At 46.7% G+C, this 57,671-nt stretch carries 48 protein-coding genes (2 of these 48 running past the window's edge); 23 read left to right on the top strand and 25 right to left on the bottom strand.

Annotation, left to right across the window (positions count from 1 at the left end):
- On the bottom strand, positions 1-1,459 hold the 5' portion of the coding sequence (locus tag HMPREF1536_RS06355) for a cytochrome ubiquinol oxidase subunit I (RefSeq protein ID WP_028727099.1). Its footprint begins 107 nt before the window's first position; 1,459 of the gene's 1,566 nt are visible here — the first part of the coding sequence; it begins with the start codon at positions 1,457-1,459; its stop codon lies off the left edge, out of view.
- 11 nt (positions 1,460-1,470) lie between these two features.
- Positions 1,471-1,698, bottom strand: a complete 228-nt coding sequence (locus HMPREF1536_RS06350) for a DUF4492 domain-containing protein (RefSeq protein WP_028727098.1) — start codon at positions 1,696-1,698, stop codon at positions 1,471-1,473.
- A 287-nt stretch (positions 1,699-1,985) separates the two neighbouring features.
- On the opposite strand from HMPREF1536_RS06350, the gene HMPREF1536_RS06345 reads away from it, so the two are divergent.
- The 5 genes from HMPREF1536_RS06345 to HMPREF1536_RS06325 all read left to right on the top strand — a co-directional run bounded on the left by HMPREF1536_RS06345 (position 1,986) and on the right by HMPREF1536_RS06325 (position 5,833).
- On the top strand, positions 1,986-3,476 hold the full coding sequence (locus tag HMPREF1536_RS06345; protein WP_028727097.1) for a Gfo/Idh/MocA family protein: 1,491 nt from the start codon (positions 1,986-1,988) through the stop codon (positions 3,474-3,476).
- Positions 3,477-3,497: 21 nt separating this feature from the next.
- A complete protein-coding gene (locus HMPREF1536_RS06340; RefSeq protein ID WP_028727096.1) occupies positions 3,498-4,352 on the top strand; it encodes a 3-keto-disaccharide hydrolase in 855 nt (284 codons plus the stop codon).
- A gap of 161 nt (positions 4,353-4,513) precedes the next feature.
- Positions 4,514-4,888, top strand: a complete 375-nt coding sequence (locus HMPREF1536_RS06335; RefSeq protein ID WP_028727095.1) for a DUF6249 domain-containing protein — start codon at positions 4,514-4,516, stop codon at positions 4,886-4,888.
- A 10-nt stretch (positions 4,889-4,898) separates the two neighbouring features.
- On the top strand, positions 4,899-5,462 hold the full coding sequence (locus HMPREF1536_RS06330) for an RNA polymerase sigma factor (protein ID WP_028727094.1): 564 nt from the start codon (positions 4,899-4,901) through the stop codon (positions 5,460-5,462).
- Positions 5,459-5,833 (top strand): hypothetical protein, encoded by a 375-nt coding sequence (locus HMPREF1536_RS06325; RefSeq protein WP_028727093.1) that lies wholly within the window; start codon positions 5,459-5,461, stop codon positions 5,831-5,833. The genes HMPREF1536_RS06330 and HMPREF1536_RS06325 overlap by 4 nt, the downstream gene beginning before the upstream one ends.
- Positions 5,834-5,904: 71 nt before the next feature.
- Here the strand turns inward: HMPREF1536_RS06325 and HMPREF1536_RS06320 are convergent, their stop codons facing one another.
- From HMPREF1536_RS06320 to surE, 6 genes are all read right to left on the bottom strand, one after another.
- Positions 5,905-6,984: a hypothetical protein gene (locus HMPREF1536_RS06320; RefSeq protein ID WP_028727092.1), complete on the bottom strand. Its 1,080-nt coding sequence runs from the start codon at positions 6,982-6,984 to the stop codon at positions 5,905-5,907.
- Positions 6,985-6,997: 13 nt separating this feature from the next.
- Positions 6,998-7,543, bottom strand: coding sequence for a hypothetical protein (locus HMPREF1536_RS06315; protein WP_028727091.1), 546 nt, complete (start codon positions 7,541-7,543; stop codon positions 6,998-7,000).
- Position 7,544: 1 nt separating this feature from the next.
- Complete coding sequence (locus HMPREF1536_RS06310; protein WP_028727090.1) at positions 7,545-8,075, bottom strand: RNA polymerase sigma factor; 531 nt, start codon at positions 8,073-8,075, stop codon at positions 7,545-7,547.
- 131 nt (positions 8,076-8,206) lie between these two features.
- Positions 8,207-8,950: a NigD1/NigD2 family lipoprotein gene (locus tag HMPREF1536_RS06305; RefSeq protein ID WP_028727089.1), complete on the bottom strand. Its 744-nt coding sequence runs from the start codon at positions 8,948-8,950 to the stop codon at positions 8,207-8,209.
- Between the two features lie 80 nt (positions 8,951-9,030).
- On the bottom strand, positions 9,031-10,164 hold the full coding sequence (lpxB, locus tag HMPREF1536_RS06300; RefSeq protein ID WP_028727088.1) for a lipid-A-disaccharide synthase: 1,134 nt from the start codon (positions 10,162-10,164) through the stop codon (positions 9,031-9,033).
- On the bottom strand, positions 10,161-10,925 hold the full coding sequence (gene surE, locus HMPREF1536_RS06295; RefSeq protein WP_028727087.1) for a 5'/3'-nucleotidase SurE: 765 nt from the start codon (positions 10,923-10,925) through the stop codon (positions 10,161-10,163). Before surE ends, lpxB begins: the two co-directional genes overlap by 4 nt.
- Before the next feature lie 1,346 nt (positions 10,926-12,271).
- Between surE and HMPREF1536_RS27595 the strand changes: the two genes are divergently transcribed.
- From HMPREF1536_RS27595 to HMPREF1536_RS06245, 9 genes are all read left to right on the top strand, one after another.
- Positions 12,272-15,649 (top strand): DUF6383 domain-containing protein, encoded by a 3,378-nt coding sequence (locus HMPREF1536_RS27595; protein ID WP_028727263.1) that lies wholly within the window; start codon positions 12,272-12,274, stop codon positions 15,647-15,649.
- A 437-nt stretch (positions 15,650-16,086) separates the two neighbouring features.
- Positions 16,087-16,530: an IS200/IS605 family transposase gene (tnpA, locus tag HMPREF1536_RS06280; RefSeq protein WP_028727262.1), complete on the top strand. Its 444-nt coding sequence runs from the start codon at positions 16,087-16,089 to the stop codon at positions 16,528-16,530.
- A gap of 425 nt (positions 16,531-16,955) precedes the next feature.
- Positions 16,956-17,720 carry a ParA family protein gene (locus tag HMPREF1536_RS06275; protein ID WP_028727261.1) on the top strand — a complete coding sequence of 255 codons (765 nt, stop codon included), beginning with the start codon at positions 16,956-16,958 and terminating at the stop codon, positions 17,718-17,720.
- An 8-nt stretch (positions 17,721-17,728) separates the two neighbouring features.
- Positions 17,729-18,613 carry a ParB/RepB/Spo0J family partition protein gene (locus HMPREF1536_RS06270; protein WP_028727260.1) on the top strand — a complete coding sequence of 295 codons (885 nt, stop codon included), beginning with the start codon at positions 17,729-17,731 and terminating at the stop codon, positions 18,611-18,613.
- Positions 18,614-18,634: 21 nt separating this feature from the next.
- Entirely contained in the window at positions 18,635-19,357 is a 723-nt protein-coding gene (locus HMPREF1536_RS06265) for a DUF5683 domain-containing protein (RefSeq protein ID WP_028727259.1), read from the top strand.
- 6 nt (positions 19,358-19,363) lie between these two features.
- On the top strand, positions 19,364-20,890 hold the full coding sequence (locus tag HMPREF1536_RS06260; protein WP_028727258.1) for a lytic transglycosylase domain-containing protein: 1,527 nt from the start codon (positions 19,364-19,366) through the stop codon (positions 20,888-20,890).
- A gap of 92 nt (positions 20,891-20,982) precedes the next feature.
- A complete protein-coding gene (locus HMPREF1536_RS06255) occupies positions 20,983-23,262 on the top strand; it encodes a RelA/SpoT family protein (RefSeq protein ID WP_028727257.1) in 2,280 nt (759 codons plus the stop codon).
- A 100-nt stretch (positions 23,263-23,362) separates the two neighbouring features.
- Positions 23,363-23,872, top strand: coding sequence for a flavodoxin FldA (fldA, locus tag HMPREF1536_RS06250; RefSeq protein ID WP_028727256.1), 510 nt, complete (start codon positions 23,363-23,365; stop codon positions 23,870-23,872).
- A 43-nt stretch (positions 23,873-23,915) separates the two neighbouring features.
- Positions 23,916-24,281, top strand: coding sequence for a DUF2023 family protein (locus tag HMPREF1536_RS06245; RefSeq protein WP_028727255.1), 366 nt, complete (start codon positions 23,916-23,918; stop codon positions 24,279-24,281).
- Between the two features lie 91 nt (positions 24,282-24,372).
- On the opposite strand, the gene HMPREF1536_RS06240 is transcribed toward HMPREF1536_RS06245, so the two are convergent.
- The 5 genes from HMPREF1536_RS06240 to HMPREF1536_RS06220 all read right to left on the bottom strand — a co-directional run bounded on the left by HMPREF1536_RS06240 (position 24,373) and on the right by HMPREF1536_RS06220 (position 29,561).
- Complete coding sequence (locus HMPREF1536_RS06240; protein ID WP_028727254.1) at positions 24,373-26,682, bottom strand: TonB-dependent receptor; 2,310 nt, start codon at positions 26,680-26,682, stop codon at positions 24,373-24,375.
- A 161-nt stretch (positions 26,683-26,843) separates the two neighbouring features.
- Positions 26,844-27,194: a hypothetical protein gene (locus HMPREF1536_RS06235; RefSeq protein WP_028727253.1), complete on the bottom strand. Its 351-nt coding sequence runs from the start codon at positions 27,192-27,194 to the stop codon at positions 26,844-26,846.
- Between the two features lie 62 nt (positions 27,195-27,256).
- Entirely contained in the window at positions 27,257-27,586 is a 330-nt protein-coding gene (locus HMPREF1536_RS06230; protein WP_044191867.1) for a DUF6686 family protein, read from the bottom strand.
- A gap of 193 nt (positions 27,587-27,779) precedes the next feature.
- Entirely contained in the window at positions 27,780-29,060 is a 1,281-nt protein-coding gene (eno, locus tag HMPREF1536_RS06225; RefSeq protein ID WP_028727251.1) for a phosphopyruvate hydratase, read from the bottom strand.
- Positions 29,061-29,183: 123 nt separating this feature from the next.
- Positions 29,184-29,561, bottom strand: a complete 378-nt coding sequence (locus tag HMPREF1536_RS06220) for a thioesterase family protein (protein ID WP_028727250.1) — start codon at positions 29,559-29,561, stop codon at positions 29,184-29,186.
- Between the two features lie 95 nt (positions 29,562-29,656).
- On the opposite strand from HMPREF1536_RS06220, the gene HMPREF1536_RS06215 reads away from it, so the two are divergent.
- Together HMPREF1536_RS06215 and HMPREF1536_RS06210 are read left to right on the top strand one after the other, a co-directional pair.
- Complete coding sequence (locus tag HMPREF1536_RS06215) at positions 29,657-30,811, top strand: DUF362 domain-containing protein (RefSeq protein ID WP_028727249.1); 1,155 nt, start codon at positions 29,657-29,659, stop codon at positions 30,809-30,811.
- Positions 30,808-31,572, top strand: coding sequence for a DUF6599 family protein (locus tag HMPREF1536_RS06210; protein ID WP_028727248.1), 765 nt, complete (start codon positions 30,808-30,810; stop codon positions 31,570-31,572). The genes HMPREF1536_RS06215 and HMPREF1536_RS06210 overlap by 4 nt, the downstream gene beginning before the upstream one ends.
- A 67-nt stretch (positions 31,573-31,639) precedes the next feature.
- Here HMPREF1536_RS06210 and HMPREF1536_RS06205 read toward each other — a convergent pair whose 3' ends face one another.
- The 5 genes from HMPREF1536_RS06205 to HMPREF1536_RS06185 are packed head-to-tail and all read right to left on the bottom strand — an operon-like array spanning position 31,640 to position 40,104.
- Positions 31,640-34,249 carry a DUF5686 and carboxypeptidase regulatory-like domain-containing protein gene (locus HMPREF1536_RS06205; protein ID WP_028727247.1) on the bottom strand — a complete coding sequence of 870 codons (2,610 nt, stop codon included), beginning with the start codon at positions 34,247-34,249 and terminating at the stop codon, positions 31,640-31,642.
- 51 nt (positions 34,250-34,300) lie between these two features.
- Complete coding sequence (locus tag HMPREF1536_RS06200) at positions 34,301-35,497, bottom strand: PepSY-associated TM helix domain-containing protein (RefSeq protein WP_028727246.1); 1,197 nt, start codon at positions 35,495-35,497, stop codon at positions 34,301-34,303.
- Positions 35,494-36,324 (bottom strand): alpha/beta hydrolase, encoded by an 831-nt coding sequence (locus tag HMPREF1536_RS06195; protein ID WP_028727245.1) that lies wholly within the window; start codon positions 36,322-36,324, stop codon positions 35,494-35,496. The genes HMPREF1536_RS06200 and HMPREF1536_RS06195 overlap by 4 nt, the downstream gene beginning before the upstream one ends.
- Before the next feature lie 18 nt (positions 36,325-36,342).
- A complete protein-coding gene (locus HMPREF1536_RS06190; RefSeq protein ID WP_028727244.1) occupies positions 36,343-37,758 on the bottom strand; it encodes a DUF4374 domain-containing protein in 1,416 nt (471 codons plus the stop codon).
- Between the two features lie 48 nt (positions 37,759-37,806).
- Positions 37,807-40,104: a TonB-dependent receptor gene (locus HMPREF1536_RS06185; protein ID WP_081693287.1), complete on the bottom strand. Its 2,298-nt coding sequence runs from the start codon at positions 40,102-40,104 to the stop codon at positions 37,807-37,809.
- 712 nt (positions 40,105-40,816) lie between these two features.
- Between HMPREF1536_RS06185 and HMPREF1536_RS06180 the strand changes: the two genes are divergently transcribed.
- The 3 genes from HMPREF1536_RS06180 (at position 40,817) to HMPREF1536_RS06170 (ending at position 47,197) form a co-directional block, all read left to right on the top strand.
- Positions 40,817-44,311, top strand: a complete 3,495-nt coding sequence (locus HMPREF1536_RS06180; RefSeq protein ID WP_028727242.1) for a DUF6383 domain-containing protein — start codon at positions 40,817-40,819, stop codon at positions 44,309-44,311.
- Positions 44,312-44,581: 270 nt separating this feature from the next.
- Positions 44,582-44,968, top strand: a complete 387-nt coding sequence (locus tag HMPREF1536_RS06175; protein ID WP_225607976.1) for a hypothetical protein — start codon at positions 44,582-44,584, stop codon at positions 44,966-44,968.
- A 114-nt stretch (positions 44,969-45,082) separates the two neighbouring features.
- Positions 45,083-47,197, top strand: a complete 2,115-nt coding sequence (locus tag HMPREF1536_RS06170) for a VapE domain-containing protein (protein ID WP_028727240.1) — start codon at positions 45,083-45,085, stop codon at positions 47,195-47,197.
- 259 nt (positions 47,198-47,456) lie between these two features.
- Here HMPREF1536_RS06170 and HMPREF1536_RS06165 read toward each other — a convergent pair whose 3' ends face one another.
- A complete protein-coding gene (locus HMPREF1536_RS06165; RefSeq protein ID WP_028727239.1) occupies positions 47,457-47,681 on the bottom strand; it encodes a DUF4248 domain-containing protein in 225 nt (74 codons plus the stop codon).
- Between the two features lie 226 nt (positions 47,682-47,907).
- Here HMPREF1536_RS06165 and HMPREF1536_RS06160 point away from each other — a divergent pair, with 226 nt between their 5' ends.
- Entirely contained in the window at positions 47,908-48,369 is a 462-nt protein-coding gene (locus HMPREF1536_RS06160; protein ID WP_046151782.1) for an HU family DNA-binding protein, read from the top strand.
- 25 nt (positions 48,370-48,394) lie between these two features.
- The gene (locus tag HMPREF1536_RS06155) at positions 48,395-48,865 is read left to right on the top strand and encodes a glucosaminidase domain-containing protein (RefSeq protein WP_028727237.1); all 471 of its coding nucleotides are present in this window, start codon (positions 48,395-48,397) and stop codon (positions 48,863-48,865) included.
- 136 nt (positions 48,866-49,001) lie between these two features.
- Here HMPREF1536_RS06155 and HMPREF1536_RS06150 read toward each other — a convergent pair whose 3' ends face one another.
- Both HMPREF1536_RS06150 and HMPREF1536_RS06145 read right to left on the bottom strand, forming a co-directional pair.
- Positions 49,002-49,730 carry a nitroreductase family protein gene (locus HMPREF1536_RS06150; protein ID WP_028727687.1) on the bottom strand — a complete coding sequence of 243 codons (729 nt, stop codon included), beginning with the start codon at positions 49,728-49,730 and terminating at the stop codon, positions 49,002-49,004.
- A gap of 221 nt (positions 49,731-49,951) precedes the next feature.
- Positions 49,952-52,513 (bottom strand): hypothetical protein, encoded by a 2,562-nt coding sequence (locus tag HMPREF1536_RS06145; RefSeq protein ID WP_052349825.1) that lies wholly within the window; start codon positions 52,511-52,513, stop codon positions 49,952-49,954.
- A gap of 219 nt (positions 52,514-52,732) precedes the next feature.
- Here HMPREF1536_RS06145 and HMPREF1536_RS06140 point away from each other — a divergent pair, with 219 nt between their 5' ends.
- The gene (locus HMPREF1536_RS06140) at positions 52,733-53,905 is read left to right on the top strand and encodes a hypothetical protein (RefSeq protein WP_233426398.1); all 1,173 of its coding nucleotides are present in this window, start codon (positions 52,733-52,735) and stop codon (positions 53,903-53,905) included.
- A gap of 31 nt (positions 53,906-53,936) precedes the next feature.
- Here HMPREF1536_RS06140 and HMPREF1536_RS06135 read toward each other — a convergent pair whose 3' ends face one another.
- The 4 genes from HMPREF1536_RS06135 to HMPREF1536_RS06120 form a co-directional block, all read right to left on the bottom strand.
- Positions 53,937-54,884, bottom strand: coding sequence for a calcium/sodium antiporter (locus tag HMPREF1536_RS06135; protein WP_028727689.1), 948 nt, complete (start codon positions 54,882-54,884; stop codon positions 53,937-53,939).
- A complete protein-coding gene (locus tag HMPREF1536_RS06130; protein ID WP_028727690.1) occupies positions 54,884-55,285 on the bottom strand; it encodes a DUF3127 domain-containing protein in 402 nt (133 codons plus the stop codon). The genes HMPREF1536_RS06135 and HMPREF1536_RS06130 overlap by 1 nt, the downstream gene beginning before the upstream one ends.
- 65 nt (positions 55,286-55,350) lie before the next feature.
- Positions 55,351-55,728 carry a MerR family transcriptional regulator gene (locus tag HMPREF1536_RS06125; protein ID WP_028727691.1) on the bottom strand — a complete coding sequence of 126 codons (378 nt, stop codon included), beginning with the start codon at positions 55,726-55,728 and terminating at the stop codon, positions 55,351-55,353.
- Positions 55,729-55,742: 14 nt separating this feature from the next.
- The gene (locus tag HMPREF1536_RS06120) at positions 55,743-56,726 is read right to left on the bottom strand and encodes a M23 family metallopeptidase (RefSeq protein WP_028727692.1); all 984 of its coding nucleotides are present in this window, start codon (positions 56,724-56,726) and stop codon (positions 55,743-55,745) included.
- A 96-nt stretch (positions 56,727-56,822) separates the two neighbouring features.
- Here HMPREF1536_RS06120 and alaS point away from each other — a divergent pair, with 96 nt between their 5' ends.
- Positions 56,823-57,671 carry the beginning of an alanine--tRNA ligase gene (alaS, locus tag HMPREF1536_RS06115; protein ID WP_028727693.1) on the top strand. 1,779 nt of this gene lie beyond the right edge of the window, so 849 of the gene's 2,628 nt are visible here — the first part of the coding sequence; it begins with the start codon at positions 56,823-56,825; its stop codon lies off the right edge, out of view.

The raw sequence follows: 57,671 nt of genomic DNA, 5'->3' as shown, positions 1-57,671 counted from the left end.
ACGTCGTCTGAACCGACGAGGTAGCCAGCTTCGAGATAGAAGCACTGGTCGGGAGTATGTCTTGTATGGCCCAGGGCTGACGGCCTACTTCGGCAACCACCCATCCCGCTTGTCCGGCTATATAACCGAGCGGTATCGACCAGAGACAAACCCATTGGAGCCAGCGGGTATCTTTGAACTTATCTTTTTTGCTCCAGATAAGGGCAACGATAAAGAGCAGGATAAAGTATCCGCCCAGGATAACCATAATACGGAACGAGTAAAATGTCATTCCTACGTGGGGAACCAGTTCGCCCGGATCTTTTATGTATCCGTAACCGAAGTAAGGGAAGTTTTCGTCGAGCGTCGCCCGGTATTGTTTGGCGGCAACTTCGTCTTTTTCTTTCACTGCCTTGCGGTAGTTCGCCAGTGACTGGATAGCCAGTTGGCCTTTGGCGATCTTTTCGGCTGCCGATAGGGCAGGCGTACCGTCTGCGGTAGTATAACCGCCTTCGATCAGGTTCGTGATACCCGGTACATAGCCGTCCACTTTGCGTTCAGCCAGCAGCGACAGCATCTTCGGGATCTGTATGTTGAAGATGAATGGTTCTACATTATCGTTATAGCTGGTCTTTGCCGGGTTCAACATGCCGATACCGACCAGCCCGACACCGTTTCCTCCTTCATAAAGCCCTTCCATCGCGGCAAGTTTCATCGGTTGTTTCTGAGCAACCTGGTAAGCGGAACCGTCACCCGTCCAAAGGATCAGCAGGGAAGCGACCAGTCCGAAGATGGCTCCGATCTTAATGCTTTCCAGCGCAAAACGTGTTTCCCGCTTTTTCAACAGATACCAGCTGCTGATACCTATTACGAACAATGCACCTACGATCCAGCCGGATAACACGGTATGGAAGAATTTGTTGATGGCTACCGGCGATAAGGCAACGGCCCAGAAGTCGAACATCTCGTTGCGAACGGTATCCGGATTGAACTCCATGCCCACCGGATACTGCATCCATGCATTGGCAATCAGGATCCAGAGAGCGGACAAGGTGGCCCCGACGATGGTCAGCCAGGTAGAAGCCAGGTGGAAGCGTTTGCTCACTTTATCCCAACCGAAAAACATGACTGCGATAAAAGTCGCTTCCATAAAGAAAGCAAGGATACCTTCGATGGCCAGTGGCGCTCCGAAAATATCACCGACGAACCAGCTGTAATTCGACCAGTTCGTTCCGAACTCAAATTCGAGTATAAGGCCGGTGGCTACACCGATCGCGAAGTTAATACCAAACAGCTTCATCCAGAACTGAGCTGTCTTTTTCCAGAATTCGTCACCTGTTTTGTAATAAATCGTTTCCAGTATTGCCTGGATCACGCCAAGCCCTAAAGTCAGGGGTACAAAAAGCCAGTGATACATGGCCGTGAGAGCGAACTGTGCCCTCGACCAGTCAATCAAAGAAGTGTCAATGCTTTCGATCATAACTATATTAATTAAGGAGTAATTGCTCGTTGGATCAATTCACCTGATACGTGTTCCTGTTTCTCGGAATCGCTGTCGAACTTCCCCAGATAATTAGGAAAGAAAAACAGTTTTAATATAAAAAACATGATGAAGAGCTTGACCAATATAATCAGCCATAGCGTTTTACCTAGCTTCATAGATCGGAATCCTTCCAGGTAAAAGTGGTAAATTCGAATGAATATTGGTTCCTTTTTCATGCTTATGTCTTCATTTATATAACAGATATAAGGTAAATATGTTTTCTGCTAGACAAATATAACAGAAAGGACGACTTTCTGCGCCCCTAACCGGATAGATAATATTTATGAAAAAATAGACATTGTCTATAAGCACTGTTAAAAAAAACTATTTTGAAAAAGAAAGCCCGAATCACGGCTTGTTGTTATTTTCGCATTGGCTATATTTGCGACAGTTTGTGTTTTTAAGACGTGACATTTGAATTGAAATATTATTATTAAGTGCTAATCTATAAAAAATTATTACTATGTCAAACATCACTAGAAGATCATTTCTTCAAAGAGGCGCAGCCGCTGCTGCAGCGTTGACCATTGTTCCGGGTTCCGTTCTAGGAAAAAGTCATGGACATGTTGCTCCAACAGATAAATTGAATATTGCCGGTGTAGGTATCGGCGGTATGGGTAATGCTAACCTGAAGAACATGGAGAAAACGGATAATATCGTTGCTCTCTGTGACGTGGATTGGAAGTATGCTAAACCTGTATTCGATCGTTTGCCTAATGCTAAGAAGTATTGGGATTATCGTAAGATGTACGACGAAATGGGTAAATCTATCGATGCTGTATTGGTAGCAACCGCCGACCATACTCACGCAATTATTTCGGCTGAAGCATTAAGCATGGGTAAACATGTATATTGCCAGAAACCGCTGACTCACTCTGTTTATGAATCTCGCTTACTTACCAAACTGGCTGCCGAACATAACGTGGCAACACAGATGGGTAACCAGGGTTCTTCAGACGAAGGTACAGACTTGGTTTGCGAATGGATCTGGAATGGTGAAATCGGAGAAGTGACAAAAGTGGAATGTGCTACCGACCGTCCTATCTGGCCGCAAGGTTTGAATGCTCCTGAAAAAGTAGATAAAATTCCTTCTACATTGAATTGGGATTTGTTCTCAGGGCCTGCAGAAGTGCGTCCTTTCAATAAGATTTATCACCCGTGGAACTGGCGCGGATGGTGGGCTTACGGTACAGGTGCGTTAGGCGATATGGCTTGTCATATCCTTCACCAGCCGTTCAAAGCGTTGAAACTGGGTTATCCTACAAAAGTACAGGGTTCTTCTACGCTGTTGCTTCAGGATTGTGCTCCTACTGCTCAGCATGTAAAACTGACTTTCCCTGCTCGCGACAATATGCCTAAACTGGGCTTGCCGGAAGTTGAAATTCACTGGTATGATGGCGGTATGATGCCGGATCGTCCTGCTGGTTTCCCTGATGGAAAACAATTGATGGGCCCTGGTGGTGGTCTGTGTATTTTCCACGGTACAAAAGATACGTTGATTTGCGGTTGCTACGGTCAACAGCCGTGGTTGTTGTCTGGACGTGTTCCTGCTTCAGCTCCGAAAGTATGCCGTCGCGTTCCGAATGCAATGAACGGTGGTCACGAACAAGACTGGATCCGTGCTTGTAAGGAAAGTGCTTCCAGCCGTGTGAAGACTAAATCTGATTTCTCGGAAGCAGGTCCGTTCAATGAAATGGTTGTGATGGGTGTATTGGCTATCCGTCTGCAAACATTGAACAAAGAGTTGCTGTGGGATGGCCCTAACATGCAGTTCACAAACATCAAGGATGACGAAATGATCAAGATCCTGATCAAGGACGACTTCAAGATTGTTGACGGTGACCCGAAATTCAACAAGATCTGGACTGATCCTATCAATGCAAAACAATTTGCAAACGAACTGATCAAGCACAACTATCGTGCAGGTTGGAAGTTGCCTGATATGCCTAGATAACAGTTTTAAACTACATAAAAAATGAAGAAGTCAGTATTATTTGCTAGTGCCGCGCTGATGATGTGTTATTTCACATCTTGTGGCGGTGGAAAGAAAACAGAAGACGCTGCTGCCGATGCATCAGCCGAAGCACAGACAGAAGCTGCTGTGCCTGAATATAAATTATTGGATTTACCGACTGTAGATTTATCTACATTCCCGAAAGATGCCGATGGTTGGATTACTATGTTTGATGGTAAAACAATGAACGGATGGAGAGGATATGACCGCGAAGATGTTCCCAATGCATGGGAAGTAAACGACGGCGCAATCCATATCAAAGGTTCCGGAGCTGGTGAAGCCGGTGCAAAAGACGGTGGTGACCTGATCTTTGCTCATAAGTTTAAAAACTTCGAATTGGAATGGGAATGGAAAGTGGCTAAGGGTGCAAACTCTGGTGTATTTATCATGATACAGGAAGTGGAAGGACAACCTTCTTACATCTCTGCTCCTGAGTTCCAGGTATTGGATAACGCAAACCATCCGGATGCTAAACTGGGTAAAGACGGCAACCGTATGTCTGCTTCCCTGTATGATATGATCCCGGCTAAACCGCAGAACTCTAAACCGTTCGGCGAATGGAACAAATCGAAGATCATGTGTTACAAAGGTACTGTTGTTCACTATCAGAATGACGAACCGGTTGTTGAATATCACTTGTGGACACAGCAGTGGAAAGAAATGCTGGACAAGAGCAAATTCAGCAAAGACAAATGGCCGTTGGCTTACGAACTGCTGTTGAACTGTGGTGGAGCTAACAAAGAAGGTTTCATCGGTTTGCAGGATCATGGCGATGACGTTTGGTTCCGTAACATCAAGATCAAAGTATTGGACTAATTTTGTAATCTACGGATAACTAACTTATAATACCCGGAATCGGCATTTGTCCGACTTCCGGGTATTTTTTTCTAAAAAAGTTTCTTTTTCCTGTAACCTTTCTTTCCGGAGGTTAGTCTTATCTTAAACGAAACAATTAGAAACATTTAAATGAATAGATTATGGAAGATTGGTTGATCCCTTTAGTTGCGATTATTTGTGCGGTAGGTCTGCCTGTATTATTGCTTATGATTCTGGTTATCAGAACGACCCGGACAAAACACGAAGAGCGTATGGCAATGATCGAGAAAGGTATAGTGTTGGAAGAGCCTGAGAGAAAGACGAATAAGTTCAATGCCCTTCGCAACGGTCTACTGATGATCGGATTGGCATTGGGCGCTATGGTCGGTATCTTTTTCGACAGTAGCTTGTCTGCAGCTTCAAATGACTGGGAAGGTTTTTCTGTCGTTATCTTCACTGTTCTGGGTGGCGGTATAGCTTATCTGATCTACTTCTTCATCGTCCTGAAGATGATGGAAAAGGAAAAAGAACAATAAAACAGGATTGATGGACGAACAAAAGTGGATAAAAAGCATTTTGGCAGGAGATACCCAAAGTTTCTCCTGCCTCGTCGCGAAGTATCAGCAGATGGCATTCAATATTGCTTTCCGCATACTGGAGAATCGCGAGGAGGCAGAAGAAGTCGTGCAGGATGCTTTTGTGAAGATGTATCGTGCCCTTCCATCTTTCCAGTTCGGCAGTAAGTTCTCCACCTGGTTTTACAAGATTGTCTATAATACGGCTATTACGGCACATAGGAAACAATCTATATTTGAAAGTTACGACGACGCTATTGCTACCGATCTTACAACGAATGAGGTGGATAGTGCGACCGCTATTCTGGAACGGGAAGACCGTAAGGAGATAATTGCCCGTGTATTAAAGAAGCTTCCGGCCGACGAAAGCCTGTTGCTTAATCTCTTTTACCTGGAAGAATGTTCCATTGCTGACATCAGTCAGATCACGGAACTGACGGCTTCCAATATTAAAGTGAAACTGTTTCGCGGACGTAAGCATTTCTACGAAACATTGCAGCTCATGATGAAGAAAGAAACAGTAAGTGTATTATGAAAACATCGGATAGAGATATAAACCGTTTGACGAAAAACCTGTTGAAAGAAGGAATGACAGAACCGTCTCCGGATCTGAGCAGGTTGATTATGGATCGTATCATGCAGGAAGCCCCGCTGGAAGTTCCGGAAGTGAAGAAAGCAAAGATGAAATCGGGAATGCCGCCTTTTATGATTGTTGGTATAATCGTTGTATATCTGATAGCCTTTGCCGGACTGTTGATGCTTTTCGGTCAGCAGTCCACAGGAAACGTTAGCCATATACTGGACAGCATTAAAGATAAATTACCGTTTATCGGGATGGTTGCCGCCATTGCCGGATCGTTGATATTTTATTCGACCTTGGATAAGATATTGGCATTGCGGTTTTAAATCGAACCTAAATGACTATTGATATTGCTGATATCGGGCGGGTTTGGAACCCGCCCTTTTGTTTACTATTTCTATTTTAACGCCTTCACATTTATATTGCTATAATTATTCCCGTCAAAATAGATTGTTCCTTTCTTGCCACCATTGATTTCGTAGTAATGGTTTACTTTATCCTCTGTCGATTTGTTAGTGACATTGAATCCGCTTACATTGTGGTTGCTATATTTCATATTCTCGGCGGAAACCTTGAAGGAGGCGCCGGAAGGTATGCTCAGGTTCAGATTACCGTAGCGGGCATCCACTTTCACCTGTTTGAAGTTGGCCGATAGCTCCTTGACTGTCAATGTGCTGTAAGCCAGTTCACCGACCAGTAACTCACCGTTTATAGCTCCGAAGGAAACTTCGCTATACTTAATATCCATCTGAGCCTTGTCGGCGCTCTCTATTTTCAGGTTGCCATATTTGTTCTCGACATTGATCTGCGTGCACTTCTTGACATTCATATTCGAATACTTGTTCTCCGCATTGATGAGCTTCGCATTGCCGATCGAAACGTTTCCGCAGTAACCAAGATTAAGTCCGACATTCACTACATTATTAATATCTACATTGCCGTATTTAGCTTCTACATGCAAATGTTCCGTGAAACTTCCGGCATTCAGGTTGCCGTATTTCACCTGTATCGTGCTTCTGCCCTCGTTGTTGTCCGGCAGATTGATGTTTCCATATTTCTGCGACAGATTGATTGCCAGCTTGGAAGGAATGCTGATATAATAATTGATCGTGAAACGCTCGTTGCTATTGTTGCTCCATCTCTGCTCTTTAAGCGAGGTGATGCCGGAAACAGTATTCCCGCTTTTCTTCAGTTCGATCTGTACGCGATCCAAAGTAGCTTGTGCAGCCTCTTCAGTTTCCGCTTTCGCTTCAATTTCGACACGGATAAGTGCTTCATTCTTATTCCAGTGAGTTATGGTAGTGTTGCCGTAGCGGTTGTCGATCAGTAACTGGTCGCTCAGGCTGACGCTGAATGACTGGCTGTACTCTTTCTTCTTAATCCTATCCGGTTTCCCGGCCCAGCTGTAAACGGTGCTGACGATAAGCAACATGGCCAGAAGCAGCATCGAACGGCTCTTTGTTTGTTTTGTATTCATGATATATTCTTATTTATTTGTTCTCATTCTCATTATCTGTTGTCACCCTTTCCATCTGTTCCAGCATGAAGTTCAGCGTTTCGATACTCGTGCTGTAATGCTGGTTCATGGCGAATAAAGCGTCATTAGAGCAGGGCAGGGTAGGAAGGATCGTCTCTTCAAACATATAATTGTCTTTGAGTATCTTCCGGCTTTCCTGCAAAAGACCGGCAGCACCCGGTGCCTGTTCCTGCTTGTATAAAGTCTCCATCTTCGCCAGTATATCGTCCATCTGCATGTTATAATAGACGCGCAGTTCGTCGATTTCCGTTTTCGCCTGGCAAGTTTTCTGTACAGTGGTCTGCTGATTGAGAGGAGCAGGCGTTCCACCCGGCAACCGGAACAGAAAGAGCAGAGCGATGGAAGCTGCGGCAGCAAAAGCGCACAGGCTGTACAGCCCGAAACGGTTCCTGCGAGCCGGTGGCAGTTTCTTTTCGAAGCGCTCGAAGTGACCTTCCGGAAGAAGGTCATCTTCAAAGGCTTCTTTATTGGTGTCTATGAAATTCTTTAATTTGTCCATCTCAGTTTGCTGATATAATTTCTAACAATTTGCGCTTTGCCCGCAGATACTGGCTGCGTACGCTTGGCGGCTGAATATTCAGGATAGAGGCAATCTCTTCCATATCGTACCCCTCAAAGAGGTAAAGAGAGAGGATCACACGGTAACCGGCCGGTAGCTTGGCAGTCGCTTCTTTCACCTGCTTCACCGAATACTGTATGTCGTCCTCGCTGGGTTCGTCCGATCCGGGATCGGCATAGTTGTCCGACAACTCGTCCCACTCCGGGGTCTGGCGACGTACATAATCGATAGCCGTATGAACCGCTATCCGGTGCATCCACGCTTCGAAACACAGATTGTCTTTATACTGGTCGATACGGGTAAAAATCTTCAGGAACGAATCCTGCATGGCCTCTTCCGCATCTGACGTGTTGCCCACGATACGCAGGCAGGCAATGTACAATCGCTGTGCGAATTGTTTGTACAAGGCCAGTTGCGCGTTTCGCTTTCCTCTGCGGCAACCCTCGATCAGTTGTTCTGTAGTTTCGTTCATTTGTTTATATAAACGAGAGCAAACGGCGAACGTTGCATCTCCGGTACGAAATTATACAAAAAAAGAAAGACATCATCACGATGTCTTTCTCCCTGAACTAAATGATAAAAATAAAAGTTATGTGGGAAGGTTTAATTTGTCGTTTGAAAATTCTCAGATCCCATCACCGGAGCTCTCCCCGCTGCTTCACCTGATTTATATTTCAGTTCGATCGTTTCATCACCACTGGATGTTTTATACTTGATCTTCATCGTTACTGTCTCGCCACCGGTACTCGGCAGACTGTTCAGTCTGAACGATGCCAGTCCCCAACCTTCTGCTCCGGAAGTACTACCGTTCGCATTATGTCGGAATTCCAGTTCGTAAGGCCCGGAGTCATTCATCTTTACGAGATTCATAAAATGTTTGCTTCCGTATTCGAAATAAGTGGCAAACTGGAAATTGATGTATCCGTCTTCAATCCATACAGATTTCATCGTTACCGGATCTTTCCCGTAATATTCATCGTTCCTGTCTCCCAGGTCTTCTGCGATCGACTTGGTAAGGACAGTATCTATCCTGTTCAGGCGGATCACGTAATCCTGTTCGATATTCATATCCTTGCCCGGCCCGAGTAAGGTAAAGTTTATAAATGCTCTTCTTTCCTTACTTACATCGAAATCAGGTGTGGTAACACCTGCTGCCGGCCAAAATGAAGTAGAGTCGTCCCACTGGAGATAAAACGAATTATTACCGAGCGGTTTGACTGTTGCTACACCTGCACTAAATTTATCAAGAGAGTAGCCGTCATCATCCAGGCAAGAATATAAAGTAGAAGATACCAATATCGTACCTAATACCAATAAAAATGTCTTCAACGTCTTCATAGCTTTCATATCACAATTGTTAATTCCCATACTAATAAGCTAGATGGAGAAATTTCAGGAAATGCTGCAAAGACGTATGGTAAAAGATGTTAATGTCTCAGTGATTGGAAGATAAGTTCGGCGGTACGGCGGGAAGCCCCCGGTTTTCCGAGCAGGCGGATCACTTCATCGTAACCGGAAAGCATCTGGTTGCGATAAGCCGGATCGTTCAGTATCCTGCCCAGTTCATCATGTATTTGACGGGTGGAGAAGCGGGCACCGAATAGTTCCTGCACGACTTCGCGGCCGGCAATCAGGTTGACCAGCGAAATATATTTGGTGTGGAAGAAATTACGGAAGATGAAGCTGGCCAGCCGTCCGGCAGGCGTGTAATAGCAAACCACCTGCGGCACACGGAACAGGGAGGTTTCGAGCGTTGCCGTCCCGGAAGTAACCAACGCAGCCCGGCTGTGCTGCAACAGGTCGTAAGTTTTCCCAAAGACGATACGGGCGGGATGGTTACCGATATACTGTTTGTAATAGGCTGGTTCAAGTCCCGGAGCTCCGGCAATAACCGGCTGGTAATCCGGATAAGAGGCGGCCACTTCGAGCATGGTCGGGAGATTGTCTTTGATCTCCTGCCGGCGGCTTCCGGCAAGAAGGGCCAGGATAGGCTTGTCCGGCAATCCTTCATCCGCCATAAACGTATCGGGTAGGGCGGCTTGCTTTTCTTTATACTGGGCAACCGAGTCTACCGAAGGGTTTCCCACATAATCCACCGAATAGTTCAGCTTATGGAAAAACTCTGTCTCGAAAGGCAGGATGCAGAACATACGGTCTACGTAACGGCGGAAGTCCTTGATACGGTACTGTTTCCAGGCCCATATCTTCGGTGAGATATAATAGTAGACTGGCAGATGGAGCACCGTCTTTACGAATTTGGCTATTTTCAGATTAAATCCCGGATAATCGATCAGTATGACTACGTCGGGCTGATATCTGCGGATATCTTCCTCGCAAGTCTTCATATTATTCAGGATTGTACGCAGGTTGAGCAGCACCGGAATAAAGCCCATAAAGGCCATCTCCCTGTAATGCTTTACCAGGGTGCCCCCTACGGCTTGCATCAGGTCGCCCCCGAAGAAGCGGAAATCCGCTTCCGGGTCTTTCTCTTTTAATGCTGCCATCAGGTTCGACGCGTGTAGGTCGCCGGAGGCTTCGCCTGCGATCAGAAAATATTTCATACTCCCCAGTCGTTATATTTGTTCATCCAATCGTAATCTGTCACATCCAGTTTGCAGGGAACCAGCGAAGCGTATCCGCTGTCGAGTGCCAGAGTGTCGTTGTCCGGATGAATCGGTTTGGCATTCTCGAAAGAGCCTGTCAACCAGAACACAGGGTGTCCGCTTCCATTCTCCGAGCGTTTGAATTCCTTGATCCATTTTCCGGCAGCCTGGCGGCAGATCTTCATTCCCTTTACGGCATCTGTCTTTGGTACATTCAGATTCAGATAAGTACCGGTAGGCAATCCTTCTTTCAGCACGCGGCGGGCTACCATACGTCCCAACCGGCAACATTCCGTAAAGTCGGCATCCGCATGATGGTCGAGCAAAGAGACGCCCAGGGAAGGGACACCGAACACGCAACCTTCGGCCGCCGCTCCCATCGTCCCTGAATAAAGGACGCTGATCGCCATATTTCCGCCGTGGTTGATACCCGAAACCAGCAGGTCGGGCTTACGGTCGAGTACTTCGTTGATAGCCAGTTTCACGCAGTCGACCGGAGTGCCGGTACATTTGTATACAGTCAGTCCTTTTTCTTTCTTTACTAATGAATAGCGGAGCGGATTCTCTGCCGTGATAGCGCTGCTCATTCCCGAACGGGGGCCATCAGGAGCCATAACAATCAAATCTCCCAGGTCGCGCAGGCATTCTATTAACTCTTTAATTCCTTTGGCGTTTACGCCGTCATCGTTTGTAATCAGGATAAGCGGTCTCTCGTTCATCGCGTACTTATTTTTATAATTACTTCCACAAATGTAACGATAATCTTTTGATGGCGGATGCTTTTAATTTATTCTAACGTTCGGTATGCTTGTCTGCCTTTTGTGAATAGAGTTGTGAATTAGTGGGTGTGTCTCGTCCTGATTTTGGTTGACTGTGTATTAATTAAATCCTATATAGGGTTGTTTTATGCCCCACAAATAAGCCCCAAAGGGCGATTGTTTACCTATATATTTATTTCTCCTTAGATATTTACGCCAAATATATAGGCTTTTTTCATCGGATTACTTGCTTTTTGTTGCCGACACCCCTGTTTTGACTTGTTTTACACCCCCATGTTGACGATGCGATGATCCGGGTGTCGGGGGCATCGAGATCCGGATCTCAAAGGATATTTATCTGTATGTGTCTGATAATTAATAGTATACTTTGTGGAAAGAAGTAAGCATCTAGTGACTTTCGGAATAAGATAGTGATAGTTATGTGATAGATGAGTGATAGTTAAAAACGGCAACTATCACTGCTATATGCTTTGAATATAATAGTGTTGAATAAATTAGTGATAGTGTGCTGCCTTTTCATCAAAACATATATGATAAGTATTGCTGGTTCCGGCCTTGTTCTAGTGAACTAAATTTATCTCCGTTCCATCGGTGCTTAGGTCTGCTTGTTTAAGGTCTTTCGTCAGTATATCTAAGGTCAAAGCATAGGATAATTAAGTGGAAAGGTCAGTAGATTGAAATTAGTAAGGTATAGATTACATATATGTAAGGCTATTATTACAAAAAAGAAAGGCATGCCTTACGTATATGTAATCTATGCCTTTCTTTTATAAAAGTTATGAAGATGACCCTAAATTGTAAGGTGTTTCGGTTTTAGCTTTCCTAATGTAAGAACTTAGGTATTTAAGGGGAAAAAGGAGGGGAAAGCAGAGCTGAAGGTGACGCATAAGAAACCGTAATTCGGGGTGTATATGATGCCTTATATTAATGTACACGCGTACATAATATATATAATGTTGTTTTATCCGAAGATTTGTTTGTTGAATGTGAATGAGGAGGAGCAGGGGGATGACGAGAAAAAACGATCGTTTATTCTCGTCTACAAAAGTACGCATTTGTTTCATTTCCGCAATTCTTTTCACTTCTTTTTTTTCATTGGTATCTGCTTTCTTATCAATTGAATAGCATAGTTTGTATGAAAACGCATTTTTAGAGGACGAACGGTAAACCAGTGACGAGATTAAACGATCGTTTTCGCTAGTCAGAGGGAATAAAAGTACATAAATGAGCGATCGTATTGAATAAGAACTTATTACACTTTAGTATTAATATTAAATTTTAGAATTATGAACAAAAAGTTTTCTACACTTGTGGCCGGCGCCCTGCTAGCCGGTGCTCTGATTACTCCTACGGACTTGTTTGCGAAGTTGGTGTATGTTACCGGAGACTACAGTGCTGCAGCGGAGGCGTCTCCATCTGCAACTGATTTTTACATTGTAACATCTGATGGTTATGTTATTTCTGTTGGTGCAGGTGCTACGGGGTTGGTTCGTACATCTTTAGCCGATGCAACCCCTGCTAATAAGGTTACTCTTACTGGATCTGGCACATATGGAATTGCTTCGGGTGCTAATAAGCTGGCTTTTGCTTCGACAAATGATGCATTTGTTGCTTTTGGTACAAGTAGTGCTATTGAAGCTTTTACTATAGCTTCATCAGGAGAAGAAGTTTCAATTAAAAATGCTTCTGCTGGTTCTGTAAACTATGCTTCGAATGTATTTTCTGTTCAGGCAGATGTAAATGGAAAGATTGCAGGAGCTAAACTTGTTGCTGTAAATACGTTGAAAGTTTATAGGCCTTTAGATGTAGCAACAGATCTTTCTTCTTCTTTTTATGTATTGATGGATCCGGCAAGTGGAAATGTTTTGACTGGCGCTGCTGATGGAACTGCAACATCTGAAACTTATACAGCTGAGCAGGATATGTTTTGGAGTTTAGATATTATTGACAATGGTGATAATACAGGTACAGCAAAGCTAAAAAACAAGGCTACTGGTAAATATTTGATTCCTTCAGCAGGTGCTGCTTTTATTACAATAGATGTAAATAGAACTGATAAAAATAGTCCTTGGAAAGTAGATGACTTTGAAGATGTAGATTTGAGTGCTGCAGTAACTGGTATTAATGCTGTTAGCCTTGGTGCTGTTCGTGCTGCCGGTCAATCTTTAACAGGCGAGCAATTAACATCTATCACTGGTGCAGGTTTTGAAGCTAGCATTAAGAAATTTGTTGATGGTGACAAAAAGGATAAAGCATTGGCAAATAATCCGTTTGATGGATTGTTGAAGACTGTTACATTTAACGATGGTACTGCTGGTAAAGTTTTAGCAACTGTTAAAGCTGAAAATGGTACCCCATTTATGCTTCAGAACGAAGATGGAAACATTATCGTTATTGACCTGAATGATAAATATGCTGCTGGTACTGAAACAAAATATGCTGTAAAAGCTATTGCTCCTAAAGTTTTAGCTAATGCATTGAATGATGCTAAAGCTGAAATCTCAGGCAGATATGCATATAACTTTACTATTAATGCATCTGATGACTTTGTTCCGGGTGTAAATCAACCGGTCGCTTCAATTAGTGCTGCAACTAAAGGTAATGCTGCTTCTTATAAATTAGGTTCTGTTGATTTGAAAGGTGTTCCTACACTGTCTGCAGAGGCTTCTACTGATGCGTTCTTGAATGCTATCACAATCAAGATTGGTAAATTCAATACTATCGACGTTAAGAAGTTATTAACAAGCACTCCGTCATTCTTCACAGTGACAAATAAGAATACAAAAGCTGCTTATTCTGACAACTATAAGACAGTTCTTGGCTTGGATGAAACTCCTGCTGCAGAATATGTAAAAGCATCTGAAGCTTTGGTTGGTTATCCTGAAACTCAGTGGGCTATCACATATACTGGTGGTAATCTGATTTTAACAAACCGTGAAAGACCGTCTATTACAAAATCATATCCGGTTGCACAGTTATATACTACTAGCAAAGCAAATGTATTTGCTGTTCTTGATGGTTCTGCTAAAAATGATACAATCGAATTCAAAGCTACAACTTCTTACACAGAAGCTGATGGTTATTTGAGATTGAATGCTGATGACTTGAGAGATCAGAAATATTATCTGGGCGCTGCCTCTTCTGTATTCGATAATGTTGCTTACTTCGTAGAAAACCATAACGATAATCATCAGATTGGTTTGGATACAAAGAAAGATAAAGCTACAGAATGGAATGTTGCAACTTATATGTATGAAGGTTTGAACAACCTGGGTGACAGAGTTGAATATCGTCCTGATACAATTCAGGTTAAGAGTATCTTAGGTTACTATGATGGTGATGATTACAAAGAAACAAAAGATGCTGATGATGAAGGTACAGTAATCTTGAAAATGTTAGCATATTCTTTCCAGAATGCTGCAAATAAAGAATATATGAACTATGAAGCTGCTCCTTCTAATCGTTATGCAACAGGTGAATTTGGTGTAAAACAAGGAAATCTGGATCCAGCAGACGCAAATATCTTTGCTGTTAAAGTGGTAGGAGAAGATTTGTATAATCTGATTCCGTTGAAAGACGAAACTGCAGTGAATACAAATACAGCAGATGCTATTGATTGGGAAAATGTTTCTGTAGAAAAAATGTACAGCGGTGATGGTGCTACAAAAGGTATCCTGAACAATACAGATATGTACAACCAGACAGAAAACGACTTATTCACTATCGTTAAGAAAGATGCTCCTGAATACCGTAAGGTAGCTATGGCTGACACTATCAAGATTTATCGTGAATCAAGTGTAAACGAAGCACAGGTTCTGTTTGAAAAGGGTGAATTCCTGAGTATTGCAAATGCCGTTCAGTTCCCGACAATCAATCCTGCTTTGTATGTAGATACTGCTTATGTAAACCGTGGTAACAACAACCGTTGGGAATATCTGTTAGCTGTAGAAGCTAAACATTGGGATTCTGAAATCAAATGTGAAATTGAAGATCATCCAGTACACAAAGCTGACACAACAACTGGTCGCTTCCTGGTTAACTTGATGGACTCTGCTAATGTTTATGCTGAAACTCATTTGCATGATAACAAATTCATCAATGAAGAAGATGGTGAACAATGGGCTAAGTTAGGCTTTGTAGAAGGCTACCATACACACGACACTTTGTATCTGAAACGTCCGAACGGAACATACAATGTGTTACCGATGGATCGTAGCGACTATTCTCACAGCATTGCTAAGTTTGCATTCCGCTATGTAGATCAGGAAGCTGGTTCATATGTTATTGAAACTGGTCGCAAGGCTTACAATGAAAATGGTGACTATGCTGAAGAAGTCGGTACAGGTTATCTGAAATGGTTGAACGGTTTGGTTGTTGTTGTTAGTGATATCGAACAGGCTGAAGTATTCAACATGAACGAAGACGAAACTCGTACTCCGACTGCTAACGAAGGTGTAACTGCTTCTGAAGTATCTGTAATCGCTAAAGACGGTGCAGTAATCATCTCTGGTGCACAGGGTAAGAAAGTTACTATCAGTAACGTTCTTGGTCAGACAGTTGCTAACACAGTAATCTCTTCTGATAAGGCTGAAATCGCTGCTCCTGCTGGTGTAGTTGTTGTAGCTGTAGAAGGTGAAGCTGCTGTTAAAGCAATCGTTAAGTAATAACGACTTATTTATAAAAGAAATTTATAATCAAAAATAGTCTTTCATGCAATGGTTCTCCTTCGGGAGAGCCATTAAGTAACCTGCGACAGGTGAACAGGTGAAATGACAAAATATTAAGTAATAAAATAAAGTTCATCTGTCGAGTACCCCTGCGAAGGAGGAAAGCAGATAAAAAAAACAAGCCCCGGAAGGATTATCTTTTCGGGGCTTCGTTAGTTTGGATGTTTTTATAATAATCTTTATAGGCATTGTATTTTATGGCTTTAGATATATGGCAATCTTTATGGCTTTAGCCTGATCTCAATTGCCGTCGGTTTTAACCGACGGTTAGTTTGATGTATGTGCAGTGGCTTTAGCCAAAGTTTTCTAGATAAATTATTGTTTATAATATATTAATTGATGATCTTTGTAAGAATAACTAACACCATAAGACTATGACATATATTAGAATGATGATCCATTGTGTGTGGAGCACGAAGAATCGTGAGCCTCAATTAGTAAACAAAGATTATCGAATTCAATTATTCGAACACATCAGAATACACTCTTATAATAAAGGAATCTATATTGACACAATCGGAGGAGATAAAGAACATGTTCATTGTTTGATCTCTTTAGGTGGAATGCAAAATATAGCGAAAATAATTCAGTTGATAAAAGGAGAATCTTCTTTTTGGTTTAATAAGAAAGGCTGGAATACTTTACAATGGCAAGATGATTATTTTGCTGTATCGATTGGTGAAAGTCAGGTTGATATTGTTAGGAGATATATACATAATCAGGAAGAACATCATAAAAGGAAGAGTTTTGATGTTGAGTATAAGGAATTTATGGTGAAATATAATTTTCAGGGAAAAGATAAAGAGAAATTTGGCTAAAGCCAATTTGAGAGTTTTTGTGGACCGTCGGTTAAAACCGACGGCAATTGAAATCAGGCTGAAGCCATAAAGAGTGCTATATATCTAAAGTTCTAAAAGACAAGGTGTATTGGCTTTGTTAAGATCATAAAAGACCACTGTGTATCTAAGACCATAAAGTAGACGACCATATGCCTGAAGTTATGCACCACAAAATCCGCAATCACACCATTATCCTTGACTTTAATACTTTTATAAGGATGTTATAATTTACCAAAAAACTATCACATACTCCTCATTTGAAACAAGTTATTAAATATTCTGTTTATATTTGCAAGTTATCAACAGTTAGGGCGACTTTTCAACAAAACGAGCATTGTTTTGCTTAAACCTGATTTCGTTAGGTTTTTAATGTTTAGTTTTGCCACTGAATTAAAAGACGAAGTATGGGAAAGATTATCGCTTTAGCAAATCAGAAAGGTGGAGTTGGTAAAACAACAACCACGATAAATCTGGCTGCATCCCTCGCTGCCCTTGAGAAGAAAGTGCTGGTTGTTGATGCAGATCCGCAGGCAAATGCCTCTTCCGGACTGGGCGTGGATATTCGGAGTGTCGAACTATCCATCTACGAATGTCTGGTGAACGGAGACGATCCGAAAGGAGCCATTATCCCGACCGAGGTGGAAGGGCTGGATATTATCCCGTCACATATCGACCTGGTAGGAGCGGAAATTGAAATGCTGAACATGGAGAACCGGGAGCAGATACTCAAACAGATGCTTGTTCCCCTGAAGGATATGTATGATTTTATCCTCATCGACTGTTCTCCTTCCTTGGGGCTGATCACAGTTAACGCACTGACCGCAGCCGATTCGGTAATGATCCCTGTTCAATGCGAGTATTTTGCACTGGAAGGTATCAGTAAACTGTTGAATACGATAAAGATTATTAAATCGAAGCTGAACCCGGCCCTGGAAATCGAAGGATTCCTGCTGACGATGTACGATTCGCGTCTCCGACTGGCTAACCAGATTTACGAAGAAGTGAAACGACCGTTCCGCGACCTTGTTTTCACGACCGTTATTCAGCGTAATGTGAAATTGAGCGAAGCTTCCAGCTACGGCAAACCCGTAATACTTTACGATGCCGAGTCGAAAGGAGCACTAAATCACATGCAGCTTGCGCAAGAGCTGATAGACAAAAATAAATAATAACAATTATGGCAGTAATGAAAAGATCGGCACTTGGCCGTGGATTGGATGCTTTGATCACGATGGACGACCTTAAAACCGGAGGTTCGTCTTCTATCAGTGAGATAGCATTGAGCAAGATTCAGCCCAACCCTGATCAACCCCGTTCTATATTTGAGGAAGAAGCACTGGAAGAACTGGCTACTTCTATCCGCTCCCTGGGTGTTATCCAACCGATAACCCTGAAAGAGATCGGTACGGAGAAGTATATGATCATCTCCGGTGAACGCCGTTACCGGGCTTCCCTGATGGCCGGTTTGGAGCAGATTCCTGCCTATATCAAGACGGCGGCCGACGAGAATGTAGTCGAAATGGCGCTGATCGAGAATATACAGCGCGAAGACCTTAACTCGATAGAAATTGCATTGGCTTATCAGAAGTTGATAGACAGCTACGGCCTGACCCAGGAAAAGCTCAGCGAACGGGTGGGGAAGAAACGCGCTACTATCGCCAACTATCTCCGCCTGTTGAAACTTCCGGCAGAGATACAGATGGGTTTGAAAGATAAAAAGATCGATATGGGACATGCACGTGCCCTGCTGCCGGTAGAAGATCCGGAAGTGCAGTTGGCCTTGTATGAACAGATACTGGCGGAAGGCCTCTCCGTACGGAATGTGGAAGAGATCGTACGAAACGGGGCGGAAGCTGTTGCACCGGAGAAGAAAGAGAAAACAGCCGGACGCCAACCGATGCTTCCCCAGGAATTTAATCTGCTGAAGGATCATTTGTCCCGCTTTTTCAATACAAAGGTACAATTGGCATGCAACGAGAAGGGAAAAGGACGTATCACGATCCCTTTTACCTCGGAAGAAGAACTGGAAAGGCTGATCGGCCTGTTGGATAAGTTGAAATAAGTGGACGGTAGATTCGTGAGGATGAGATTAAAAATAAGCAGGATACTATGCCTTCTGGTAATACTTGCCGGGATATCCTTGTATACGAAAGCACAGGGGCAGGCAGTAATACTCGATGCTGATACGGTAGTGGTGGCACCACCCGATTCGACAGTGCAGGCTGTGCTTCAGGCTGCCGACTCGGTGCCGCAACCCAAGTTCAAGGAGATAGACATGAAGCCGTTCAAACCGAATCCGACAAAGGCAGTTCTTTTTTCTGCCATCCTGCCGGGCTTGGGACAGATCTACAACAGGGCATACTGGAAGTTGCCGATCGTGTATGGCGGTTTTATGGGATGTATCTATGCGGTGACCTGGAACAATCGTAACTATAAGGATTATTCGACAGCTTATCTGGATTTGATGTATGATGTGGATCATAACAAGGACAATCCGGATGCCTGGAGTAAGTCGTGGGTGGATATTGCCAAGAAGAACGGGCGTGAGCCGTCGGAGTTTATAACCAATACACGGTTGCAGGATAATATAAAGAGCCGTAAGGACTATTTCCGTCGGTACAGGGATTTGAGTATCATTATTACAGCTGGCGTTTATGCTATCTGTATGATCGATGCGTATGTGGATGCACAGTTGTTCGATTTTGATATCTCTCCCGACCTGAGTATGCGGATAGAGCCTGCGGTAACCCCGAAGACCAGTTTCAGCGAACGGTCGTATGGCCTGAATTGCAGTATAAAATTCTGATAACACATGAAATACTTACTAACATTACTCTGTCTCTGTTGTCTTTTTACTGTTGCCCGTGCACAGGAAACATTGACTGACAATGAAGAACCTCAGTATTCGAACCTTTCTGCCGACTCATTATCGGTCGATGTGGGCCTGATCCCTGAAAGTCTGGATGCTGATGTCGACAGCCTGCTTCGCTCGTGGCACGTTCAATATTTCTCCAAGAGAGACGAATATTGCCATGACGATGATGCTAATGTATACTTCCCCGACTCTGTCTACCGGGAACGTCTGGAAAGATTGCCGCGCGTTATTTCTTTACCTTATAATAAGGTAGTACGCGATTGTATCGATTTATATGCCGACCGCCGCCGTAACCTCGTACGATATATGCTGGGTATGGCGGATTTTTATTTCCCGATCATCGAGCAGGTGCTCGATGAACACGATCTGCCTATCGAACTAAAGTATCTGGCCATTGTGGAAAGTGCCCTTAATCCGGTCGCTCTCTCGCGTGTCGGTGCCTGCGGCCTGTGGCAGTTCATGCTTCCGACCGGAAAGATTTACGGACTGGAGATCAACAGCCTGGTCGACGAACGCCGTGATCCGGTGAAGGCGACCCATGCTGCCTGCCGTTACTTTAAAGATATGTATGCCATTTATGGCGACTGGAACCTGGTGCTGGCTTCCTACAATTGTGGCCCGGGTAATGTGAATAAAGCAATACGCCGTTCGGGTGGAAAAACTGATTTCTGGGATATCTTCCCTTATCTCCCGAAGGAAACCCGTTCGTATGTGCCTCTTTTTATCGCAGCCAATTACATTATGAATTATTATTGCGATCATAATATCTGCCCGATGCAAACCAGCATGCCGTTGGCTACGGATACGGTGGTGGTAACAAAAGCATTGCATCTGGAGCAAGTGGCTGAAGTGCTTCAAATGGATATTGAACAGGTACGCGCCCTGAACCCGCAATACAAACGCGATATCATTCCCGGAAATGCGGAACCTTCCGTACTAAAACTTCCGGTTAATCAGACGTATGCTTTCATAGACAAGGAAGATACGATATATACCCATCGTGCTGAAGATCTTCTGTCCGGTTGCCTGGCGTATAATACGACTGATACGGATAAAGGAAGTTCTTCCAACCGTGAAAAGATTACGCATCGTGTAGCTTCGGGTGAGAATATCTATACCATTTCCGACCGCTATGGAGTGACACCGAAAGAAGTTCGTTCCTGGAACGGTCTGAGATCAAATAAACTGGCCAGTGGACGACGGTTGACCCTGTATGTGGATAACGGCGGGGTTACTTTTGCTTCCGCTACAAAATCGAAAACGGTTGCAAAGACGACATCTTCATCCGAAATCGTTGAAAAGCAGAGCAATGGCTTTATCTCTTATCGCGTGAAGTCGGGAGATTCCCTGTATACCATATCCAAAAAGTATCCGGGAGTGACGGCCACATTGATCCAGAAGGCGAATGGATTGCCCAACGCAAATATCCGTCCGGGACAGGTTTTAAAGATTCCTGTAGGATAAACTTGCTATTTTCCTGGCTTCCTTGTTGATTTTTGACGAATATTTGTATATTTGTGGTTACAGACGTTGTATAAAAAGAAGAGGTTGTAACCATGAACGATACGATAGACACAAAAGACACAAAGGAAGCCGGTGACATGTTACCGGCTATGTCGGCAGATGAGAAAATGATCCAGGATGGGTTTAATGAACTGTTGCAGGATTACCTGAATTCAAACCATCGACGAAAGATCGAGCGTATCACCAAAGCGTTCAACTTCGCCAACCAGGCTCATGCGGGAGTAAAACGCCGTTCCGGCGAACCCTATATCATGCATCCTATTGCAGTGGCACGGATCGTTTGCCGTGAAATGGGACTGGGGTCGACCTCTATCTGTTCCGCACTCCTTCATGACGTTGTGGAAGATACCGAATATACCGTACAGGATATCAGCGATATGTTCGGCCCGAAGATCGCTCAGATCGTAGACGGGCTTACCAAGATTTCCGGAGGAATATTCGGGGAACAGGCATCTGCGCAGGCAGAAAACTTCCGTAAGTTATTGCTCACCATGAGTGATGATATCCGGGTGATCCTGATCAAGATAGCCGACCGTCTGCATAATATGCGTACTTTAGGCTCCATGCTTCCAGCCAAGCAGTTCAAGATTGCCGGTGAAACTCTCTATCTTTATGCCCCGCTGGCACATCGTCTGGGTCTTTTCACGATCAAGACGGAACTGGAAGACCTGAGCTTCAAATATGAACATCCCCATGAATACGAATTTATCGAGCAAAAGTTGCAGGCAACGGAAGAAAACCGCAACAAGTTGTTCGACCATTTTGCTGTCCCCGTTGATAAGAAGCTGAAGGAAATGGGCTTGCATTATGAAATGAAAGCCCGTGTAAAGTCTGCTTACTCTATCTGGAACAAGATGGAAAGTAAAGGGATTACTTTCGAAGACATCTATGACCTATATGCTGTCCGTATCATCTTCGACCCGCTGCCGGGTGTGGATGAGAAGAATATGTGTTGGGATATCTATTCAGCCATAACGGATATTTACCGTATCCGTCCGGATCGTATCCGCGACTGGGTAAGCCGTCCGAAAGCCAATGGTTATCAGGCATTGCATCTTACTGTCATGGGGCCTGACGGGCAATGGGTGGAAATACAGATTCGCAGCCGCCGTATGGACGATATAGCCGAGAAAGGTTTTGCCGCTCATTGGAAATACAAGGAGCATAGCGTAGAAGAAGATACCGAGCTGGATAAATGGCTTCAGACTATTACGGAAATCCTCGAAAGCCCTGATCCGAATGCTCTGGACTTCCTGGATACGATCAAACTGAACCTGTTTACTTCGGAAATCTTCGTCTTTACACCGAAAGGGGATATCAAGACACTTCCGCAGGGCGCGACAGCACTCGACTTTGCCTATGCCCTGCATACCAATATAGGAAATAAATGTATCGGAGCGAAAGTCAACCACCGTCTGGTACCGCTTAGTCATCCGCTGGCAAGTGGCGACCAGGTTGAGATACTGACTTCCCGCTCGCAGGAACCGCAACCGGAATGGCTTAACTTTGTTACGACAGCAAAGGCGCGGGCCAAGATCGATGCCGTGTTGAAGCGTGCCCGTAAGGATGCGGCTAAGCTGGGAGAGGAGAAGGTGATCGCTGCTTTCAAGCGGTCGGATATGGAAGCTAGTACTTCCAACCTGGATAAACTGTGTATCTATTTCGGCTTTTCCAAACGGGAAGAGTTCTATTATGCTGTGGAGAAAGGGGATGTCGTTCTGCCTGAAAACATTAAGAAGTTGCTGAAGGAAAAGACCGATAACGTCCTGTTCAAATATGTAAAACAGGCATTGGGCGTCGGCTCCAAGAAGCAGGAAGAAGAAAAGCCGGAGGAAAAAGGTAAAGTCAAATATGATAAGTCGAAACCGTATATCCTGCGTGAAGAGGCTTTCGAGCGTAACTATGTGATTGCCGAATGCTGCAAGCCAATTCCGGGTGACGATGCGTTGGGCTTTATCAACGACGACGGCAATGTCGTTGTGCATAAACGTTCCTGCCCGATCGCCATGCGTCTGAAGAGCAGCTTTGGCGAGCGTATTCTGAATACGGAATGGAGTAGCCATAAAAATGCTTCTTTCGAAGCAACCCTCGAGGTGAAAGGTATCGACTCGATCGGTGTACTGACCACGATCACCAAGACGATTGCCGACGAATTCAATGTCAACATTATGCGTCTCCTTATCGAAGCCAAAGACGGAGTGTTCGAAGGGAAGATCAAGATGAAAGTACATGATGTGGAAGACATTCAGAAGATGTGCGTGACGCTTTCTAAAAACAAGAATATTAAGTCGGTAGGACGTGTAGCCGATTAGTCAGTAGGTATTTTCAGCCTGCAAAATACATATATATAGGTATTGCCTTTGTAGCCGGGATATCAGACCTTTGTCTTCATCAATTTAAATAAAAAAAGAAATGAAGACAATAGGTATCTTTTACGGTTCTTCAACCGGCACAACTGAAAGTGTAGCAAAACGTATCGCTCAGAAACTAGGTGTGGAAGACGCTCATCTGTATGATGTGGCCAAGGCTTCCCCTGCGGATATGGCTTCTTATGAAGTGCTGATACTGGGTAGCTCTACCTGGGGAGCAGGCGACTTGCAGGACGACTGGTACGATTTCCTGGCAAAGATCAAGAAACTGGATCTGACAGGTAAGACAGTCGCTATTTTCGGTTGCGGCGATTCTTCCTCTTTCGCCGACACATTCTGTGACGCGATCGGTATAATCTATACAGACCTTCAGGGAACAGGATGCCGCTTTATCGGATCCGTGCCGACAGACGGCTACACCTACGATGACTCTACAGCCGTTATCGATGGCCAGTTCGTCGGACTTCCTTTGGATGAACTGAATGAAGACGATCAGACCAACGCGCGTCTCGACCAGTGGATCGACTCTTTAAAGAAAGAAGGGTTGGAATAATTATCCCCGAATTGTAGTTTTTAAGATAATATCAGCAGGCAAGATGGTAACAGCCAGAAACAGAGTACCCGGAGAGGTGAAAGTTTTTCTTAATCATATCTATGAATATAAGAAAGGCATACGGAGCATGGTGTTGTGTACAATCAATAAATCGTATGAGCAAGTTGTTACCGACCGTTTGGAAAGTCAACAGATTTGTTATGTAAAACAGGACGCAGGAGAGAGAAGTGTCAATATTTATTTCGGAAGACCTGAATGCATAGAAGCCATCCGCTTATTGGTGACCCGTCCGTTGAATTTGCTTACCCCGGAGGAGGATTTCATTCTGGGAGCCTTACTTGGATATGATATTTGCATGCAATGCGAACGTTTCTGTACAAGGAAAAAGCAGCGGTTGACATCTGCCTGATGATATGGTTGTTTTAAGTTTTCCCTAAAATTGTTTATTGAGAGAGAAACTAAAGATCCTGTAAGGACTTCCGGTTTCTCTCTCTTTTTATTTAGTAACTGATCTTGATCCCGGCGAAGTAACTTCTGGGTGTAGCCGGGCCGTAGATATAAGAGGAATCACGGTTCGGCCCCTGGTCGAAGTCGGACTGGTAAGCTTCGAAGATATTCTGCACGCCGGCATTTACTTCCAGCTTCATTTCTTTGTACAGGGGGATTTCGTAAGCCAGCTTTATGTTCATATCAAAGAAATCGGGTGTTTTGAAGGCCTTGTCTGCCGGAATATATCCTGCTAAATGCTGTACGAGCATACTGCCGGTATAGGTTCCTGACAGGGAGGCCGTGAAACGTTTGACCGGCGTTACTGTGGAGGTGAAATATCCGTAGGTATTAGGCGTACGGAACATTTTCTTTTCGGCAGGGATGTTTTCATCCTGGCTCCATTTCTCCGCTTCCTTATAATGGCTTCGTTGCAATGTGACTCCGGCCTGCAGGGATAGCCAAGAGGTGAGCACTGCTTTCCCTTCAAAGGTCAGTCCCATCACTTTGGCTCCCGAGCCGTTGCGCCGTTCTTTGATCAGGTTTTCCTGTTCGTCTTTCCCTATATCTTCCAACACGAATACATCGCTCAGGTTAGTGTAGAAACCTTCGGCCAGGAAGTTTACCTGGATGCCGTTTTTGAAACGGTGATAGAAGTCGACGGATGTGCTGTAACTCTGCGACTTTTCTTCCGAAAGGTCCTTCGCCCGTTGTATCATGGCAACCTCACCACCTACGGCGGAGATATGCATGTCTTCATCGAACGCTTGCGGGGCACGGAAACCGCTCGAATAACTGGCGCGTATATTGATATTCTCCGTCGGGTTGAACCGTACGTTGGCACGCGGACTGAATATCACATGATCGATCATATTATGTTTATCCAGGCGGCCGCCGATCAGGAAGCTCCACCGGGCATTCTTCCATTCATTTTGCAGGAAAGCACTTTCGATATGTACCTTCTGGTTGGTGAAACGGTTGTAACCTACCATTTCATCTTTCAGATGGTCGAAGTTATATTCCAGGCCGGCGGTCAGGTCTGACGGCATGAAAAGGAACTTATCGAAGCTGTAGGCATATTGGGTTCCGGTCATCCAGGTCAGGTCGGTTGTCTTGCCATAGGCGTTCGGGTCTTTACCTGTGCCATAATAGCTGTCGCGGTCGGTATTCTGGGCGGAGGTGAATACGCTGAGGCGGTGTTTGTAGTCGGTTGAGAAAAGGTCGAATTTCAGGCCGCCACCATCGATGGAGTGTTCCAGTTGTTCGGCAATATCCGCTTCATGGGGCGGACGGTCGAGCATGTTTCCGCCACGGCGGTATTCGTTCATGTGGTGATATTCGAAAGTCAGTTTGCTGTATGTGCCGGTCTTGACATAAGAACGGAAGCCGACTGTCTGGTTCTTCAGTTTCGGTAATTCCGTATAACCGTCCCCATCATGATCGTAACCGGAGCGGTGGCGGTTCTGGCCGAAGATATACATTCCGGCCTTCCCGTTTTCCGTAACCAGTGAAGCATTCAGTGTCGTATTATTGTCGAAAGCATCGCTTCCCCCGATCGAAGAAAGCGTATGTGTCAGTTCGCCCGAGTTACGGAGCGGTTCCTTTGTGATAATATTGATTGTCCCGGCAATAGCAGACGAACCGAACAAGGCCGAACCGCCACCACGCATCACTTCCACCCGCTCAATCATGTTGGCAGGGATCTGTTCCAGTCCGTACACGCCCGACAGTGCGCTGAAGATAGGACGCGAGTCGATCAGTATCTGCGTATAAGGCCCGTCGAGCCCATTGATACGCACCTGCTGGAAACCGCAATTCTGGCAGTTTGTCTCCACCCGCACACCGGGCTGGAAGTTCAGACCCTGCGCCAGATTAACCGAACTGGTCGTATTAAATACTTTGGAGTCGATGACATTTACCAGTGTAGGAGCCAGGCGGCGCGACGTCTCACTCCGGTTGGCCGAAACGACCACCCCGTCCAGTGCGATGCGGTCTTCTTCCATCTCGACATTGATCTCCTGCGTTTTTCCTTTCTCCAGTTTGACTTCCCGGGTGACTGTCTTGTATCCCAGGTACTTGAACTCGAGGGTGAACTTGCCTTCCGGCAGGTTCTTCAGAAAATAATGGCCGGAGTTGTCGGTAGTCGTTCCGATGGTTGTCCCTTTCAGCATAACGGTAATAAAGGGGAGATGTTCACCGGTTTCCTTGTCCAATACATGCCCGAATACGTTAGCATCCGATGCGTTCATTTTCTCTTCTTCTGTGGCCCATGTAGTCGTAACGGCACAGCATAGGCATAGTATAAGTGTTATAATCTTATTCATATTGATTTGTTCTGATAAATAGGTAATATAATGACTGATGGTCAGGTACTTTCAAATATAAAGTACCCGATGTTCTATATTTCCGACCCAGGTCAAAAATATAAAAATAAGGGATGTTCCTATTAGTCGATAGGCATCCTTGTAATAAAAGTCTTTATTTATCAGGCTACAGGCGGAGCACGAAGAGACGGTTTCCCTTGTATGGGAACCAGATAATCCGGATAGACCGGATGGCAGGATACTTTGAATAATGCTGTCAGGAAAGCTGCCAGTAGTAAGGCTACAAAGGCAGCTCCGCTAATTTGGATAGTCGATAGTTGGTGAAGCAACTGGAATTCCGCATAACCATGTTCATGGTCGGGGCGTCCGTCGTCGGTTTTATGATAGGGGTGCGAATGGACAATCGTTACCCCGTTGACGATATGAACGTGGGTAAAAGCTATCAAACATCCCAGGTATGCGATAAACAACGCCGGGAGTGCAATCCGCAAATATTTCCTATACTTCTCCATCACCTTGTTGCAAAGGTAGGTATATTATTGAAAGGGGCAATATGGAAGGTTGTTAAGACCCATTAATTCAAGGAATAGTTCTGTGCCAGATAAGGGCTTTTCTTCCCGTTTCGTTTGGCAGAGAGAAGTTCTTTCAGTTCCGCCAGTTCCATCTTGTTAAGGCAGAAATAGATGCTTTCGGATTGTACCTTTATACAGATCTTCCGGTTGGAAGCGAAATGCTGGTTACGCTGTTCGGACAAGTCGCCATCGATACTGTTCACGTAATTCCTGAAGCTGTGGAAGCCCGCTTCCGTGAAGCAAAAGAAGAAGTTACCGAATTCCAGGCTATACGTATTGCAACATTTGCAGAAGGTAAGCTGGCCGTTGAATGTCTTATTTATAATTGTCATAATGAATAGTTGGGATATACTGTTTATTCTATCTCCAAAGGTCTTCATTCTCCGGGAAATGCACAATCGCCATAAGAAGGTAAAATCACCTGTTCCCATTACCTATAAAAAGGTAAAAGCCTCTCCTCACGGAGAAGCTTTTATCTAAAAATTAGCTTTAGCTTGCAAATTAGCGATTATGATATTTGTTTAATTATTTCAATCTGTTGTAACCATATACCGCACGTTCGCCCAGTTCCTCTTCAATACGAAGCAGCTGGTTGTATTTAGCCATACGGTCGGAACGGCTCAATGAACCTGTCTTGATCTGTCCGCTGTTGGTGGCAACAGCGATGTCGGCGATGGTAGCATCTTCCGTTTCACCTGAACGGTGGGATGTTACGGTAGTGTAGCCGTGACGGTGCGCCATTTCGATAGCATTCAGTGTTTCTGTCAGCGAACCGATCTGGTTTACCTTGATCAGGATAGAGTTGGCACAGCCTTCCTGGATACCTTTGGAAAGGAAGTCGACGTTGGTTACGAACAAGTCGTCACCCACCAACTGGCAACGGTCGCCGATACGATCGGTCAGCTTCTTCCAGCCATCCCAGTCGTTTTCGTTCATACCGTCTTCGATAGAGTCGATCGGATAAGCGTCGATCAGTTTTTCCAGGTAATCCACCTGTTCGTCGGAAGTACGTTTAACGCCTTTGTCCCCTTCGAACTTAGTATAGTCGTAGATACCGTCTTTGTAGAACTCGGAAGCAGCACAGTCCATGCCGATCATGATGTCCTTGCCCGGTTCGTATCCGGCAGCCTTGATAGCGGCGAGGATCGAGTTGAGCGCATCTTCGGTACCTTCCAGTGCAGGGGCGAAACCACCTTCGTCACCGACAGCCGTACTCAGGCCGCGATCGTGCAATACCTTTTTCAGTGCGTGGAATACTTCGGCACCCATGCGCAAACCTTCCTTGAAAGAAGAAGCGCCCACCGGACGGATCATAAACTCCTGGAAAGCGATCGGTGCATCGCTATGTGAACCGCCATTGATGATATTCATCATCGGGACAGGCATCACATACGTGTTTGTTCCACCGATATATCTGTATAAAGGAATATCCAGATAGTTGGCAGCCGCTTTAGCAACAGCCAGCGAAACGCCGAGGATGGCATTGGCTCCGAGGTTTGATTTGGTCTTTGTACCGTCCAGCTTCAGCATAGCCTGGTCGATACCGACCTGGTCGAGTGCCGACATGCCGACAAGAGCCGGAGCGATTATTTTATTAACATTATCAACAGCTTTCTGTACCCCTTTACCGCAATAACGTTTCTTGTCACCGTCGCGCAATTCAAGCGCTTCATGTTCGCCGGTCGATGCGCCGGAAGGAACGGAAGCCCGTCCCATTACACCTGATTCCAATAAAATGTCTACTTCTACGGTAGGGTTACCTCTTGAGTCGAGGATTTCACGTCCTGTAATCTTTTCTATTTTCATTGTTTGTTCGTTTTTAAGACGAAGGCAAATGTAGAGAGATTTAACAGCATGTGAAATCACTATAAATGGGCATTTTAACCCGGCAAAATACCTATTTTCGGGTACAGGCGGGGGGAGAGGAGCTTACCGCTTCAGCTTCGCCAGGAACTTCTCCCGGTCGACGATATAACGGACGTGAGTACCTTCGCCGATCACCCCCTGGCTATCACTGGCTGTAACGGAGAAAGTAAGCTTTCTACCGTCCACTTCCTGCAGGGTGGCACAGGCGGTGATTGTTTCGCCCGGGGCGGATGGTTTGGTGTGCGTCACGTTGATGAGGGCACCGACGGTAGTCGATCCGGCAGGCAGCTCGTTGGCAACGGCATACATGGCGGCATTTTCCATCAGTGCAACCATCGACGGAGTTGCAAAAACTTCCAGATCGCCCGATCCCATTGTCTTTGCATAGTTTTCAGTCCGTACTGTTTCATGACTGATGAATTGTAATCCTTTTTCTAACATTTTGTGTTGGGTTATATTTATGATAGGGCAAAAGTAAAGGTTTTATAAATTGAAATCAATACCTTAGCATCCAAATAACTTAATAACTCAATACCATGCAAAGAAGAAACTTTTTCCGTTCGATAGCCCTCGGTGGAGTGAGCGCAGCTCTTTCCCCCATCGTCAAGGCCGCACCTCTGGCACATACCGCCAAGGAGAAGCCCGCAACCAACGTAAAGGATGCCCTCGCCATCCCCCGTAACCAGCACTCCATGCCCGGTCGTTACCCCGGCAAAGTAGCCCGTGCGACCCATCCCGGCTGCATCGTCGACGGCCAGCCATCCGAAGAAATCACTTACGGGATGCTGAAGAAATGTATGCAGCAGCTCACCGGACAGGATAACCTGCGGGAAGCCTGGCTGCAATTCGTCACCCCCGACGATGTGATCGGACTGAAAGTCAACCCCATTGCCGGTAAACTGCTGTCCACTTCACACGCCCTCACGCAATCCATCATCAACCAGCTTGAGGAAGCCGGCATTTCACGCGACCATATCATCATCTGGGATCGCCGCGAAGCCGACCTCAAAGAATCGGGCTTCACCCCCGAAAACTATCCCGGAATCCGGATCATCGGCACTGAGTATCAGGACGAGAACGGCAGCTACATCAACGCCGAAGGCCGCTTCTACGGCGAAGAACGCATCGACAAAGACCAATTCTTCTTCGTTGACCTCGAAGGCGAATATGACGCCTACACCATGCCCTTTATGATCAACGGCGGCAAACATTCCTACTTCACCCGGATATGCACCGAAATGGTCACCAAGATCATCAACGTCCCCATCCTGAAAAATGCCGGGACGACCATCACTTCCTGCATGAAGAACCTCGCTTTCGGTTCCATCACCAATACCGCCCGACTGCACGGCCCGATGTGGCACGACACCTGTGCTTCCGTTTGCGCCTTCCCACCCTTGCGCGACAAGGTGGTACTGAATATCACCGACGGCATGATCGGCTGTTTCGACGGTGGCCCCGCTGCCAACCCGCAGTTCATCTGCCATTATAATACGCTCCTTGTCGGTACCGACCCGGTGGCCGTCGACCGTATCGGCTATGACATGGTGATCGCCAAACGCATCGAAGAAGGCGTGCAGGAAGAAGAGAAAGCCGGCGCACGCACCTTCATGGATATGGCGCAGGAGTTCCAACTCGGCATCGCCGACAAAGACCGTATCGAACTAATCGAAATAGACCCGCAGGCATGAAACACATCACACAATGGCTCATCTTCCTGCTCCTTGTCCCGGCTCTGCTCGCGGCGCAGGAAGTGGAAGTAAAGCGCGAACGCACGTTTACCGGTTCCGGCCTCTACGGTTTTATGAATGGGGGCGCGGAGCAGTTCCTCGAATACGGTGTCAGCCGGTTGGTTGCCCGCGATGTCGTCTACGAAGGGCAGGAATATACCATCGAAATCTACGATATGCCCACGCCCGAAGACGCGTTCGGTATCTATTCCCTTCACGTGTTCCGCTGTCAGCGGGCGGATACCCTGGGATGCATCGATTGCCTGTCGCCCTACCAGTTGCAGGCTGTGGCCGGAAATAAATATGTGTCGGTGGTCTTCCCTTCTGGTTCAGCGGCCGCCCGGAGCCGGGTGGACGAGCTGATCCGCTACTATCTGCCGATGGATGGGAACGATAACCCGCAGATACCGGAGCCGTTGGCTTCCCTTTCCCCTTATTCCGGCAAGCTGAAATTCCTGCGTGGCCCGATAGGTATATCCGGTGTGAGCACTTCGTTGATGCATTATCTGGAAGGTATCTCCTATACGGGTGTGTGGTTCATCGCCGATAAACCTTCGAAAAGTTACCGTGCCCTGGTCTGTCTACGGGAAAAGGGCGATGCGGAAGCCTTAAAAAAGAAAATTCCTGCCACCGATATTATTCAAAGCGGCGACGATTTTGTCTATCTCACAGGGAAAGAAAAGGAAGCTGAAGAGGACGATCACGGTGGGTTCGGATTTTAACCTGTACGGCTTTCAAGCGAAAGTTCAATCTATCCCCTTCGGAATACCGGTTGAAAGCCTGAGCCTTTTATTTGAACCTCATCGATTTAAGCACCGGCAGGCTGATCGTGAAGCCTACCGCATCGTATCGTCCCCCGGACAGGCCGACGAAAACACCTACCCTTGCAATGTCGCTGAAGCCGGCGGAATATCCGAACTCGGCATAGTTCCTGCCGGGTATCCATACGTTACGGGCATGGAGCGCCTCATTAAAGAGCGTACTTTGCAGGAACGGCAGCCGTTTGAACAGAAGATAGTCGGATGTATAGTTGAGGTGTACCTGCAACCATTGCCTGTCAGTCGAACAGGCATAGTTGTCTATCAGGCTGAAGCTGTTATTCAGCGAACTTCCCGTCAGGAATAACTCGTTTGTCTCGAAATGCTTGAAGTCCGGGAAAAACACCCGCCGGGAAGATAGAAACTTACCGCCGTTGATATAGTAACCGATCTTGTCGAACTCGTTTATCTTTATCGTTTGATGAATGCTCCCTTCCAACCGGCTGAATGAGGCGGAGGTGGAAGAACCTGTCGGTATCCCGGCTTCATATTCCAGCGAGAAAGTCGGGTAATGGGAGTAGGCGTATATCTTCTTTCCACGATGTTTCCAGTAATGATACCGGGGAGTGTACGAAATCTGTATACCCGCTTTTAAGGCTGTGTTGTCAGGCATATATCCCGTCCTTCCATGCGGCAGGTTGGAAGACGGGGTATTTCCGGCGAAGTTGTACGACTGGCTGTTTTCCGGCGCATGGCGCTTTTCATAGCTGAGACCGGTCTTTAAAGGCAGCCCGTTGGCCAGTTCGATTGAATGGGAAAGATCGATGAACTTCCTTTGATAGAACTTTACCGGGTTCTTGCCGAAGAATAAGGACGACAGGGAGTTAATCAGTAACATCGTGCCTGTTTCGTTGTTATAGTCAGCAGTCGTTTCTCCCCCGGCGAGAGACAGTTTCCCGCTTTTCTCCGGTGCATAACTGTAACTGCCGTCGACCTGCCAGTTTATTGCTTTACGCGCTGTCGTGTAATAAACGGAAGGCGAGATAAGCAACGACCTCGTTTTGGTAAAGTCGGTGCGGAACGAGAATTGTTGCCCCAGCCAGAAACCGTTTACAAAGTCGTATTGCGGGCAGGCCCTGAGTAATCCACTGTAACCTACCTTGATCTTTTTGCTTAAGGCGATCTCTTCGCCGCTGATCAATTTCCCGATCCAGTAGCCGGATGTCCGGTTCTGGAGGGAGTCTTTGCTGCGCAGCGAGTCGATCGTATGCTTGATACTATCTCTGATCTGGTAGCTTACAACTTCATCTTTTTGCAAGGGCAGATTGCGGATAGTCTGCCAGTATGAGGTGTCGCGGGTAGTAGCCAATGTATCTACCGTTACCCGTACATTGGCATCGCCCGGAGTAATCTCCAGCGACTCCCGTTCTTTCTTTTTCTCTTCCGGTTCGGTTGCCTCTTTCACTAACCGGGCCATTTTGTAGGCTTCCCGGTTGCTTAGTTCTTCTTTGGAGATCAGGGCATCCAGTTGCTTCCTGGCCTTCTCCTGTTTGGGAGAGACCGCTTGCCGGGCAGGTTGGGTAGGGGACTGCTTTTCCTTCGGACGGATAACGCCCTGGGCTTCATTGAGTTCGACCGTTTTATACTGGATGGATGAGTAATACTTACCGGTCGCCTTTGCGCCCATCGCATCTATATCCATGTCGATATCATAGGAGGTAGGAAGGTAAGCGTACGGCTTGACTTCATTATAAGTAGCCGTGAAACGGACTGTTACGCCTAGCTCCGTGGCACTCAGGTCGGCACTTTGAACATTCCAGCTGTTCTCGATGATATAGAGCCAGCCGGTCACCAGCTTAGGGTTTTTCTTTTTTGGCTGTACCCGTATCTTATTGACCATATGGTCTCCATCCATCGATACACCTTCGAGTGAGAATTTGTAGTAGGTGAAAGCTCCCGGAGCAAGCGGGGAGATCCTTCCGAAAGCATCCGGGTCATAGATATTGGCCGTCATAACGGTCATAGCCTGGCTGGCATCGAGGTTGACCGGAACCGTGGAGGAGAAGGCCAGGACTTTCTGCTCATACTTATTGGGGGCTGTAAAAGTGATCTCGTTCTGCGACTCGATCAGGAACAGCTTGTTTGCCAGGTTCTTCAGCTTTTTACCATCCGCGCCCAATGTCATCAGGCGGGGTATTTTGTCGATCTTGACCGTTCCTTTCACGTACATTGTCGACTCATAGCTTTTTATCTGGTGGAGATAGAAAGGTGCCATTGCGATCGCTTTCCGCATGATGGCATAGGCCGGGTCTTCCCGGTTGGCGGAAATGATCACTTCCTGAAGGGTGTATACCTTCTTCTCCATTTCCACGACAAGATGGGTATCTTCAGGGATGCGCACCGGAACTGTTTTCCTTTCATATCCCAGGGAACTGAAATCGCAGGTATAGGAACCTTTCTGGAGGGTGGTACGGAATTCGCCGTTCTCATCAGCAGTGATACCCAATGCAATCTCACGGATATAGAGCGTTGCATTGGGTATCGGTTCTCCTGATTTGTCTGCGATCCGTCCCGTCAGGGTCTGGCCGGACAGAGGCAGCGTAAATAATATATATAGAAAGATCAACAGGCTCGTTTTCATCTGATTAATGCTTTATGAAAGCAAATATATCATTTAAAAGCCAGACTACCGTTATTTCTTTCTTTTTCTCAGTTTCTTTTTGATCCAGAAATAATATCCTGTGATGGCAAATACGGCGCCGAGGAAGGATACCAGACAACTTAATATCTTGGTCGTCATACCACCCCAGGTTCCGGCATGTACAGAATAGATCCAACCCCGTATCTTGCCGGACTTCGGAAGGTCTTTATATAACTGGACTTCCGTGATCTCTCCGGTTGCCGGGTTGAAAGTGTAGCGGTCGCTACCCCTCGTATTTCCGTACCTGGCGGTAGAAACGGTTGCCGAGCCATCCTGGATAGTGATCGAGTTATATTCTTTATACTGGCTTTGCAGGGTAGACAATACTTCTGCCCATTGCCTGTAATCCGTCCGCTTTTGCGAACGCTCCCTTCCTTCACCGGAACCTCTTTCGCGGTTACCATCCCGATTTCCTTCCCGGTTGCCCGACCCTCTTTCGCGGGAGGGAGCTTCCTGTGCGGAAGGAGCGGGAGTGGCAGCCGGTGCATGTGCCTGCGTTTGGGTCGTTTCGACACCGAATACAGTATAGAAAGCGTCACGATACCAGCCGAACGACCAGGTAAGCCCGGTTAGTGTCAGGACTAACAGAAGCAATGTCGCATAGAACCCACCCGATACATGCAGGTCGTAGAAGAAACGATACCAGCCGGCTTTCGTTTTTATCTTCAGGCGGTTTTTCAGTACTTTCCTGTTGCGGGGGTACCAGATCACCAGCCCGCTTATCAGGATGATGGCGAGAGCCAGTGTAGCATATCCAACAACGGCCTTACCCAGCGAGAAGCTACCGTCGCGTTTGTAAGAGTCGAGCAACCAGCGGTGCAGGCGCATCATCTGCATGAAGAAGCCCTGTCCGTCGGCTATCCCGGTTACTTCGGCGGTATAAGGGTTGATGAAAGCGGCTGCTTTCTTGCCTGGCAATACCAGTTGCCAGGTACGTTTCGGGTCGGAGGAGACACGGATACCGTTGATCTTGACCGAGTCGGGCAGTTGCTGGCGTGCCGCTTTGATCAGGGCGGCAGGGGGCAGCGGTTCCCCTTTTACTTCCTTGACAAAGTAGTGGGAAGGATGGCAAAGTTCCTGTATCTCCGATTCAAATACCAGTATGGCTCCCGTCAGGCAGACGATCGCAATGATGATACCGAAAGGTATGGATAACCATAAATGCAGTTGAGCAAATAATTTTCTCATTTTCCGAATAATTGTTTGATCCCGTTGTATATTCCCGGAATAGCGACTGTTCCGTGGTTCTCTTCGGGGAATGATTTACTAAAGAAGCGCAGGTTCTCCGCCTGCGGCAGTACCTCCGTGAGGAGATGGTTTACTTTGTTGAGGTGGATATCCACCCGGTCGGTACGCTTTTTAGAGGCGACACCGATATACAGGCTTTTCCCTGCGAAGTCTTTCCCTTCGATCAATGCACCTGCTTCTTCCGCCAGTTTGCCCTGATCCCACCACAGGCTAGGGTCGACGGCCAGATACGTGTCGAACCGTTCCGTATGGCGTAGGAAGGTGTTGAGCGTGAACAGTCCGGCATAGGAATGTCCGATCAGCATATTCTTCCCGTTGGTACGGTAGGTGCTGTCGATAACGGCGCGAAGCTCTCCGGTCAGGAAGCGGCTGAACGTTTCGCTTCCACCTCCTTGCGGGATGGCACCGGGAGCGATCTTTCCGTCACGTCCGGCGGCTGAGGCGGTAGGCGTCAGGTCGCGTGTACGGTCTACATTCAGCACACCGATGATGATACTTTGCGGGAGGAACTTCCCTCTCACCGTGGAGAATGTCTTGCTGATACCCACTAACGAATGAAAGAACGAGTCACCGTCGAGCAGATAAATCACCGGATAGGTTTGCGTTGTATCCTGTCCGTAGTTCTCGGGCAGGTGTATCCAGTAGTTTCTGTTCTCCTGCAAGGCGGTAGAGTAAAGGGACTGTTTCTTACCTATATAAATATCCTCCTGGCTCCGCAGGATTAGCGGGAGCAGGAGGAATATAAGAAGGATCTTGATCCAATTCATTTTTCAGTCGTTTGCGGCTTAGTTTGCAGCAGTCAGCTTACCAACGCCACTTACCTGAGTCGCTTCGATTGTAAGACCTTTTGTTGCAGCAGCAGTTGTCGGGTCGATCTTGTAGATTGCCGGGTTGCCGCCACCTTCCGTGTAGCTTACGGTTACATAAGCCTTGCCGTTTTCAACAAACGGTTCGTTACCGAAACCGGAGATCTGATCGGCAGAAGGAAGACCTGTTACATACGTCAGCGACTTGTCGCCGGCTTTGAAGATAGCCAGTTGGTTCGCTACATAACCTGTTTCGGTGAGTGGTCTGTCGTACATCAGCAACATGAAATAGTCGCCGGTGATATGCCAGCTGCGAACGAAAGACTTTCCGCCGGTCTTTTCTTCCAGGTTGCAGTAGTAATCGTCGAAGTCGGTGCTTCCCGAAGGGATACGTACCACACCGGCAGGTAAAGTAGTCTGCTGGCGCGGATCGCTCATTGTCTTGGCGAAGCTCGGAGAGAATACATATACATCCCCGTTGTCGGCCGCCCAGATCATCTGGTAGTACTGCGACTTGTTACGTCCGGCTGCATAGCTGATCTTATCTGTCTTGATGATCTTTTTGCTGGTCATATCGGCATTGTCGAAGATGGCAACATGGCATTCGTTCGGGTACTGTGTCCATTGTAACTCATCTTTCTTGTATGCGCTACTGTTTGAACCGCCCGACTCTTTCTTCACCAGGTCTTCGTTACCTGCCTTAATCCATTTGCCGTTCTGGTCTTTCGTACCGAACTGGCTGAGACCCATCGGAACGGCAGCCGTGTAAATCTTATTGTTATGTTCCAGCAAACCGGCCAGGGTTACGTATTCGCCGTTACCCAAGAAGTTTTCAGACAGATACGCTTTATCGTTCGTGTCATTCGTGGTAAATGTTTCAGCTGCTACATCGAGATAAGAGATCAGGAACACTTTCGGTGTGTAACCGTTCTCGTCGTTCCAGTCCGTAGGGCCGTCACCGGTAGAGGATGTCATGATATATTTGTCGTAGATGCCATAAGTGGTAAATCTTTTTACCGCAAACTCTTTAGAGCGTTTCTTAACTTCACCGCTTGCATCCATGATGTACGAACGAGTACCGCCCGCTTCTCCCTGGTTGTAAGTCAACGCATATAGATATTGGTTCTTATAGAATACCCAGTAGCTGGCACCATCGTTCACAACACCGTTGTTGATGGTCGAAATGGTACCTTCGTCCAGTGTCTCTGCATTTACCAGTACGTTGGTCGTGTTTCCGGAAGCAGTAACCGAAGCCGCGATTACATATTCGGCATTCTTGTCATCGTCTCCACCGTCGTCGCCACCACCATTCGTAGGATCGTCATCACAGGCGGTAAATGTCAGTGCGGCTATCGCTGTAGCGAAAAGACCGGTTAAAAAGAAGTTCTTCTTCATCTTGCTTTTGTTTTAATATTGAATTTATTACTATTTATTATATTGGGATTAATTTCCTAAGTAGACACGAACCTTTCCGTAGAAAGCCCGTCCTGCTCGTTGCAGGCTGAAGTTGTCATACAGCTTCTCATCCGTGAAGTTACGGCACTCGAAAGAGATGTTGTAACGTCCGTTCTTCAGGGTGTAAGACAGAGACAGGTTGTGTGAGAACTGGCTCGGTACGAGGTATTCCCCTTTATTCGATCCGATGATGGATGAATAATAGGTGAACTCATGCAGATACTGATTGTCGTACGATACGGTCAGTGTATTGCCTTTCTCAAACAAGTTGCGCCAGTAGAACGTCACGTCCGAGTCGGCAAAGCGGTAGGGCAGGTTCGGCATACGCTGTTTGTAGGCGATGTTGTTCGCTCCGCTACCGATAGCCGTCTTTTGGTTGTCGCGTACGTTCATCTGCGTAAAGTTACCGCCGATACTTAGCCAGTTGCCGAAACCGTAACGGGCGGAGATGTTATACCCTTTCGTCAGTACTTTACCGTAGTTGATATAAGTCGCAGCTTCTTTACCGCCACTCAGGTCGGTAATATTACGTTGGATATAGTCGCGTGTATTGCGATAGATCACGCCGCCTTCCGTATAGATGGTATGTTTGCCGAATGTCCGGTTGTAACTGATATTCAGGTTGATGTTGTCGCTATTCTCCGGTTTGATGCTGAGGTCGCCCATTTCGAGGTCTTCGTTACCGAACATTTCCTCGATCGTAGGCAGGCGGTATGCTTTCTCGTAAGACAGCTTGGCCTGTAAGCCGGGCAGAACGAAATACGTACCTGCTGCCCCGTATCCCATCGAGTTGACGCTGCGGGTGGTACGCACATACTCGTCCTGTGTGGAACTGGTCGCCATCGGGCCTGCTACAAACTGGTTGTAGTATTTACCGAACACGGAGAGGTTCCAGTGTTCCGACGGCATCAGGCGGTAGGAGAGGCCGGAGATATTCTTCCGTGTCTCCTTGTTGATGGCATCCGTCATTTCCTCGTTGGTCAGCAGCGAGGTGTTGGAGCGGCTGAAGGTGTTCAACACATGGTTGAAGGTGAACATATGCGCTTTGCCGATCCGGTAATTGGCCGTCAGTGTACCGTTCCAGTTATTGTTGTCCGAACGGGTATGCTGGTAGGATTGTTCGCCGCGCGAATTCATCAGGTGCTTTTCGCCGCGCCAGTTATATTCGTAGGCGGAAGTGTCCACGTTCGTTGTCTGGTTCTTGTTGTAGTTGACGGTCAGCGCCACGTCTACTCCGCTATCGAACAGGTTGCGTTTGTTGTATTCGAGCGACGGCATCAGCGAATGGCCTTTGCGGTGCTTCTGGCCGTATACGGTTTTCTGGCGTACCCCTGTCTGTATCTCCTGATACATATTCGAGTAAGTGAAGCCGAACATCAGGCGGTCTGCCCATTTCTTATCCACCAGACCCAGTTTACCGACTACCGCCTCGTTGTGATAAGTATCGTTGAAACGTTTCACACGTTCTTTGTTCTCTGTATCCAGGCTACCGGTTTCGAAATCCTTCACCGGGGCATCTACATAATAGTCGTTGTCCGAATAGTTCTGGAAAGCATTGATCTCGTAGGCAAAACCATTGTTGAAGGTCTGTCCGAAATTCACATACGATTTATGTGTATTGAAAGATCCGTATGAATAGGAAGCATCCAGGAACCAGTTGCGGCGTTTCTTGTTGGTCACGATATTAACGACCCCGCCGATCGCATCCGTCCCGAAGCCAACGGGGACTACCCCTTTATACACTTCGATACGGTCGGCAAAGTTGACGGGGATATTGTTCAGTGCGAAAGAACTTCCCACCCCTTCCTGCGGTACCCCGTCGATAAACACCTTCACATGCTTTCCGCTGAAACCGTCTAGCATCAGCTGCATGTCTGATCCTACGCCGCCCGACTCACGGAGCTTCATCCCCGGAGCTTTCCCCAGTGCATCGCTCAGGTTCTTGGTGGAGTTTTGCAGTTCCTTCGTATCTACCGCGATGGCGTTGAATGCCGAGCGTTTCAGGCGGCTGACTCCGTTGGAGACAACTACCACTTCGTCGAGCTCTTCCGCTTGTGGAGTGATGGTGATATTTTGTTTTACACGTTGCCCGTCGATCAGTTTGACCTGTTTTTCTACTGTCTTGTAACCGATGGCGGATACGACCAGTGTATAATTTCCTGCAGGAGCTTTCAGATGATAGATACCTTCTTCGTTAGTCGTTCCCCCATAATTTGTACCTTTCAGATAGACCGTTGCAAAATCGACGATCTCTTTTTCCGTAGATACTATTTTCCCTGAGATCATCGTACCGCTTTGTGCTTTTGCCGCGACCGAAAGAAATACAAGGAGTAATACAAACATAAGTGTGTTAAATATCGCTTTCAATGTCTTAATCTTTTTACCATTTATTAATTGTTGCAAAGGTCGGTTGAAAAGAAAAGCGCATCAATCACCGATTGTAGGTAAAAAACAGAGAGGGAAGGAAGGGGAAAATAGCAATATATAGGTATTGCCGTTTAAATAGTATTTCGATGGTCTTTTCGGGAGCACAAATGGCGCAATTTACTGGCAAAATATTCCCGTTTAACAATTGTTCGTGAAAATCTGAAAAAACGGGTATTGATACACAGACTATTATGAAACGCGCGCGAGTACATATCTATATAAATAGGGGGTAGTGAATGTGATATATAGTCTATTGAATAATAAAGGATAGATGCCCAAAAAAGACTGACTAGATAAATCGTTCCTTTTTTCTAGTCATGCAAAGGTATTGCTTAATTTTGAATCTGCAATCCTTTTCCAAATTATTTTACCTAATCTATGTGCTTTCTTATCAACCGGATAGCAAAGTTAGTATAAAATTCCCTCTTTTTTACACGAAAGCAATTGTCCCTCAAAAAAATGACTAGAAAAAAGGAACGTTTTGGCTAGTCATTTAACAATTGCCAAACGTATCGAATCTAAGATTAAAGAACTTTTAGGAACACTATTATTAATATTAAAATTTAAATTTATGAACAAAAAGTTTTCTACGCTTGTAGCTAGCTTACTGTTTGCTACTTGTTTTGGCGCTTCTGCACAAACGTATGTAGATACAGAGATCGCTAGTGGCTCTACGTTTTTATTAGGAGCCGGTGGTTCATGGGCCGCAGGTAATGAAGCCGACAATGTGTTGACCATTAATGACAAGGGCGAATTAGCTTTGTTGCCTAAAGCTGATGTAAAAACTGCTTCTAAAGTTAACCGTGCAAAAGCATTATGGAAAGTATCTTATACACAAGATGCTCACAAGGCTTACACTTTTACATTTGTAAATGAGTCAACAGGCCAGACTTTGGTATTACCTAAATCTGGTGCTGCTACTGCTCATGTGGCTGAAGGCTTGGGCGAGTTCGTTTGGTTGGATACAGCTACACCTGGTGGGGATGAAGCTCTTGCTAACGGTGATTACAAATTGTATACGGTTGCTACATTGGCAGCTGAAGGGAGTACTGCTCCTGATCCTACAACTGGTGGTATTATCGAAGTTGTTTTGGGTGGCAAGGAAACTGCGTTTGCTAAGGCTATTGCGGAATTGAACAAAGTAACATCTAAAACATCTCTTACTGCAGAAGAAGTAACTGCTGTTAAAGCAGCAACAAAAGTATTGAAAGATGCTAATGCAGGTGTTATAAATAGTTCATTCAATGGCATGATTGCAGGTCTTGAAGGTGTGACTACCACTACTAATGTGTCTACTTCTTTTTCGGGTTTAGGAACAGCTTTAACAGCACTAGAAAACTACACCTCTGAATTCGGTGATGTAACTATCGATAAAGATGGTAATTTGGGTGGTATTATTGCAAGCGATAAAACTGTAGCTCCTGCTGGTGGTAAGAATTATCTGAAAGGAACAAAAGTTGTTACTGCAACCGCTTTGGCATTCGCTCCGGCTATCGTTGGTGAGTTGGAATTACCTGATGCAACAGAGCAAGTTGCTGCTACTACTTTGGCTACAGAAGATGCTTTGCTTGCCTCTTTTGTTAGAGAATTCAAACAAGCCTCTGATGCAGCTGACGGTTCTACCGTATCAGTAAAATTCGGTTTCACAACTCCGAAAGATAAGAAAGTTCAGAGCAATCCTTTGGCAGATAAAGAATATCAGTTGGTATATCGTAACCTTTTAATGCAGACATCTGGTAAGACTTATGCAGATGATGTAAAGACTGATGCTGAAAAAACAGCTGCAAAAAAACTTGTTGCTAGTTATCAAAAGGTAGCCATGCTGAAAGTAAAAGGCGAAAACGAATATCTGACAATTCTTCCTGCTACTTACGAAACAGGTACAAACGATACTTACTTCAAACTGGTTTTGAATAAGTTGAATGCTGTATCTGATGTTATAGGAGGTACAGGTAGTGCAGACCAAAAATTCTATGCTCCTGCAACAGACTTTGCTGGTTCTTACTCTTTCACTATGGATTATACAGTAGAAAACGACTCTGTTTCTATTAAACCGGCATTCGTATTTGATAAAGGGGCTGATGGTAAGACTACAATTGCTGCAAACACTAATCAGGTTGTATCTTTCAAAGACTTCTCTAACATTGTTGAGATGACTGTAATTGCAGCTGATAAAGCTACAGACAATACATTGGATATCGATCCGTGGAAGATCTCAACAAACGGTATGGGTGGAACTCCGGATGCAGTTGTTACAACTATCGAATCTGGTATCTATGTTATCGAATGTGTTTCAGGTGTAAAGAATGGCGATAATGGTAAGATTTATGGTGCTAAGACTGATCAGTCAAATGCTTGGATGGCAGATGCAGAAAATGTTTGGTCTAAACTTCCGTTTGCACAGTGGGTTGCAAAGAAAGATGCCGATGGCCGTGTAACAATCTGGAACCGTGAAACAAAAGTAAATCTTACAGGATCAGATAAAGCTATCCAGTTATACAAAGCCGGTGACAATGTGTTTGCTTACGGCGTTGTAAGTGGTGATACGCTGAAAATGACGAAGATCGCTGACGGTGGTGAAAGACTGGGTTACTTTGATGCTCCTCTGTATAAGAAATATCAGTTGACTTATTTCAACGAACTGGATGCAACAAAGAAAGTAAATGTAAATAAAGATGGTGTCCTGTTTGTTGACACAAAAGGTGAAGCATTGGATTTCATTCCTGAATTAGTTAAGATTTTAGACAAAGACACTACAGTTGTAGAATCTGGTTCTAAAGATATCGCTACTAACCTGAAGATGGTTGCTTACAGACTGACAACTACTGTTAAGGGTGTTAAGATGTATGTGGGCGAAAAGAACGGAAGCTATGTACTGACTGCAACAGATACTGATGCAAAAAGCTTCTGGTTGCGTGAAACAATGCATAGAGGTGACGACAAGACTCCGTTCTATGTACTGTATACTACATCAGATGACAAAAAAGTTAGTGTAAACGACAACGACCTGCATTTGTATCAGGAAGCTGCCGGAACGGAAAACCGTACTTCAATGTTTGCTTTGACAGGTGAACCGGCTCCTCTTTATCGTCGCTTAGGTGCAACTATTGAAGATGCCATTGCTAAGAATGATACTGCTTATGTAGAATTCTTCAAAGCAGACGAAGCAACTCGTTTCTTGTATGAAAACTCTTCAAACATTGTTGCTAACAATGGTACAGAATTTGCAAAAGACAGCCTGAATTTCTTGGGTATGTACAATAAGGCTGATATGAAACGCAATGCTTCTATCTTTGTTGATACTGCTTATGTTCGCAATGAAACATACAAACCGTTGTATATGCTGGCTTTGGGTGTTCAGTTTACTGAAGGTACTGATTCTGTTCCTTGTCCTATTCATGGTTATGCAGAAGATTGTCCTCACTGGACTGCAGGTACTCCGTCTTATACGGAAGGTCGTTATTTGGTGACTTTGACAGACTCTGTTGCTGCTGGTAATACTTCTGCTATGTACCAGGGTAATGATCGTCTGGCATTCGTTCCGGCTAAACATATTGCAGACACATTAATCATAAACAATTCAATTTATACTACTGATAAGCACAATCTTGATAAGGATAGCTTGCTTATGGAAGGTGAAAACAAGATGAATGCTGCAACATTCGCATTCCGTCTGGTTGATGATAGCAATGCCGCTGACTTCTATATTGAAGCAGAACCGAAAAAAGTAGATGATGAAATGAAAGCTCAATATGTTCGTATCCATAATGGTATACCTGTACTGGTAACAGAACTGAGCGAAGCTGCTATATTCAATGTAAATCCGACAGAAGAAACTCCGACAGCTAACGAAGATATCAACGCTTCTTCTGTATCAGTTATCGCTGGTAACGGTGTTGTAACGATCAACGGTGCAGCCGGTAAGAAAGTCGTTATCACTAACGTACTTGGTCAGACAATCGCCAACACAGTTCTTTCTTCTGACAATGCCACTATCTCTGCTCCTGTAGGTGTAGTAGTGGTAGCCGTAGAAGGTGAAGCAGCTGTAAAAGCAATCGTAAAATAAGAAACTATTTATAATCAATAAATTTGACTGCGCGGTTGTTTTCTCTATGTAATTTTAATCAATCAAGTACCCCGTGAGGGTGAACAAGCGGTCAATATTAATACTAAAGTAATGAAATAAAGTTCTTCTGTTCGATCTCTGTGAAGAGCAAAAACAGACAAAAACAAGCCCCGGGGGATTCGTTCTCCGGGGCTTCGTTTTTATAGAGAAGATTAAATCAACGGCCATCGGCCTATTATTAACAATAAAAATGAACCCAATGAAAAAAAATTGGACGCCGTTCTGCTGACAGAGACGGCACAGGAGTTGAGACTCCACTGCGAGCAGCTCGAAGGAGAACTTCGGGAAGTGAAAAAACAATGTAACAAACTGGCACATATGCTGGAGCATGCTGTCTGGGAAGACGATATGATAGTGGAAGAAACTATCGTCTTCAACGGACTGACCGCCGATTTCGTGGAACTGATCGGCCCGCTGGTGATGAGCCGTAAATGGAAAGTGAACGATAGACATGAAGTAAAACCTTTTCTTCGTTCGCTCTACTCGATCTTTCGTATATGCTACGATCCGGAGAAAGATTTTCTGACATTGGGAGCGTTGACGAATGCAGTGCAAAACTATCTCGACATTTACGACAAGACTAACCAGTCCGAATAATTTTTTTTGCCGGAGCCTATGTTTCTCATAATAAAAAGTAAAAGCATAGGCTCCTTTGCTTATTATATCTACCTTGAAAGCAATAATGATTTCCTCAATTTAAAACTATCTGTTATGATAAAAGTTACTGTGTTTGCCCGGTTTAGAACCTGTATGGGCGACGTCGATCTGATCGACATCCTTTCCGATATCCGTAATGGCAAGTATGCCGCGTCTGTTAACCGTATCCGCGTCTATATGGACAAAGAGAATTCCGAAGCTGCCGACCAGTTGAAGAAAGGACTGCCGGCCGTAACCATCTCTGCCACCTACCGCGGAAAACGCCTGGCAGAGTGTATGACGGCCTACAATCCGTTGATTATCCTCGATTTCGACAAACAGAAGAAGGCCGATCTGCCCCGTCTGCTCGGGCTGGTGCGCGAGGCTGCCTATACGGTGGCCTGCTGGGTCAGTCCGCGCGGTCATGGCCTCAAAGTCATTGTCTATCCGGCTGTCGGGCTTGACCTGACTCCTCAGAACCATTTGGCTGTGTATAATCTGGTGAAAGACTGGTACGGGCGCCTGCTGGGGGTCGAAGCCGATACTTCGGGTAGCGATGTCGGGCGGCTCTGCCTTGTTTCGTACGATCCGCAGCTTTACCTCTCTCCTCGCTTCGAGCCCTGGCTGAAAGGGGAGGGCGCTTTGCCCGACGATCTGCCGCCGATAAAAGCCATTACCGGGAAAGATGTGATGCAGCTGATCTCTTCCGCCCGTAAACGGACTACCCGCAAGTTTGCCTATACCGAGGGCAACCGCAACAATTTCGTACATCTCTTTGCCGCCAACTGCAACCGGCTGGGGGTAGTGAAAGAAGAAGTGCTGAAGTATGCCTGCAAAAACTTCGCCGACTTGCCGGCTGAAGAATGCCTGCAAGCGGTTGGTAGTGCTTATACGCATGCAGAGGAGCATGATACTGTGAAAAGGACGTCCCGTTCGTCCCGCGGGGATGGTTTTGTGGTTCAGATACAAGAGTTTCTGGCCGCAAACTTCAAGCTTCGCCGCAATATCGTCCGGCGTATAGTGGAGTACCGGAGCCTGACGAAGCATGATGCTTTCCAGCAGGTGACCGACTATTGGGAAAACTCCGTCTGGTGTGCCTTGCAGAAAGCGGGTGTGTTTTGCCGTGTGTCTGACCTGCGGGCGGTGATCCAATCCGATTTCAGCCCCGAATACAACCCTTTCCAGTCTTACTTTGAAAATCTGCCTGCCTGGGACGGGGAGACAGATCCTATCGGACAGCTGGCGGCTACCGTCGATACCACTTGCCCCGAATATTGGGTGAAATGCCTGAAGAAATGGCTGGTGGCTGTCGTGGCCTGTGCCATTAACGAGCGGAAGGCAAATCATACGGTCTTGTTGCTGAGTGGGGCACAGGGGCTGGGTAAGACTACCTGGCTGCGTAACCTCGTACCACCCGTGCTTAGAAACTATGTCTATTCCGGCAATCTCGATCCTACGGCCAAAGACTCGTCGCTCCTGATGAGCGATTGCTTCCTGATCATCCTCGACGAGTTGTCGGGACAGAGCCGTGTGGAGTTGAACCAGCTGAAGGCCCTGATCACGAAAGACTCCATCCTCGAACGCCGCCCGTATGCCCGTAATGCGGAGACGTTCGTGCGCCGTGCTTCCTTTGCCGCCACGGTAAACGACAGCCAGATACTGACCGACCGTACAGGTTCGCGCCGTTTCCTTTGTTTTGAGACGCTCCGGATCGATTATACTTCCGGGATAGATCATGCCGCCATCTATGCCCAGGCATTGGGGCTTTATAAGCAAGGGTTCCGCTACTGGTTTGCCGACAAGGATATAACGGAGATAAACGAGAACAACGAGCCTTTTCAGCAGTCGAGTCCCGAAGCGGAATTGCTTTTTACTTATTTCCGCAAACCGGTGCGTTTCGAGGTCTACATTTTGCTTTCCACCAGCGAAATTATGGCCAAAATAGCGGAACGAACACGCTATTCCGTGACCACAATGAGCGTAAATCAGCTTGGAAAAGTGTTAAAAAGTGCCGGTTTTGAGTCACAAAAGAGGCACGGAAAGCGTCTTTTTGCCGTCATTGAACTCACAAATGACCAGATAGAAGCCCGCCGCAAAGGTTTTGGGTATGATCCGGTAGATGGGGTGGATAATTCTGATAATAAGGAAGATAGTGGTGGTGTCCATCCTGATTATAAACTCCCGTTTTAGCAATCGGGGGCGGATGGGGGCGGCAAAAAGCCCTTTTGGGAAACTTCTGTATAGTATGTTCCTTGTTCCATCTACGAACCCTTCATAGATGGAACAAGGAACATCATATTATAAAGTTTTCAAAACAGCCATTTTGCCGCCCCCATCCGCCCCCCGAATAAAGAAAATGGCTGCCGCACCTATTTTATTTTGCTGCGGCAGCTACTGAAAATGACTGCAGCAGCCAGTAAAAACAGCTGCCGCAGTCATTTTCTTTTCTTCAGGGTTCTCCCAGGTGCTCGATGATACATTCCACCTGACGGGGCGTGAAACTCCGTACGCCGGGATGGTAGCCCAATTCAAGCAGTTTCGCTTTCAGCACGCCATGATAATTGATCCACCGCCACAGTTGCAGGATGGCCGCCCTGCGGCTCAGGTGGGGGCTGTAAAGTGCTGCCAGTTCGCCGATCCCGTAGGCTCGTATCGTGAAGGTTGTTTGTTCCATAATATGAATAGGTTTATTTCTCTAAGATACGAAAAATCAATGGATGTATCAAGTATTTGCTTCTTTTTTTACTTATGCATTCCTTTTAGTTCTGCGAATGAATTATCTGCAATTATCTGAAATAAAATGTCGCTTCGTTACGTCCTGTCACCTGTGACTTCAACAGGGGCAGACGGTGGTCGTATCTTTGATATGTAATTAATAATCAACTAAAAACAACAAAGTTATGCCATTACAATTTCATTTGGTTCTTAGAAAGAACCTGAGTAAAAATGTGGAAGCGGGGAAAGAGAAACTCCACTATGCGCAGACCCGGGCAACGGGGACATGTACCTTCGAGGAGTTGTGCAGTATCGTTGCTGATAGCTCCACCGCTTCGAGTGGTGATGTGAAGGTGGTGATAGACCGCCTGATCAAATTCCTTCTCTTGTTTCTGGCTCGCGGAGAGGTGGTGCAATGTGGCGAGCTGGGTACGTTTCAGCTGGTGCAGACCAGTTCGGGAAGCGTTACTGCGGAGGAGTTCACTTCCAGTATGTTGTACCGTGCCCGCCTTCGTTTCCGCCCCGGGCCGAAGTTGCGTGAGCTGATCCTGACGGCCAAGAGCGAACGTTTCAAGCTCGAAGAGTCGAAGCCGTCGGAAGGTGGCGGTAGCGGCAGCGGTGAAGACGATCGCCCCGTGATCGAGTAGTTATCCATAGAACCGGTCGCAACGTATGGATAAGCAATCATTTACCTCGAAGTACTTCCCCGCCGCACGTCTGGCGGGTGAGTTGTACGGACTGAACCCGGTAGTGATCCTGGCTCAGTCTGCAATCGAAACCGGCTGGGGTGAGAGCACCCTGGCTACCCGCTACAATAACTTTTTCGGGCTGACGGGCTATGGCGTTACCAATGCTTACTGGCATGGTGGCAAGACGGATCCGGATAAGCCGGACGGCCTGTTGTTCCGCCGTTACGACCGGCCTGAAAACAGTTTTCTCGATTTCGCCCGCCTGATCTCTACTGTCTACAAACAGGCGGCCGCCGTGAGCCATTACCCCCGGGCATACGCCCGTGAGATCGCTTACAGCCGGTATATCAGTGAAGTGAACGGGGATAACCGTGAGACATATTGCAGGATGCTGGAAAGCATTGCACAGTCGCTGGTACCCCTGGTGTATAATCTAAATAATGAAAGCGTATGAGTGAGAAAGGAAACAAGGTGAGGACGATCCTTCAGTTTATCATGGAATTGTTGGGGTTCCTGTTAGGAAGAAAGAAGCAAGGGTGATTTAGTGCCGGGGGATGCATATCCCCCGGTTACTCCTGTATGTGAGGTTATTAAATTCGGTGATATACTTTATCAAAAGCCACTCTCCCTCGTTCTCCCCAGATCCCTTTGTTGCCATCCCGCGTTCCGCAGGCAATGACCATATTTATTTCAGCGCCATGAGGCAGTTTCAGGAGCTTTTTGATTAGTTTGCTGTCGAAACCTTCCAACGGACAGGTATCATACCCCTCATTTGCCATCGCGATCATAAAGGTTTGGGCGGCAAGCGCACAGGATTTATGGACAACGACACGCATATCGCTTTCGGATACCTGACGCATCATAGGACGGAAAAGGCCGATAGCCCTGGATATTATAAATCTCGCAAACCCCAAGATCCCGTAAAACCGGGCATAGATAAACGGCATTATTTTCCCATAGTACAGTTCCCTGTCTTTGATGCGTTTCTCCTGGCGTTCTTTGGGACTGTATCGTTTAATGTTCTCTTTTTCAAAATCGAGGACGAACTTCGCCCGCTCCTTATACAGATCCTGTCGTGTAACGAAGACAACGACCTCGGACGCTGTGGAAGTAGCCGTTTGATTGAAACAGGCTTTTGATATGCTTGCCAGTAAATCGGGCTGCGTGATATGGTAAAACTCCCACAATTGCATGTTTGAACTGTTGGGTGCCAGAGTTGCCAATTCCAGGCAGTGCTTTACCTTTTTGGGATCTATATGTTTCTCTTTGTCAAATACCCGCACGGAACGGCGGTAATTCAAAACATCTTCTAAATTCATCATATATAAATGTATATAGTTTGATACTCGTATTAAATTAAAACAAAATTTTCAGTCGATTGTCTTTCTACCGGAAGGGCTTTTAACATGATTTACGTCATCCGGCTTCTTTCTTTATGCGTAAGCTGATCGCAGCGCAAACCACATTAGTAACCGCAAAAGCCGTAAAAGAATGAGCCGCCGACGTATATTGAATGCTGCCGAGGAACATGATCCGGTTGCTATGCTGTAACCTTATGTATCCAAGCCTGTATCGCTTTCCTTTTTGCATAGCAGATACCGATAACCGGGATAGCCAGTATGCCTGCAAAGATAGCGATCATCTTTATCCAGGCGATCAGGATATTGTTCTCCCGGAGCAGGTGGGCGTGGTCGTCGGCCGGTGCGAAGCTCAGGTTGGCTACTTTGGCTACCTTTCCCAGCATCTCCATCGGGATGGAACCGTCGGGGATATCCTGGTGGCAGGCCATGCAGGTTCCGGCACGGGCGAGACGGTCGCGTTGGGCAACGGTCAGCGGCATGGAGGTAGGCCAGTGGGTGTCGATGGTCTGTACCTGTTTGCCTTCCGCATCCAGCAGTTGCATAAAGTCACCGTGCAGGTCTTTGATAGCACTGATCTGAGCTTTGGTAAAGCGGCTGACGTTTTCCCGGTCGGCTGTTACGACATCGGCATAGCGAGTGGTTTGCGGTTCGGAGTCGTATACGCCGCCGTCCATACCGTATCCCATAGCCACCTGGCTGCCGTGGCAGTCGGAACAATCGCGCGAAGCCCTGGAGGTGGTATGCGGATTTAAGGGAGCCAGTTCCATAGCGTCATATCCTTCGGCCGTTTTTGCCACACGGTTCCAGACGATCGTTTTCCCATCGGGGCCGATCACTGTACCGACGGTTTGTATAACGCCTACCAACGGCGTTACACGTCCTTCGCCATTTACGCCCAGCGGCGGATTTTCCCAGCGCATATGACTGTAATCGCCATAAGTAGGGGCACCGGGTTGCATTACATAACCGCCGTTCCGGTCGGCGGATGTACCGTCCGGATTTACTTTCTCGGCGGAACCAAGCCAGTCGATCGAGTTTTTACTGTAATCAATCACGTATTTGTATCCGTAATACTGTGCCGCCCAGGTAGAGTGGCAGGCATAACATTCCAGCTTATCCATGTGCGATTTAACGGCTACCATTGCAGTCTTCGCTTTTACCGGATCCGACCAGCTCCCGTCTTCGGCCATCTGTTTGAGTACGAGGACTTCAAAGTCGAGCCCGGTTTCGGAATGGACGATAACTTTGTTATCCTTCTTTACCACATTCCCCAGTGCGTTCCCGCGGGCGGACATCAGGTAACCATCCTCTTTCGGATAAACGGTAGCAAACCGGAGGGTAACATCCATCGGCTTGTCCGCCAGACCCCGTGCCTTGTCCATGTCGAGTGTTTTCCCGAATTCGTCGCCGTAACCGATCGGCAACTCCCAGGGATATTTGTCGGGGGTACCGTGGCAGTCGGCACATTCTATTTCGACGGTAGCGAGTGTGGTTGTCCCGATATTCCCGTTTCCATGCATGGAGTTGGTGGTATGGCAGTCCTGGCATAGCAATCCGGTAACGGTTTTGCCGTCCTTGTCTATTTTATGATGCGCATCGTTGCGGATATATTTGAAGACGTATCCCCCGTTGGTTTCCTGCGGCAGTCCCTGCTCGTCGAACGGCCCCCGGTTGTCGCTGTGGTCGAGCGCCATCAATCCCTGGTAGGCATGTCCGATCCGTCGTCCGGCCGAGTGGCAGGCGGCACAGGTAGATACCTGGATGCCGGAGAATTGTTTACCGTTTACCGTAATGGCCGATTTTCTGGAACCCTGCATAGCGTGAACCATCAGGTGTCCTTTTTCTGTCTTGCTGATCGACGGGTCTTTTCCTTCGTAATATCCTTCATTACCGTAGAGGGTATGGCAGGCGGCACAGCCCATGCCACGAAAATGTCCCCTGTCCTGCATACCCTTGTTGCTCAGGTGGCAGGCGTTGCAATTCCTCAGATAAGTATAGGCAGCCTGTTCGGGCATACTATCCAGTTTGCTCAGGGTTATTTCCGGCACCTGTTTCAGTTCGTCGGGGAACTGTCCCGGATAATTCTTTGCCATTTCCTGCATATAAGCTTTATAGGTCTCGGAGCCGAAGCGAGGTGTCGGGCCGTCCATATCTTTGGTGTGATGGTCGGCATAGATGTGGTCGTGGTTCTCTGTGCCGATCCCCCAGCTCCAGAGGATGGCTTTCATTTTGCCGGCATCGGTATTCATATTGGAGAGGTGCACATTGTATGTATGGTCGCCGTGGCACTGGCCGCAGGTATTCTCATTTACCTGTAAGGCGCCGGGGACAGGAGTGAATCCGGATAATTTGCTCCCCGCAGGCTTTCCGGAATGGGCTTTCACCTTATTCACCGTTTCGTTCGGATTACCACCGTGGCAGACTACGCAACCGTTCGGATCGCCTAAGGCTGCGCCTTGCTTCATGATACCTTCCATCATGCCCGATTGGAGTGGACGGGTGGGTTCGATCCCCTGGTGGCAGGTCAGGCAGTATTGGTTCTCCGCCGGGAATGGCTCGCCGGGGGTAGAGGGGGACAGCAAGGCTTTATCCGGTACGCTTCCCCTGGCAGGAGTTGCAGCTACTGCGGTGGAGATATTCCATATATTCAGATAATAGTTGATAATGAAAAGGGCAGTAGCCGCCATAACGCATGTCAATACTGCATCCGTCAGTTTTTTGCAGAAAGTGTTTCTCCCCATGGTACGCACAGATAAAATGATTAAACAATGTTATTCCGATTATTTAATAATAACAAAACGGGATTCGGAAAGGTTTGTGGTTTTCCGGTATATTTATTCGTGCAGGCTATAATTTGCAGTCTTTGGCTGATTTTGCTCCTTTCCGGTAAACTTTTTGTGGATTGATAAGTTATATAAAAAAGGGTGAAATGCAACAACGGATATTAATTCCCAAACTTAATGATAGACATGAAACAAACGACATTAGTATTATTGGCTTGCCTGTTCCTTTCGTTAATCGCCGCACATGGAGAAACTTCCGGGGCAGATGCTGCGCCCGTAGCTGTCAAAAAGGAGATACCCCGCCTGAAGTTTAATGGTTTCCTGCGTTTTAACTATAACTATTCCGATTGGAAAGAAGGTTCCCGGAAGCGTTGGGGCGACCTGGGATATGACCTGTTTAAGCTGGGGGTGGAAGGTTCCTACAAAAAGATCCTGCTGGATGTGGATTTCCGCTTTTACGCCAAGGCCTCGGGAGGTGCCATGCTTAAATCCGGGTGGATCGGTTATCAGTTTAACGAGAAGCAGCAGATACAGGTGGGGCTGACCCGCGTACCTTTCGGCATACAGCCTTACGGGGCACATAATTATTTCTTTCAGATCGCTTATTACTTAGGCCTTGAAGACGATTCGGATATGGGCGTGAAATATATGTACACCGGAGATAAATGGGATTACTCCCTGGCCTTTTTCAAGAACTCGGAAGAAGAACTGTTCGGCTCCGATACGGAAACGGCAGGCGACCGTTACAGCTATGATGTGGCCGGCCGCAACAAAGAAGTGAACCAGTTCAATGGCCAGGTTTTCTATAAATGGGGGAATGAAGTCAAACAGAAACTGGGTGCTTCCGCCGAATTCGGAATGCTCTATAACCTCGACACCGAGAAGAATGGCACACATTATGCCTTTGCCCTGCATCACGAACTTTACTGGCAGGGTCTGAGCCTGATGACGCAGATATCCACCTTCGCCATGCATCCGAAGAATGCTCCGGGTGAAGACCGGAATATTGTGACCATGACGGCCTTTAATGCGCCTTATGAAATGGCGGCAAAAGCGAATATCTATTCTGTCAGTGCCGGTTATACGATACCTTTTAAGAAAGGGATCGTCGATAGTATTAAGTTCTATAACGATTTCGGGTGGATGCAGAAACGGGATAAGCAGTTTAACGACAGTTTCCAGAATGTCACCGGCTGTCTGGTCACTGCCGGGCCGGTTCTGGCCTACATCGATTATGCACAAGGATTGCATCAGCCCTGGCTCGGCCCCGACTGGAATGCTTTCGGGGCAGGGACGGGCAGTAACTCCTGGCATGCACGGTTCAATATCAGCCTGGGATATTATTTTTAAGTAGTTGCCGGCAGGCGATCGGTATTACACCTTACGCAATCAGGTAGGCCGTATAGGCGATATAGCAAAGCACCATGACGATTCCTTCGATACGGGTGATCGTCCGTTTCCTGATAAACAGGCCGAACAGGTACAGTAGCACACAGGAACCGATCAGGACACCGAGGTCGATGTTCGTGATTCCTTGCATGTTCAGCGGGCTGATCGTTGCGCTGCATCCCAGTACGAAGAATATGTTGAAGAGGTTGGAACCGATCACATTCCCTATCGCCATCTCCGGGTTCTTCTTCAGTGCGGCGACTACCGAGGTGGCCAGCTCCGGCAGGGAAGTACCACCGGCTACCAGCGTCAGGCCGATGATCGACTCGCTGACACCCAGGCTGCGTGCGATGCCCGAGGCGCCGTTCACGAAGAACTGTCCGCCATAGATCAGTCCGACCAGTCCACCCAGAATGAACAGGCTCGATTTCCAGACAGGCATCAGCTTTATCTCTGCTTCGCCTTCGCTGTTCCCGTCGCGGGCAATGGCAAACGTGTAACCGAGGAAGATCGCGAAGAAACATAGCAACAGCATACCGTCGCTGCTGCTGATGGTGTTTTGTGCAGCGCCGTTTATCAGCACATCGTTTCCGCAGATGAACAGCACGACCGAAGCGAGGATGCACAACGGAATCTCTTTGCTGAGCGTCCCTTTGTTCATCCCGATAGGGACAATGGCCGCCGTACAGCCTACGATCATAAGGGTATTGAATATATTACTTCCGACAACATTCCCGATAGCCATATCCGCACTACCTTTCAGTGCCGATACAATGCTGACGGTCAGTTCCGGGGCGGATGTACCGAAAGCGACGATCGTTAATCCGATAACAAGGCTGGAGATGTTAAAGCGTTTGGCTACCGAAGCAGCCCCATCGGTCAGTGCATTAGCGCCGACCAGGATGAGGAGTAGTCCGCCGATCAGGGCAACGATATCCATTAGAATGGCAGATCGTCGATCGGGTTAGCCGGGCCGAAATCGGGAGCGGCGGGTGCTGTCGGGGCAGATGCCGGTGCAAAATTATCCGGAGTCATGGCTCCCGGTGCAGATACCGGTGCGCCGGCCATCGGGCGTTCTACCTTCCAGGCACTGATGTTAGTGAACCAACGTCCCTGATATTCGCGGCTGTCTATATCGATCGATACGGTCAAAGTTTCTCCGGGTTGAATAGCTGCCTGTGCGATGCGGTCGGCACCGAAGATCTGGAAGCATACTTTTTTAGGATATTGTGATTGATCGTTCATCTCTAATACGTACTCCTGTTTTTTCCACTCGTTTCCGCTTTTACTTGTGCCGCCCTGTTCAGGTAGTACGGCAATAATCTTTCCCGTAATTTCCATATTTATGTTTTCTTAAATTGTCGGCGAAGATACGTTTTTCTCGCGTAACCTGCTAATTGTTTGACTTAGATTTTGTCTTCCTGGGGTAATTCGGAAGGGTCGAGCGCATCGAAAGCCGCTTTCATGGAAAGCAGTTCTTCCTTGATTTGTTTCAGCTTGTTCACGATCTCTTCCTGCCGGATAGTAGTCTCCCTGTTGTCTTTTAGTTTCTGGCGGGCGCCGGCCAGCGTCATGCCCCGTTCCTTCACCAGATGGAAGATCAGGCGCACGGCGTCGATATCTTCCTGCTTGTAGAAACGGGTACCTTTGGCCGTTTTGCGCGGGCGGATAATATCGAATTCCTTCTCCCAGAAGCGCAAGGTCGATTCATTGACGTCGAACATCTGCGCCACCTCGCTGATGGAGAAATATAACTTCAGGTTTTTATCTTTATTTAATGCCATCGTCTTAAAGAAGCTTAATCCATTACCTGTCCGTGGTTCTCTGCAATCTGGATCATACGGTCGTATTCTTCAGGTGTGAGATCCATATAATAGTATCTGGACGGATTGTCGTGTTTACCCCGGACGATCACTTCGTAATGCAGGTGAGGCCCGGTAGATTTACCTGTATTACCCACTTCGCCAACTACTTCGCCGCGTGTCACTTTCTGTCCTACACGCTTCTTGAATTTGCTCATGTGGCCGTATAAAGTCTGGAATCCGTAACCGTGATCGATCATCAGGCAGTTTCCGTATCCCTGTTTCCAGGCGGCAAAGGTCACTACGCCATCGCCGGTCGCATAGATCTCCGTTCCAACCTTGGCGGAGAAGTCCATGCCGGAGTGGAAGCGGGGAGTTCGGTAGATCGGGTCGATACGTACCCCGTAGCCGGATGCCGTACGCCGCAGGTCTTTATTGGAAATAGGCTGGATAGCCGGGATGCAACGGCTCCGTTCTTCCTGGTTCTTACCCAGTTTGATCAGTTCCTCCAATGAGTTGCTTTGTATATAAAGTTGCTTGGCAAGCATATCCATCTTTTGGGTGGTCGAAACGACCAGCTCCGGGTTAGGCAGGTTCAGGAGGTGCTCGTAGCGGTTGGTTCCTCCGAAGCCCGATTTACGTACCGACTCGGGGATAGACTCTGCCTGGAAAATGGCGCGGTACAGGTTCTCGTCCCTTTGCTGGATATCGTCCAACACTTCGAGCGCATTGCTCAGGCGGAGCGAAAGTACTTCATACTGAGTCTGCAACAGCTTGTTTTCCTTCTTCATCAAGGATTCTACCGGCGAGTCTATCGTGTACATCAGAATGAAAAATGCACCGATCCCTATTGCCGCTCCGATACTCAAATGACGAAGCACAATAAAGAAACGATCTTTGGCGGAAGGGTAAACACGCTCGTAATTGAGTGTGCTTGGGTTATATAAGTAATATGTTTTTCTTGTTTTAAACAGTTTCATTGAATATTTTATAGCTTGGATACGTGCAAAAATAATAATTTGCTGTACTTTTGCAAATTGTTTTTCAGAATATTAACGAGAACTATATAGTAGATTATGTTGACAGCAAAAGAAATCCGTGAATCGTTTAAAGAGTTCTTCGCTTCCAAGCAGCACCAGATAGTGCCGTCTGCTCCGATGGTAGTGAAGGGAGACCCTACATTGATGTTTACCAATGCGGGTATGAACCAGTTTAAAGACATTATCCTGGGAAATGTACCTATTAAATATTCACGTGTCGCGGACTCACAGAAATGTCTCCGTGTAAGCGGCAAGCATAACGACCTGGAAGAAGTAGGGCATGATACCTACCACCACACCATGTTCGAAATGTTGGGTAACTGGTCGTTCGGTGATTATTTCAAGAAAGAAGCCATCAATTGGGCATGGGAATACCTGGTGGATGTGCTGAAACTCGATCCGAAACGTTTATACGCTACCGTATTCGAAGGAAGCCCCGCCGAAGGTTTGTCGCGTGACGACGAAGCGGCCGGTTACTGGGAACAGTTCCTGCCGAAAGACCATATCATCAACGGTAACAAACATGATAACTTCTGGGAAATGGGCGATACAGGCCCTTGCGGCCCTTGTTCGGAAATCCATATCGACCTTCGCCCCGACGAAGAACGCGCTGCTACAAGCGGTGCCGAAATGGTGAACAAAGACCATCCGCAGGTGATCGAGATCTGGAACCTGGTGTTCATGCAGTTCAACCGGAAGGCTGACGGCTCGCTCGAACCGCTGCCCGCCAAGGTGATCGATACCGGTATGGGTTTCGAACGTCTTTGCATGTCCTTGCAGGGTAAGACTTCCAACTACGATACCGACGTATTCCAGCCGATCATCCAGGTGATCGCTTCCACTACCGGAACCAAATACGGCGAAAACAAACAGCAGGACATCGCC

Source organism: Parabacteroides gordonii MS-1 = DSM 23371 (assembly GCF_000969825.1).
Lineage (GTDB): Bacteria > Bacteroidota > Bacteroidia > Bacteroidales > Tannerellaceae > Parabacteroides > Parabacteroides gordonii.
This window is presented reverse-complemented; position numbering and strand designations above follow the sequence as displayed.

Coding starts and splice junctions, on each gene's coding strand:
- HMPREF1536_RS06270 (WP_028727260.1), top strand. CDS start 17,729: ATGGCAGTAATGAAAAGATCGGCACTTGGCCGTGGATTGGATGCTTTG.
- HMPREF1536_RS06310 (WP_028727090.1), bottom strand. CDS start 8,075: ATGAACGAAACTACAGAACAACTGATCGAGGGTTGCCGCAGAGGAAAG.
- HMPREF1536_RS06195 (WP_028727245.1), bottom strand. CDS start 36,324: ATGAATTGGATCAAGATCCTTCTTATATTCCTCCTGCTCCCGCTAATC.
- HMPREF1536_RS06130 (WP_028727690.1), bottom strand. CDS start 55,285: ATGGAAATTACGGGAAAGATTATTGCCGTACTACCTGAACAGGGCGGC.
- HMPREF1536_RS06165 (WP_028727239.1), bottom strand. CDS start 47,681: ATGGAACAAACAACCTTCACGATACGAGCCTACGGGATCGGCGAACTG.
- HMPREF1536_RS06170 (WP_028727240.1), top strand. CDS start 45,083: ATGATAAAAGTTACTGTGTTTGCCCGGTTTAGAACCTGTATGGGCGAC.
- HMPREF1536_RS06260 (WP_028727258.1), top strand. CDS start 19,364: ATGAAATACTTACTAACATTACTCTGTCTCTGTTGTCTTTTTACTGTT.
- HMPREF1536_RS06305 (WP_028727089.1), bottom strand. CDS start 8,950: ATGAAAGCTATGAAGACGTTGAAGACATTTTTATTGGTATTAGGTACG.
- HMPREF1536_RS06125 (WP_028727691.1), bottom strand. CDS start 55,728: ATGGCATTAAATAAAGATAAAAACCTGAAGTTATATTTCTCCATCAGC.
- HMPREF1536_RS06135 (WP_028727689.1), bottom strand. CDS start 54,884: ATGGATATCGTTGCCCTGATCGGCGGACTACTCCTCATCCTGGTCGGC.
- HMPREF1536_RS06140 (WP_233426398.1), top strand. CDS start 52,733: ATGATAGACATGAAACAAACGACATTAGTATTATTGGCTTGCCTGTTC.
- HMPREF1536_RS06155 (WP_028727237.1), top strand. CDS start 48,395: ATGGATAAGCAATCATTTACCTCGAAGTACTTCCCCGCCGCACGTCTG.
- HMPREF1536_RS06275 (WP_028727261.1), top strand. CDS start 16,956: ATGGGAAAGATTATCGCTTTAGCAAATCAGAAAGGTGGAGTTGGTAAA.
- HMPREF1536_RS06150 (WP_028727687.1), bottom strand. CDS start 49,730: ATGAATTTAGAAGATGTTTTGAATTACCGCCGTTCCGTGCGGGTATTT.
- HMPREF1536_RS06215 (WP_028727249.1), top strand. CDS start 29,657: ATGCAAAGAAGAAACTTTTTCCGTTCGATAGCCCTCGGTGGAGTGAGC.
- HMPREF1536_RS06120 (WP_028727692.1), bottom strand. CDS start 56,726: ATGAAACTGTTTAAAACAAGAAAAACATATTACTTATATAACCCAAGC.
- HMPREF1536_RS06210 (WP_028727248.1), top strand. CDS start 30,808: ATGAAACACATCACACAATGGCTCATCTTCCTGCTCCTTGTCCCGGCT.
- eno (WP_028727251.1), bottom strand. CDS start 29,060: ATGAAAATAGAAAAGATTACAGGACGTGAAATCCTCGACTCAAGAGGT.
- HMPREF1536_RS06185 (WP_081693287.1), bottom strand. CDS start 40,104: ATGATCTCAGGGAAAATAGTATCTACGGAAAAAGAGATCGTCGATTTT.
- HMPREF1536_RS06330 (WP_028727094.1), top strand. CDS start 4,899: ATGGACGAACAAAAGTGGATAAAAAGCATTTTGGCAGGAGATACCCAA.
- HMPREF1536_RS06205 (WP_028727247.1), bottom strand. CDS start 34,249: ATGAAAACGAGCCTGTTGATCTTTCTATATATATTATTTACGCTGCCT.
- HMPREF1536_RS06345 (WP_028727097.1), top strand. CDS start 1,986: ATGTCAAACATCACTAGAAGATCATTTCTTCAAAGAGGCGCAGCCGCT.
- HMPREF1536_RS06325 (WP_028727093.1), top strand. CDS start 5,459: ATGAAAACATCGGATAGAGATATAAACCGTTTGACGAAAAACCTGTTG.
- HMPREF1536_RS06180 (WP_028727242.1), top strand. CDS start 40,817: ATGAACAAAAAGTTTTCTACGCTTGTAGCTAGCTTACTGTTTGCTACT.
- HMPREF1536_RS06235 (WP_028727253.1), bottom strand. CDS start 27,194: ATGGAGAAGTATAGGAAATATTTGCGGATTGCACTCCCGGCGTTGTTT.
- HMPREF1536_RS06335 (WP_028727095.1), top strand. CDS start 4,514: ATGGAAGATTGGTTGATCCCTTTAGTTGCGATTATTTGTGCGGTAGGT.
- HMPREF1536_RS06190 (WP_028727244.1), bottom strand. CDS start 37,758: ATGAAGAAGAACTTCTTTTTAACCGGTCTTTTCGCTACAGCGATAGCC.
- HMPREF1536_RS06320 (WP_028727092.1), bottom strand. CDS start 6,984: ATGAATACAAAACAAACAAAGAGCCGTTCGATGCTGCTTCTGGCCATG.
- HMPREF1536_RS06340 (WP_028727096.1), top strand. CDS start 3,498: ATGAAGAAGTCAGTATTATTTGCTAGTGCCGCGCTGATGATGTGTTAT.
- HMPREF1536_RS27595 (WP_028727263.1), top strand. CDS start 12,272: ATGAACAAAAAGTTTTCTACACTTGTGGCCGGCGCCCTGCTAGCCGGT.
- HMPREF1536_RS06255 (WP_028727257.1), top strand. CDS start 20,983: ATGAACGATACGATAGACACAAAAGACACAAAGGAAGCCGGTGACATG.
- HMPREF1536_RS06240 (WP_028727254.1), bottom strand. CDS start 26,682: ATGAATAAGATTATAACACTTATACTATGCCTATGCTGTGCCGTTACG.
- HMPREF1536_RS06350 (WP_028727098.1), bottom strand. CDS start 1,698: ATGAAAAAGGAACCAATATTCATTCGAATTTACCACTTTTACCTGGAA.
- HMPREF1536_RS06245 (WP_028727255.1), top strand. CDS start 23,916: ATGGTAACAGCCAGAAACAGAGTACCCGGAGAGGTGAAAGTTTTTCTT.
- HMPREF1536_RS06315 (WP_028727091.1), bottom strand. CDS start 7,543: ATGGACAAATTAAAGAATTTCATAGACACCAATAAAGAAGCCTTTGAA.
- fldA (WP_028727256.1), top strand. CDS start 23,363: ATGAAGACAATAGGTATCTTTTACGGTTCTTCAACCGGCACAACTGAA.
- HMPREF1536_RS06220 (WP_028727250.1), bottom strand. CDS start 29,561: ATGTTAGAAAAAGGATTACAATTCATCAGTCATGAAACAGTACGGACT.
- tnpA (WP_028727262.1), top strand. CDS start 16,087: ATGACATATATTAGAATGATGATCCATTGTGTGTGGAGCACGAAGAAT.
- HMPREF1536_RS06145 (WP_052349825.1), bottom strand. CDS start 52,513: ATGGGGAGAAACACTTTCTGCAAAAAACTGACGGATGCAGTATTGACA.
- surE (WP_028727087.1), bottom strand. CDS start 10,925: ATGAACGAGAGACCGCTTATCCTGATTACAAACGATGACGGCGTAAAC.
- HMPREF1536_RS06200 (WP_028727246.1), bottom strand. CDS start 35,497: ATGAGAAAATTATTTGCTCAACTGCATTTATGGTTATCCATACCTTTC.
- HMPREF1536_RS06230 (WP_044191867.1), bottom strand. CDS start 27,586: ATGACAATTATAAATAAGACATTCAACGGCCAGCTTACCTTCTGCAAA.
- HMPREF1536_RS06160 (WP_046151782.1), top strand. CDS start 47,908: ATGCCATTACAATTTCATTTGGTTCTTAGAAAGAACCTGAGTAAAAAT.
- HMPREF1536_RS06265 (WP_028727259.1), top strand. CDS start 18,635: ATGAGATTAAAAATAAGCAGGATACTATGCCTTCTGGTAATACTTGCC.
- lpxB (WP_028727088.1), bottom strand. CDS start 10,164: ATGAAATATTTTCTGATCGCAGGCGAAGCCTCCGGCGACCTACACGCG.